At 68.0% G+C, this 56,456-nt stretch carries 49 protein-coding genes (2 of these 49 running past the window's edge); 23 read left to right on the forward strand and 26 right to left on the reverse strand.

Annotation, left to right across the window (positions count from 1 at the left end; all coding sequences use genetic code 11):
• The 7 genes from JLDANKMP_RS14005 to glnA all read right to left on the reverse strand — a co-directional run.
• Positions 1 to 572, reverse strand: partial view of a TonB-dependent receptor gene (locus JLDANKMP_RS14005; protein ID WP_212561444.1) — the 5' end (the start) only. The gene continues 1,474 nt to the left of window position 1, outside the view; only the first 572 of its 2,046 coding nucleotides appear in the window; the start codon lies at positions 570 to 572; its stop codon lies off the left edge, out of view.
• A gap of 103 nt (positions 573 to 675) precedes the next feature.
• Entirely contained in the window at positions 676 to 990 is a 315-nt protein-coding gene (locus tag JLDANKMP_RS14010) for a hypothetical protein (RefSeq protein ID WP_212561445.1), read from the reverse strand.
• 108 nt (positions 991 to 1,098) lie between these two features.
• Positions 1,099 to 2,265 carry an MltA domain-containing protein gene (locus JLDANKMP_RS14015; protein WP_212561446.1) on the reverse strand — a complete coding sequence of 389 codons (1,167 nt, stop codon included), beginning with the start codon at positions 2,263 to 2,265 and terminating at the stop codon, positions 1,099 to 1,101.
• Between the two features lie 67 nt (positions 2,266 to 2,332).
• Positions 2,333 to 3,079: an N-acetylmuramoyl-L-alanine amidase gene (locus JLDANKMP_RS14020; protein WP_150359391.1), complete on the reverse strand. Its 747-nt coding sequence runs from the start codon at positions 3,077 to 3,079 to the stop codon at positions 2,333 to 2,335.
• A gap of 221 nt (positions 3,080 to 3,300) precedes the next feature.
• Entirely contained in the window at positions 3,301 to 4,731 is a 1,431-nt protein-coding gene (gene amt, locus JLDANKMP_RS14025; protein WP_212561447.1) for an ammonium transporter, read from the reverse strand.
• 21 nt (positions 4,732 to 4,752) lie between these two features.
• On the reverse strand, positions 4,753 to 5,091 hold the full coding sequence (locus JLDANKMP_RS14030) for a P-II family nitrogen regulator (protein WP_004134334.1): 339 nt from the start codon (positions 5,089 to 5,091) through the stop codon (positions 4,753 to 4,755).
• A gap of 323 nt (positions 5,092 to 5,414) precedes the next feature.
• Positions 5,415 to 6,824: a type I glutamate--ammonia ligase gene (gene glnA, locus JLDANKMP_RS14035; protein WP_005407550.1), complete on the reverse strand. Its 1,410-nt coding sequence runs from the start codon at positions 6,822 to 6,824 to the stop codon at positions 5,415 to 5,417.
• A 223-nt stretch (positions 6,825 to 7,047) separates the two neighbouring features.
• Between glnA and JLDANKMP_RS14040 the strand changes: the two genes are divergently transcribed.
• The 3 genes from JLDANKMP_RS14040 to JLDANKMP_RS14050 all read left to right on the forward strand — a co-directional run bounded on the left by JLDANKMP_RS14040 (position 7,048) and on the right by JLDANKMP_RS14050 (position 9,353).
• The gene (locus JLDANKMP_RS14040) at positions 7,048 to 7,842 is read left to right on the forward strand and encodes an undecaprenyl-diphosphate phosphatase (RefSeq protein WP_012478726.1); all 795 of its coding nucleotides are present in this window, start codon (positions 7,048 to 7,050) and stop codon (positions 7,840 to 7,842) included.
• Positions 7,843 to 7,915: 73 nt separating this feature from the next.
• Positions 7,916 to 8,743 carry an META and DUF4377 domain-containing protein gene (locus JLDANKMP_RS14045; protein WP_043034916.1) on the forward strand — a complete coding sequence of 276 codons (828 nt, stop codon included), beginning with the start codon at positions 7,916 to 7,918 and terminating at the stop codon, positions 8,741 to 8,743.
• Between the two features lie 142 nt (positions 8,744 to 8,885).
• Positions 8,886 to 9,353 carry an META domain-containing protein gene (locus JLDANKMP_RS14050; protein WP_088430978.1) on the forward strand — a complete coding sequence of 156 codons (468 nt, stop codon included), beginning with the start codon at positions 8,886 to 8,888 and terminating at the stop codon, positions 9,351 to 9,353.
• Positions 9,354 to 9,438: 85 nt separating this feature from the next.
• Here the strand turns inward: JLDANKMP_RS14050 and JLDANKMP_RS14055 are convergent, their stop codons facing one another.
• The 9 genes from JLDANKMP_RS14055 to JLDANKMP_RS14095 form a co-directional block, all read right to left on the reverse strand.
• Positions 9,439 to 10,050, reverse strand: a complete 612-nt coding sequence (locus JLDANKMP_RS14055; protein WP_212561448.1) for a YbhB/YbcL family Raf kinase inhibitor-like protein — start codon at positions 10,048 to 10,050, stop codon at positions 9,439 to 9,441.
• Positions 10,051 to 10,060: 10 nt separating this feature from the next.
• Entirely contained in the window at positions 10,061 to 12,130 is a 2,070-nt protein-coding gene (locus JLDANKMP_RS14060) for a tetratricopeptide repeat protein (RefSeq protein WP_012478722.1), read from the reverse strand.
• Positions 12,131 to 12,186: 56 nt separating this feature from the next.
• The gene (locus tag JLDANKMP_RS14065) at positions 12,187 to 13,176 is read right to left on the reverse strand and encodes an alpha/beta fold hydrolase (RefSeq protein WP_024956257.1); all 990 of its coding nucleotides are present in this window, start codon (positions 13,174 to 13,176) and stop codon (positions 12,187 to 12,189) included.
• A gap of 52 nt (positions 13,177 to 13,228) precedes the next feature.
• Positions 13,229 to 14,020, reverse strand: coding sequence for a lysophospholipid acyltransferase family protein (locus JLDANKMP_RS14070; protein WP_024956258.1), 792 nt, complete (start codon positions 14,018 to 14,020; stop codon positions 13,229 to 13,231).
• Between the two features lie 120 nt (positions 14,021 to 14,140).
• Positions 14,141 to 14,575, reverse strand: coding sequence for a hotdog fold thioesterase (locus JLDANKMP_RS14075; RefSeq protein ID WP_005407542.1), 435 nt, complete (start codon positions 14,573 to 14,575; stop codon positions 14,141 to 14,143).
• A 10-nt stretch (positions 14,576 to 14,585) separates the two neighbouring features.
• Positions 14,586 to 16,634, reverse strand: a complete 2,049-nt coding sequence (locus JLDANKMP_RS14080) for a phospholipase D family protein (protein ID WP_212561449.1) — start codon at positions 16,632 to 16,634, stop codon at positions 14,586 to 14,588.
• Complete coding sequence (locus JLDANKMP_RS14085; protein ID WP_005407540.1) at positions 16,631 to 17,248, reverse strand: YceI family protein; 618 nt, start codon at positions 17,246 to 17,248, stop codon at positions 16,631 to 16,633. The genes JLDANKMP_RS14080 and JLDANKMP_RS14085 overlap by 4 nt, the downstream gene beginning before the upstream one ends.
• A 4-nt stretch (positions 17,249 to 17,252) precedes the next feature.
• Complete coding sequence (locus tag JLDANKMP_RS14090) at positions 17,253 to 17,729, reverse strand: histidine phosphatase family protein (RefSeq protein WP_005407539.1); 477 nt, start codon at positions 17,727 to 17,729, stop codon at positions 17,253 to 17,255.
• A 49-nt stretch (positions 17,730 to 17,778) separates the two neighbouring features.
• Positions 17,779 to 18,408, reverse strand: a complete 630-nt coding sequence (locus JLDANKMP_RS14095; RefSeq protein ID WP_005407538.1) for a ParA family protein — start codon at positions 18,406 to 18,408, stop codon at positions 17,779 to 17,781.
• A 122-nt stretch (positions 18,409 to 18,530) separates the two neighbouring features.
• Between JLDANKMP_RS14095 and JLDANKMP_RS14100 the strand changes: the two genes are divergently transcribed.
• Positions 18,531 to 20,015 carry an AAA family ATPase gene (locus tag JLDANKMP_RS14100; RefSeq protein WP_212561450.1) on the forward strand — a complete coding sequence of 495 codons (1,485 nt, stop codon included), beginning with the start codon at positions 18,531 to 18,533 and terminating at the stop codon, positions 20,013 to 20,015.
• A gap of 122 nt (positions 20,016 to 20,137) precedes the next feature.
• Here the strand turns inward: JLDANKMP_RS14100 and JLDANKMP_RS14105 are convergent, their stop codons facing one another.
• Positions 20,138 to 20,773 carry a hypothetical protein gene (locus tag JLDANKMP_RS14105; protein WP_005407536.1) on the reverse strand — a complete coding sequence of 212 codons (636 nt, stop codon included), beginning with the start codon at positions 20,771 to 20,773 and terminating at the stop codon, positions 20,138 to 20,140.
• Positions 20,774 to 20,944: 171 nt separating this feature from the next.
• Here JLDANKMP_RS14105 and JLDANKMP_RS14110 point away from each other — a divergent pair, with 171 nt between their 5' ends.
• The 3 genes from JLDANKMP_RS14110 to JLDANKMP_RS14120 all read left to right on the forward strand — a co-directional run bounded on the left by JLDANKMP_RS14110 (position 20,945) and on the right by JLDANKMP_RS14120 (position 26,376).
• A complete protein-coding gene (locus JLDANKMP_RS14110) occupies positions 20,945 to 24,631 on the forward strand; it encodes an indolepyruvate ferredoxin oxidoreductase family protein (protein ID WP_212561451.1) in 3,687 nt (1,228 codons plus the stop codon).
• Between the two features lie 161 nt (positions 24,632 to 24,792).
• The gene (locus JLDANKMP_RS14115; RefSeq protein ID WP_005407534.1) at positions 24,793 to 25,050 is read left to right on the forward strand and encodes a helix-turn-helix transcriptional regulator; all 258 of its coding nucleotides are present in this window, start codon (positions 24,793 to 24,795) and stop codon (positions 25,048 to 25,050) included.
• A 3-nt stretch (positions 25,051 to 25,053) separates the two neighbouring features.
• Complete coding sequence (locus JLDANKMP_RS14120; protein ID WP_038646246.1) at positions 25,054 to 26,376, forward strand: type II toxin-antitoxin system HipA family toxin; 1,323 nt, start codon at positions 25,054 to 25,056, stop codon at positions 26,374 to 26,376.
• Here the strand turns inward: JLDANKMP_RS14120 and JLDANKMP_RS14125 are convergent, their stop codons facing one another.
• Complete coding sequence (locus JLDANKMP_RS14125) at positions 26,377 to 26,991, reverse strand: DUF938 domain-containing protein (RefSeq protein WP_212561452.1); 615 nt, start codon at positions 26,989 to 26,991, stop codon at positions 26,377 to 26,379.
• A 700-nt stretch (positions 26,992 to 27,691) separates the two neighbouring features.
• On the opposite strand from JLDANKMP_RS14125, the gene JLDANKMP_RS14130 reads away from it, so the two are divergent.
• The 9 genes from JLDANKMP_RS14130 to JLDANKMP_RS14170 are packed head-to-tail and all read left to right on the forward strand — an operon-like array spanning position 27,692 to position 40,040.
• Entirely contained in the window at positions 27,692 to 29,323 is a 1,632-nt protein-coding gene (locus JLDANKMP_RS14130; protein ID WP_212561453.1) for a TldD/PmbA family protein, read from the forward strand.
• A gap of 30 nt (positions 29,324 to 29,353) precedes the next feature.
• Positions 29,354 to 30,988: a TldD/PmbA family protein gene (locus tag JLDANKMP_RS14135; RefSeq protein WP_212561454.1), complete on the forward strand. Its 1,635-nt coding sequence runs from the start codon at positions 29,354 to 29,356 to the stop codon at positions 30,986 to 30,988.
• Between the two features lie 21 nt (positions 30,989 to 31,009).
• Positions 31,010 to 32,344 carry a TldD/PmbA family protein gene (locus JLDANKMP_RS14140; protein WP_005407529.1) on the forward strand — a complete coding sequence of 445 codons (1,335 nt, stop codon included), beginning with the start codon at positions 31,010 to 31,012 and terminating at the stop codon, positions 32,342 to 32,344.
• Entirely contained in the window at positions 32,344 to 33,051 is a 708-nt protein-coding gene (locus JLDANKMP_RS14145; RefSeq protein WP_212561455.1) for a DUF4159 domain-containing protein, read from the forward strand. The genes JLDANKMP_RS14140 and JLDANKMP_RS14145 overlap by 1 nt, the downstream gene beginning before the upstream one ends.
• 16 nt (positions 33,052 to 33,067) lie before the next feature.
• Positions 33,068 to 34,051 (forward strand): MoxR family ATPase, encoded by a 984-nt coding sequence (locus JLDANKMP_RS14150; RefSeq protein ID WP_212561456.1) that lies wholly within the window; start codon positions 33,068 to 33,070, stop codon positions 34,049 to 34,051.
• 7 nt (positions 34,052 to 34,058) lie between these two features.
• The gene (locus tag JLDANKMP_RS14155; RefSeq protein ID WP_212561457.1) at positions 34,059 to 34,955 is read left to right on the forward strand and encodes a DUF58 domain-containing protein; all 897 of its coding nucleotides are present in this window, start codon (positions 34,059 to 34,061) and stop codon (positions 34,953 to 34,955) included.
• Positions 34,952 to 36,073 carry a BatA domain-containing protein gene (locus JLDANKMP_RS14160; protein ID WP_212561458.1) on the forward strand — a complete coding sequence of 374 codons (1,122 nt, stop codon included), beginning with the start codon at positions 34,952 to 34,954 and terminating at the stop codon, positions 36,071 to 36,073. Before JLDANKMP_RS14155 ends, JLDANKMP_RS14160 begins: the two co-directional genes overlap by 4 nt.
• Positions 36,070 to 38,235 carry a hypothetical protein gene (locus JLDANKMP_RS14165; RefSeq protein ID WP_212561459.1) on the forward strand — a complete coding sequence of 722 codons (2,166 nt, stop codon included), beginning with the start codon at positions 36,070 to 36,072 and terminating at the stop codon, positions 38,233 to 38,235. Before JLDANKMP_RS14160 ends, JLDANKMP_RS14165 begins: the two co-directional genes overlap by 4 nt.
• Positions 38,232 to 40,040 (forward strand): hypothetical protein, encoded by a 1,809-nt coding sequence (locus tag JLDANKMP_RS14170; RefSeq protein ID WP_212561460.1) that lies wholly within the window; start codon positions 38,232 to 38,234, stop codon positions 40,038 to 40,040. The genes JLDANKMP_RS14165 and JLDANKMP_RS14170 overlap by 4 nt, the downstream gene beginning before the upstream one ends.
• Before the next feature lie 59 nt (positions 40,041 to 40,099).
• On the opposite strand, the gene JLDANKMP_RS14175 is transcribed toward JLDANKMP_RS14170, so the two are convergent.
• Together JLDANKMP_RS14175 and JLDANKMP_RS14180 are read right to left on the reverse strand one after the other, a co-directional pair.
• On the reverse strand, positions 40,100 to 40,774 hold the full coding sequence (locus JLDANKMP_RS14175; protein WP_012478708.1) for a hypothetical protein: 675 nt from the start codon (positions 40,772 to 40,774) through the stop codon (positions 40,100 to 40,102).
• 40 nt (positions 40,775 to 40,814) lie between these two features.
• Positions 40,815 to 41,333 (reverse strand): hypothetical protein, encoded by a 519-nt coding sequence (locus JLDANKMP_RS14180; protein WP_212561461.1) that lies wholly within the window; start codon positions 41,331 to 41,333, stop codon positions 40,815 to 40,817.
• 211 nt (positions 41,334 to 41,544) lie between these two features.
• Between JLDANKMP_RS14180 and JLDANKMP_RS14185 the strand changes: the two genes are divergently transcribed.
• The 3 genes from JLDANKMP_RS14185 to JLDANKMP_RS14195 all read left to right on the forward strand — a co-directional run bounded on the left by JLDANKMP_RS14185 (position 41,545) and on the right by JLDANKMP_RS14195 (position 45,434).
• Positions 41,545 to 44,034 carry a DEAD/DEAH box helicase gene (locus tag JLDANKMP_RS14185; protein WP_049449752.1) on the forward strand — a complete coding sequence of 830 codons (2,490 nt, stop codon included), beginning with the start codon at positions 41,545 to 41,547 and terminating at the stop codon, positions 44,032 to 44,034.
• Positions 44,031 to 45,053 carry a ribonuclease H-like domain-containing protein gene (locus JLDANKMP_RS14190; protein ID WP_049460837.1) on the forward strand — a complete coding sequence of 341 codons (1,023 nt, stop codon included), beginning with the start codon at positions 44,031 to 44,033 and terminating at the stop codon, positions 45,051 to 45,053. Before JLDANKMP_RS14185 ends, JLDANKMP_RS14190 begins: the two co-directional genes overlap by 4 nt.
• Positions 45,054 to 45,119: 66 nt before the next feature.
• Positions 45,120 to 45,434 carry an I78 family peptidase inhibitor gene (locus tag JLDANKMP_RS14195; protein ID WP_005407518.1) on the forward strand — a complete coding sequence of 105 codons (315 nt, stop codon included), beginning with the start codon at positions 45,120 to 45,122 and terminating at the stop codon, positions 45,432 to 45,434.
• Between the two features lie 67 nt (positions 45,435 to 45,501).
• Here JLDANKMP_RS14195 and JLDANKMP_RS14200 read toward each other — a convergent pair whose 3' ends face one another.
• Together JLDANKMP_RS14200 and JLDANKMP_RS14205 are read right to left on the reverse strand one after the other, a co-directional pair.
• The gene (locus tag JLDANKMP_RS14200; protein WP_212561462.1) at positions 45,502 to 47,490 is read right to left on the reverse strand and encodes a M56 family metallopeptidase; all 1,989 of its coding nucleotides are present in this window, start codon (positions 47,488 to 47,490) and stop codon (positions 45,502 to 45,504) included.
• Positions 47,491 to 47,493: 3 nt separating this feature from the next.
• Positions 47,494 to 47,880 (reverse strand): BlaI/MecI/CopY family transcriptional regulator, encoded by a 387-nt coding sequence (locus tag JLDANKMP_RS14205; RefSeq protein ID WP_019661969.1) that lies wholly within the window; start codon positions 47,878 to 47,880, stop codon positions 47,494 to 47,496.
• A 191-nt stretch (positions 47,881 to 48,071) separates the two neighbouring features.
• Here JLDANKMP_RS14205 and JLDANKMP_RS14210 point away from each other — a divergent pair, with 191 nt between their 5' ends.
• Complete coding sequence (locus JLDANKMP_RS14210) at positions 48,072 to 49,169, forward strand: serine hydrolase domain-containing protein (RefSeq protein WP_212561513.1); 1,098 nt, start codon at positions 48,072 to 48,074, stop codon at positions 49,167 to 49,169.
• Here the strand turns inward: JLDANKMP_RS14210 and JLDANKMP_RS14215 are convergent.
• From JLDANKMP_RS14215 to JLDANKMP_RS14225, 3 genes are all read right to left on the reverse strand, one after another.
• The gene (locus tag JLDANKMP_RS14215) at positions 49,128 to 49,769 is read right to left on the reverse strand and encodes a hypothetical protein (protein ID WP_249336935.1); all 642 of its coding nucleotides are present in this window, start codon (positions 49,767 to 49,769) and stop codon (positions 49,128 to 49,130) included. The two genes, JLDANKMP_RS14210 and JLDANKMP_RS14215, sit on opposite strands and share 42 nt — an antisense overlap.
• Positions 49,770 to 49,943: 174 nt before the next feature.
• Positions 49,944 to 51,350 (reverse strand): XVIPCD domain-containing protein, encoded by a 1,407-nt coding sequence (locus JLDANKMP_RS14220; RefSeq protein WP_249336936.1) that lies wholly within the window; start codon positions 51,348 to 51,350, stop codon positions 49,944 to 49,946.
• 132 nt (positions 51,351 to 51,482) lie between these two features.
• The gene (locus tag JLDANKMP_RS14225; RefSeq protein WP_005411829.1) at positions 51,483 to 52,601 is read right to left on the reverse strand and encodes an SDR family oxidoreductase; all 1,119 of its coding nucleotides are present in this window, start codon (positions 52,599 to 52,601) and stop codon (positions 51,483 to 51,485) included.
• Positions 52,602 to 52,817: 216 nt separating this feature from the next.
• On the opposite strand from JLDANKMP_RS14225, the gene JLDANKMP_RS14230 reads away from it, so the two are divergent.
• Complete coding sequence (locus JLDANKMP_RS14230) at positions 52,818 to 53,126, forward strand: hypothetical protein (protein ID WP_005407511.1); 309 nt, start codon at positions 52,818 to 52,820, stop codon at positions 53,124 to 53,126.
• On the opposite strand, the gene JLDANKMP_RS14235 is transcribed toward JLDANKMP_RS14230, so the two are convergent.
• On the reverse strand, positions 53,104 to 54,159 hold the full coding sequence (locus JLDANKMP_RS14235) for a DNA topoisomerase IB (protein WP_005407510.1): 1,056 nt from the start codon (positions 54,157 to 54,159) through the stop codon (positions 53,104 to 53,106). The two genes, JLDANKMP_RS14230 and JLDANKMP_RS14235, sit on opposite strands and share 23 nt — an antisense overlap.
• A gap of 111 nt (positions 54,160 to 54,270) precedes the next feature.
• On the opposite strand from JLDANKMP_RS14235, the gene JLDANKMP_RS14240 reads away from it, so the two are divergent.
• Entirely contained in the window at positions 54,271 to 54,660 is a 390-nt protein-coding gene (locus JLDANKMP_RS14240) for an I78 family peptidase inhibitor (RefSeq protein ID WP_005407509.1), read from the forward strand.
• 174 nt (positions 54,661 to 54,834) lie between these two features.
• Positions 54,835 to 56,456 carry the beginning of a glutamate synthase large subunit gene (gltB, locus tag JLDANKMP_RS14245; RefSeq protein WP_212561465.1) on the forward strand. The gene runs 2,833 nt beyond the window's last position, so 1,622 of the gene's 4,455 nt are visible here — the first part of the coding sequence; the start codon lies at positions 54,835 to 54,837; the stop codon falls past the right edge of the window.

Here is a 56,456-nt window from a genome sequence, read left to right on the forward strand (position 1 = left end):
CCATTGGCTTCGCGGCCAACCGCCAGCTGTGCATCACGGGTGTTGTAGCTGCCGTAGGCCAGGCGCGCATCGGTGTAGCTGCCACCCTGGCGCGTACCGAAGTTCACGTTGCCGCCGATGTTGTGCAGGCCATAGCGCGGATCGTTGGTACCGCGCACTACTTCGATGTAGCTGATGTCCAGCGGAAACAGCATGTCGATGAAGCGCTGGTTGCCGCTGTTGACGTTGCTGGGGATGCCATCGATCAGCGTCTTGATGGCATTGAGGTAGCCCTCGCCGTTGAAGGCGCGGAAGCTGACCTTGCCCGATTCGGCACCCTGCCGCGTTTCGGTGAGCTGGATGCCGGGCATCTGCCCCAGCAGCTCCCAGCTGTGCGAGACGTTGCGGTCTTCGATCTGGTCCGCGCCGAGCACGTCCACCGAAGTCAGCACCTGGTGCGCGCTGAGCTGGCCTTCGCCATGCTGGTGCACCTGCACCTTGCCGAGGGTGAGCGCGGCATCGGCGGACTGTGCGAAAGCTTCAGGGGCGAACGGAGCGGCCGCGAGGGCGGCCACAAGGGTGGGAGTCTTCATGGGAAGGGGCGGCTGCTGTGAAATGTAATCATATAACATTTCACATGCCCGCTTTTGCAGCGTCGAGCAAGGCTCGGCGCTACAAGGGTGGGAGCCGTGGGGATTACACCGGGTAGCCGGTGGCTTCCCGTGCCTTCTTCCAGGCGGCTTCGAATTCACGCGCGGAGATTTCGTCGTCCTCGTCGAAATCCAGGAACGACACCGGCTGGTCGGCCAGCAGGAAACGGTCATCGCTGTGGGCGTGCTCGTCGGCCCAGACCATCTTGGTGCCGTAGATTTCCACCTGGCGCACGATCTTCTCGCCACGGGCTTCCATCAGCACGTTGCCCTTGCCCAGGCCCGATTCGGCCCAGTGCTTGTAGTACTTCTTTGCGGCGGACTTCGCGCCGGATTCTGCGTTGTGCTTTGCGTAGGTCATTGCAGGGGTCCTGGCCGCAGGCGCGGCCGGAAAGTTCGGAATGGCGCCATTATCAGGCATCCGGGGTCAGAGCCCTTCCCTTTGGAAAGGGATCCGACCCCTGCTGCTTCAGTTCGGCAGGGGCACGCCCTTCGGCCACAGCATCCAGATATTGCCCTTCTGCTTCATGTCGCCGGCCAGCTTGCCGGCGGCATCGCCGCTGCCCCAGTAAAGGTCGGCGCGCACCTCACCGGCGATGGCGCCGCCGGTGTCCTGCGCGGCCACCGGGCGCACCACCGGGGTGCCGTCCGGGCGCGTGGTGGAGAGCCACAGCAGGCTGCCCAGCGGCACCACGCTGCGGTCCACCGCCACGCTGTAGCCGGCGGTGAGCGGCACGTTCAGTGAACCGCGCGGGCCTTCCGGGCTGTCCGGATTGCGCACGAAGAACACATAGCTGGGATTGCTGCGCAGCAGTTCCGGCACGCGCGCGGGATTGGCCCGGGCCCAGGCGCGGATCGCGTCCATGGTGACGTCTTCCTTCTTCAGCTGGCCCTGGTCCACCAGCCAGCGCCCGATGGCGCGGTAGGGGTGGCCGTTCTGCTCGGCGTAGGCCAGCCGCACCTGCTTGCCATCGGCCAGGCGCACCCGGCCGGAGCCCTGGATCTGCAGCAGCTGCAGGTCCATCGGGTCGGTCAGCCAGGCCAGCACCGGCGCCTTGGCGCCCTTGGCCGCGATGGTACCGGCGTCGTCGTAGGGCTTGAGCACCTTGCCTTCGACGCGACCGCGCAGGCGCTTGCCCTTCAGTTCCGGGTAGAGGCTGTCCAGCTGCACCACCACCAGATCATCCGGCGTGCCGTACACCGGCACCGTCGCCTTGGCGGTACGGGTGAGGCTGCCGGGGTAGATCGGTTCGTAGTAGCCGGTAATCAGGCCATCGGCCTGGTGGCCGCCGGCGCGCAGCGCGTAGACCTCGAGGTCGCGCTGCAGGAACTGGCGGATCGCGGCCGGGTCCTTGTCCGCTACCGTCGCGGCGGTGGCACAGGGTTTGGCCCAGACCGCATCGTTCTTCAGGCGGGTGCAGCTGCTGCGCCAGGCAACGAAACCGGCCTGCAGATCGCTGTTTGAGACCGCTGGCAGGGCTTTCCAGTCGACCCTGGCGTAGGTGGCCGCCGGCGGTGAGGTCGGCGTGGGCGCTTCGGAACCCGTGCGGGGAGCGGTGGTGGCGCAACCGGCGAGCACCGCCGCTGCCAACAGGGTCCAGTGCTTGCGCTTGAAGAAGGTAGCGGAATCAATCATGCCGCCATGGTGGCGGGCCGGCCGCTGGGCGGCAACCCGGCGCGGGGCCAAGCGTTCATGCGCGGGGTCACGGCGTCTGCAGCAGCAGCGAATGCAGGATGCGCGCGTCTTCGGCATCCAGCGTCTTCGGCAGGTCGTCGCGGCCGCGGAAGCGGCGGTGGAAGGCGGCGACGGTGGCTTCGCGGTTGTCCAGTGGATAGCCGAAGCGGGCCAGCGCATTCCACGCGTCGAAGCCTTCCGGTGCCGCGCCGTCGGCGGCGCGCGGCCACACCCCGAAGCCGGCCTCGGCCAGCTGCTGCCAAGGGAAGAAGCGGCTCGGATCCTGCTTGCGCGTCGGCGCCAGGTCGGCATGGGCGATGACCTGACGCGGCGGGATGTTCAGGCGAGTGGTGAGATCGCGCAGCAGCAAGATCAATGATTCGATCTGCGCCTGGCTGAACGGGCTGCGGCCATCGTTGTCGAGCTCGATGCCGATCGAGGCCGAGTTGAGATCGGTGATGGTGCCCCAGCGCCCGGCACCGGCGTGCCATGCACGGCGCTCATCGGCGACCAGCTGGTAACGTCGGCCATCGGCGCCGATCAGGTAGTGCGCACTGACCGGCCCACCGCTGTTGGCGGTACGCAGCGTATGCAGGCTCTGCTGCACCGACTTCTGCTCGGTGTGGTGGATGACGATGATGACCGGCGTGCGCGCGTTCTGGTTGGGTGATGGCACCCAGGTGGCGAGCGGGTTGCGGGTTTCCTGCGGCGCGGAGGCACAGGCAGCCAGCAGCAGGCAGGCCGAGAGCATCAGGACAGTGCGGATCAGGTGCATGGCCTGATTGTGCGCGATCAGGCGCGATGATGCATGTCACAAGGAAGATTCGGTAGGTCCACGCCAGGCGTGGATGCGCCACTCCGGCTGTGCCGACCAACGGTCGGCACCCACCAGAGCAGACCCAGACCCCGTGCCAAGCAAGCTTGGCACCTACCAGAACGAGGACAGTGGAAGTGCCGACCAACGGTCGGCACCCACCCCGTCCATGCACCGCTACTTCAGGCCTCGTAGGCGGATTCGCCGTGCGAAGTCACATCCAGGCCGGTGCGTTCGGCCTCTTCGGTCACGCGCAGGCCGACCACGACCTTGACCACCAGCAAAATGACCGCGGTCACCACCGCCGACCACACCACGGTGAGGCCGACGCTGACCACCTGCACCCAGACCTGGTGCGCGACATCCAGATCCGCCTTGGTACCACCCAGCGACTGTGCACTGAACACACCGGTAAGGATCGCGCCGACGATGCCGCCGACACCATGCACACCGAACACGTCGGCGGTGTCGTCCACTTTCAGCAGGCGCTTGAGGCCCGTGACGCCCCAGACGCAGACCACCCCGGCCACGAAACCAATCACGATCGCGCCGAGCGGACCGACGGTACCGCAGGCCGGGGTGATGCCGACCAGGCCGGCCACCGCACCCGAAGCAGCACCCAGTGCCGATGGCTTGCCCTTGCTGATTGCTTCCACCAGCGTCCAGCCGAGCACCGCTGCGGCGGTGGCCAGCACGGTATTGAGGAAGGCCAGCGAAGCCACGGTGTCGGCGGCGGCGGCGGAACCGGCATTGAAGCCGAACCAGCCCACCCACAGCAGCATCGCGCCGATGTAGGTGAACGGCACGTTGTGCGGCTTCAGCGCGGTCTGGCCATAGCCCAGCCGCTTGCCGACGAACCACGCGGCGACCAGGCCGGCGACGCCCGCATTGATGTGGACCACGGTACCGCCGGCGAAATCGATCGCGCCCAGCTCACCCAGGTAGCCGCCACCCCAGACGATATGTGCCATCGGGATGTAGCTGAGGGTGAACCACAGCGCCGAGAACAGCAGCACCGCGCGGAACTTGATGCGCTCGGCGAAGGCACCGACGATCAGCGCGGTGGTGATACCGGCAAAGGTCGACTGGAACGCGACGAACAGATAGTCCGGCAGGCCCTTGATCGGTGTGTTGCCGACCGACTCGGGGGTGAAGCCCTTGAGGAAGGCGAACTCGGTGAACGACCCGAAGAAGGGATTGCCCGCGCTGAACACCGCGCTGTAGCCGTAGGCCACCCACAGCAGCAGCACCAGCGAGAACACCACCAGGATCTGGCTGAGCACCGACAGCACGTTCTTCGAACGCACCAGGCCGCCGTAGAACAGGGCCAGGCCCGGCACGACCATCAGCAGCACCAGCAGGGTGGAGGTGAGCATCCAGGCCACGTCGCCATGATCATAGGCGGCGGCCGCTTCGGCCACGGCCGGCGCAGCGGCGGCCGCTGCAGGGTCCTGCAGCGGCTCAACGGCCACGCTTTCGCTCGGCAGCGGCGACACCTGCGCCTGGGCGTGGGCATTGCCCGGCCAGGCACCCGCGGCCAGCGCGCTGAGCAGCATCAACAGGCACACGATATGGAACCGGGCTTGCCACCCGGTGAGAAGGCGCATCTTCATGGGGGAGTCTCCGGAAGGGGGTTACAGCGCGTCGGCACCGATTTCGCCGGTGCGGATGCGGATGACCTGTTCGACGGCGGTGACGAAGATCTTGCCGTCACCGATCTTGCCGGTGCCTGCCGACGATTGGATCGCTTCGATCACCGCATCGGCACGCTCGTCGGTGACTACGGTTTCGATCTTGATCTTGGGCAGGAAATCGACGACGTACTCGGCGCCGCGATACAGCTCGGTGTGGCCCTTCTGGCGGCCGAAGCCTTTCACTTCGGTCACGGTAATGCCCGACACGCCTGCGTCGGACAAGGCCTCGCGGACCTCGTCGAGCTTGAACGGCCGGATGATGGCGGAGATCAGTTTCATGCGCATGTCCCGATGGTGGATGGGGCCAGCGCGCCAGCGCGCGTTGGCATCAGGCAACCACGGGTCATCAGGATGATGACCGTGGCTGTTGCACCGGACACGTACAGGGCCGGGACGGCCGTGCCTCTCTCCTTGCACGACCGACGCGGGAGGGAGGGCGGCCCTGGTCGCGTATCCGGTCTCTCTCTTGCCCCTGGATCAGGGGTCAGAGCCCATTCGTAAACGAACGGGATCCGACCCCGATCTGACCGCGGCTCCCCAGCCGCGAAAACGGAAGCGATGGTGGCGGGTGGGAGGGGGAAGCCCACCGCCATCGCATCCGGTCAGCTGGCGTAGTACAGCTGGTATTCCAGCGGGTGGGTGGCCGCGCGGAACTTGGTCACTTCCTGCATCTTCAGCGCGATGTAGCCGTCGATGAAGTCATCGCTCATCACGCCACCGGCCTTCAGGAACTCGCGGTCCTTGTCCAGCGCTTCCAGCGCCTGGTCCAGCGAGGAGCAGACCTGCGGGATCAGCTTCTCTTCTTCCGGCGGCAGGTCATACAGGTCCTTGTCGCTCGGTGCGCCCGGGTCGATCTGGTTCTTGATGCCGTCCAGGCCGGCCATCATCAGCGCGGTGAAGGTCAGGTAGCCCGACTGGATCGGATCCGGGAAGCGCATTTCAATGCGGCGCGCCTTCGGGTTGGACACCCACGGAATGCGGCACGAGGCCGAACGGTTGCGGGCCGAGTAGGCCAGCATCACCGGCGCTTCGAAGCCCGGCACCAGGCGCTTGTAGCTGTTGGTGCCCGAGTTGGCGAAGGCATTGATGGCCTTGGCGTGCTTGAAGATGCCGCCGATGTACCACAGCGCCAGCTGGCTCAGGCCGCCGTAGCCGTCACCGGAGAACAGGTTGGTGCCGCCCTTGGACAGCGACTGGTGCACGTGCATGCCGCTGCCGTTGTCGCCGACGATCGGCTTGGGCATGAAGGTGACGGTCTTGCCGTTGCGGTGCGCGACGTTCTTGATCACGTACTTCATGCGCAGCAGTTCGTCGGCCTTCTGCACCAGGGTGCTGAACTTGGTGCCGATCTCGCACTGGCCGGCGGTGGCCACTTCGTGGTGCTGCACTTCCACTTCGATGCCGACCTGTTCCAGGGTCTTGCACATCTCGGCGCGCAGGTCGTGCAGGGTGTCGGTCGGCGGAACCGGGAAATAGCCACCCTTCACGCCCGGACGGTAACCGCTGTTGGCGCCGTCGTACTTGGCGCCGCTGTTCCAGGCGGCTTCTTCGGAATCGACCTTGAAGAAAGTGTTGCCCATTTCATTGGCGAAACGGACCGAGTCGAAGATGAAGAATTCCGGCTCCGGGCCGAAGAACGCGGTTTCGGCAATGCCGGAGGACTTCAGGTAGGCCTCGGCGCGCTTGGCGATGCCGCGCGGGCAACGGCCATACGGCTGCATGGTGGCCGGGTCGAGGATGTCGCAGCTGATCACGATGGTCGGATCGGCGTAGAACGGGTCGACGTAGGCGCTGGCGGTATCCGGCAGCAGCACCATGTCCGACTCGTTGATGCCCTTCCAGCCGGCGATCGAGCTGCCGTCGAACATCTTGCCTTCTTCGAACAGCGACGGTTCGACAATGCTGACCGGGAAGGTGACGTGCTGCTCGACGCCACGCATATCCACGAAACGCAGATCGACGAACTCGATCTGGTTGTCCTTGATCAGCTTCTCAACGTTTTCCACGGACATCGGTACGACCTCGGATGGGGATGAATGCCTGCTGAGGTACAGCAACGACCGTGCCAACTTTTCGCTGGCCGCAAGTCATTGATTTCAAAAAGGGCGCTCCGTGGCGGTGCAGAACGGTGCGCACCAAACGGGTGCACCCGCCACCAGACGCACCCGTTTGGTGCGGCAGGGATCGTCTATCCTCTCGACCTTCTTCCTTCCGCCGCGCGTGCACGCACCGTCCATGTCCGACCTGCTCTCCGCCCTGCTGCTGGGCATCCTCGAAGGCTTGACCGAATTCCTGCCGATCTCCAGCACCGGCCACCTGCTCATCGCCCAGCACTGGCTGGGTGCCCGCTCGGACTTCTTCAACATCGTCATCCAGGCCGGCGCGATCGTGGCCGTGGTGCTGGTGTTCCGCCAGCGCCTGCTGCAGCTGGCCACCGGCTTCAACCAGCGCGGGAACCGTGAGTACGTGTTCAAGCTGGGCGCCGCCTTCCTGGTCACCGCCGTGGTCGGCCTGGTGGTGCGCAAGGCCGGCTGGTCGCTGCCGGAGACGGTCAGCCCGGTGGCCTGGGCATTGATCATCGGTGGTGTCTGGATGCTGCTGGTGGAGGCCTACACCGCGCGCCTGCCCGACCGCGACCAGGTGACCTGGACGGTGGCGATCGGCGTGGGCCTGGCACAGGTCGTGGCCGGCGTGTTCCCCGGCACCTCGCGCTCGGCCTCGGCGATCTTCCTGGCCATGCTGCTGGGCCTGAGCCGCCGCGCCGCCGCCGCCGAGTTCGTGTTCCTGGTCGGCATTCCCACCATGTTTGCCGCCAGCGCCTACACCTTCCTGGAAATGGCCAAGGCAGGGCAGCTGGGCAGCGAGGACTGGGCCGACGTGGGCGTGGCCTTCCTTGCCGCGGCCATCACCGGCTTCGTCGTAGTGAAGTGGCTGATGGGCTACATCAAGTCGCACAGGTTCACCGCCTTCGCGATCTACCGCATCGCACTGGGCGCGGCGCTGCTGCTGTGGTTGCCCTCCGGCAGCTGAACAGCGCCGGGGCATGGCAACCCCGTTGCCGGCCCCACCCCGTTTCCCCCACGGTTCCCCAAGGAGAATCACCATGAACCGCAAGCTCACCCTGCTCCTCCCGCTGGCCCTGATGGCCGCCTGCAGCCAGACCCCGGCCCCGGCCGGCACCGGCGGCGACGACGTGGCCCCGGCCGCGGCCAAGGCAGCAGACCAGCAGACGCTGGCGCACCTGGATGCGCAGCGCCTGCAGAGCCAGCACTGGCTGCTGCAGCAGGCCACCGGCGCCGACGGCAAGCGCATCGACGCGCTGTTCGCCCGCGAAGACAAGCCGGTCACCCTGGACTTCGCAGATGGCCGCCTGTCGGTCAGCAACACCTGCAACCGCATGGGCGGCGGCTACACCCTGGCCGACGGCAAGCTGACGGTCAGCGCGATGGCCTCGACCATGATGGCCTGCACCGACAAGGCGCTGATGGCGCTGGACGAGGCTGTGTCGAGCCGCCTGCAGGGCGAGCTGAAGGCCGAGCAGGATGCCGATGGCAAGCTGACGCTGACCAACGCCAAGGGCGACGTGCTGGTGTTCAACCCGGAACCGACCGCTGAAACCCGCTACGGCGGCGCCGGCGAAACCGTGTTCCTGGAAGTGGCTGCGAAGACCGAGAAGTGCTCGCACCCGCTGATCCCGGACTACCAGTGCCTGCAGGTGCGCGAAGTGAAGTTCGACGACAAGGGCCTGAAGCAGGGCGAGCCGGGCAAGTTCGAGAACTTCTACGGCAACATCGAGGGTTACACCCACGAAGACGGCGTGCGCAACGTGGTGCGCGTGAAGCGCTACGAGGTGAAGAACCCGCCGGCCGATGCGCCGTCGCAGGCGTACGTGCTGGACATGGTGGTCGAGTCGGCCATCGAGAAGAAATAAAACGATGGAAGGGCGGCCGAGAGGCCGCCCTTCTTCATGGTCGGTAGTGCCGGCCGCTGGCCGGCTGCCCTGCGCGGCACTGCCAACACACGGATGCTGCCGGCCAGCGGCCGGCACTACCCGGATGCATCGGGAGATCGGCATGAAGCACGTCCCCGTCCTCATCATTGCTGCGCTGCTGGCCATGTCCGCGAATGTGGCCGCTGCCAGCACGCCCAGCACCGATCAGCTTGAAGCGCACCTGTGGCAACTGGTGCGTGCCACCAACGCGCAAGGAAAGCGCATCGACGCGTTGTTCGTCCGCGGTCGCGCGCCCTACACACTGCGCTTCCAGTCCGGTTTCATGAGCGAGTTGAACCTGTGCAACCACGTCAGCAACGAGTACCGGCTGCAGGGCAACCTGCTGATCCTGCGCAACAGCGTGCAGACCACAGCGCTATGCGTCGATCAGAGACTGCCCACGCAGCAGAAGCTCGCCGGAAAGCTGATGCACGGCGAAGGCTCGGCACCGACGCTTGCGCTTGACGACTGCGGCGCGCTGGTGCTGCGCAACGCGAGAGGCGACACCGCAGTGTTCGAACCGGCGGCGCTGCAAGCGGATGGAAGGTAGAGCCGGCCGCTGGCCGGCATCTTCCCTGTGTTGCCGCCGTTGCCTGCGGCAGCCGGCCAGCGGCCGGCTCTACCCTGTGTGCTGCTCAGCCCAGCGCCGGGTTCAACGTGTAGGTGCCGTGCAGTGCGGCTTCGGCCAGCACGTGGCCGTGCATGGCGCGGTACGCATCGGCGGCGGTGAAGCGCTGCGGCAGGTCCAGCGACGCCACGTCCAGCGCGAATACGCGGAAGAAGTAGCGGTGCATGCGCTCGTCGTTGAACGGCGGATACGGGCCGTCATAGCCCAGGTAATCACCGGCCATGTCCGGGTTGCCCGCGAACCAGCCGGTGAAGTCGTTCAGGCCCTGGCGGCTGCCGGCCGGGCCGGCGGGTACGGGCTTGCCCTTCACCACGAAGCCGTCGCTGCAGCTGCCAGCGGCGATCTCCTGCACCGTGGCCGGGATATCGGCCATCACCCAGTGCACGAAATCGCAGCGCGGCTGGTCGCGCGGCACGCTCATGTCGCTGCGGCCAACCGTCTCCGGCACGGTCGGTACGTCCGGGTCCACGCATACCAGCAGGAACGAACGGGTGCCGGCCGGCGCCCCGCTCCAGGCCAGGTGCGGGTTGCGGTCCGGGGCGAAACCGTTGGCGTCGCCCGCGGCGAACTCACGATCGATCGGTGCGCCGTTGGTCAGGCTGTGGCTGGTCAACTGCATCGGACTCTCCTCACTCTTCCGGGTAACCCAGGCGCACCGCAACCGGGGTGAGCTGGGCGAAGGCGGCGCTCATCACGTCGCGGTAGTTGCGCCAGTGGCCGGCCGGCAGGCGCGGGGCTCCCAGCTGTGCCGCCGGCGGCATCGGCCGCTCGAACAGGCGGCCCAGCAGTTCGGCCATCGCCTGCGGATCGTTGCCGATCTGGTCGATGCGCAGCAGCACGTGCGGGTACAGGTCGTCCTCATGCAGCGTGGCGATCTGGGTCAGCGCGCGGGTCAGCCATTCACTGGCTTCGGCCAGCGACGTCATCGCCAGCGGCGCGGCGGCACCGTAGGCCACCCAGTCCAGCAGCATGTCGCGCGGGTCGCGCAGCACCAGCACCAGGCGGCCCTGCGGCAGCTGCGGGCGCAGCGCCCACAGCAGGGCGTTGTCCCACCACAGCAGCCAGTCGATCACGGTGTCGCTCTGCAGGCCACGTGCCGGCAGCTGTTCACGCCAGCGCTGCACCAGCCGCTCCGGCGTCAGCACGCCTGAGGCCAGGTCCTGCAGCGTGTTGTAGTTCTGGAACGCATCATCGGGCGGCGTGTTGGTGTAGCGGTCGCTGCGCAGCACCGGGCTGGCAGCAGCCAGGCCGGTCGCCACCCGCTCAACGCCCGAACCCGGCGGGCCCCAGAGGAAGATCGGCGCGGAGCTGGCATCGCCGTCGATGCTGCCCTTGTCCGGCCAGCTCGGCGGGGACTTGGCCTGTGGCGGCAGTGGCAAGCGCTGCGGCGCCTGGTCAGCCTGCAGCGACAGCCAGGTGCGCAGGGCGTCCTGCGGCTGCCCGGCGCGGTCCTGGATCTCGCCCATCCACGTCCGCAGGTCGGCGCGATGCTCTTCCGGCGCCAGCTCGATCAGCGCCTGCACGCGGGCCACGGCGGCGGCGGGATCGCGCTGCAGCAGGCCTTCGACCAGCCGGGTCTCGCCGCTGACGCGGCCCGGTTCCAGGCTGACGATGCGTTCGGCGATCGCTTCGGCCTGAGCATGTTCGCCGGCCATGTCATGCAGGCGCAGGCGCGCCTCCAGGGCCGGCAGATGCGCGGGCATCGCCGCCATCCAGCGCTCGACCGCGGTCACGGCGCTTTCGCTGCCCACCTGCTCGATGGCCAGGCGTGCCAGCCACACATCGTGCAGCTGGTCATCGGTATCCAGTACCGCATCCAGGCGCGCACGTGCTTCATCCTCGCGCCCCAGGCGCTGCCATGACATCAGCAGCAGCTGCAGCACCTGGCGGTCTTCCGGCTGCGTCTCCAGCAGCGGCAGCAGGTAGTCCAGGGCCTGCAGCGGCTGGCCATTGCGCAGCGACAGTTCACCCGCCAGGCGTCGCATCGACGGTACGTCCATCTCCGGCTGCTGCAGGGCCACCTGCATCGCTTCGGCGGCGGCCGGTACGTTGCCCTGGCGCAGTGCCAGCTGCACCACCAGCCCATGCAGCGAGGACAGCGACGGATTGAGTTCCAGCACGCGGCGGAACGACTGCTCTGCAAACGCCAGCATGTCCTTGCCCAGGTAGGCAAAGCCCAGTGCGTACAGCACGCGGGTATCGTCCGGCAGTGCCTTGCTGGCAGCCGACAGCAGCGCCAGTGCACGGTCGGCGTCACCGCGGCGCAGTGCAACCATGCCGTCGATGGTCAGCAGTTCCGGATGGTCCGGCTCCACGCGCGCGGCCAGGGTGGAGATGCGCTGCGCTTCGTCGAAGTCATTGCGGCCGATTGCCAGGTGCGCCTGCATCAGATAGGCGGAGAACGAGTTCGGATCGAGGCCGGTGGTGCGCACCAGTGCTTCGTCGGCACCCTCGAACTGGCGCAGTGCCAGCAGCAGGCCGGCATGCTGCAGGTGCAGCTGGGCGTCGTCCGGGGCCAGCCGCAGCGCCTGCTGCAGGGCCTCCATCGCCTCCTCGGCGTTGCCCTGCTGCTGCAGCGCAAGCGCCAGCCAGCGGTGGGCGTTGGCCTGGCCGGGTTCGTCACGGGTCCACGCCTGGGCCAGCTGCACGGCCTGGTCGGCCTGGTTCTGGCGCAACGCTTGGATGATCTGGTCTTGCATGGCAGTCCGGTTCAAGTGCAAAGCCGCATTGTAGCGGGCTGCGCGCTGTCGCCGGTTCAGGCCTGCAGGACCCGCTGCAGGCGCTGGGCGACCCAGCGCTCGGAGAAGCCGTCGCCGCGCCAGTTTTCGATGAACCCGCAGTGGCCGCCCCAGCAGGCGGTTTCCAGGCGCGCCTGGCCCGGCAGCTGCCAGTTGCTGAAGGTCGCGTACGGAATCACCGGGTCATCCTGCGCCATCAGGATGTCGGCCGGTACCTGCAGGGACGACAGGCGGTCGCCGGCGATCGAGTAGCCGTCGAAATAGGCCTGCAGCGAACCGAAGCTGGTGTGGCGCTCGACCAGCCAGGCGGTCAGCGCGCGGATGTCCAGCTTCAACACGCGGTCGTCGCAGTCGCTCAGCTCGGGGAACAGATCGCGCTTGCGGCGCAGCGAGCCGGCCCATTTGCGGCGGAAGTACCAGTCGTACATCGCCGGGCCGTTCTCGATGCTCTCCATCGTCAGCGCCGGGTCCAGCACCGGGCACACCGAGGCGACGCGCAGCAGCGGCACGCCGGCCGCCGGTGCGCGCAGGGCCAGGCGCAGCACGAAGTTGCCACCCAGCGAATAACCGGCGGCCACCAGCGGCAGCTGCGGCCAGCGCTGGGCGATATCGCCCGCGGCGTGCACCACTTCATCGATGAGATTGGAGTGGAAGATGCCGGGGTTCAGGTGATGGGTGTTGCCGTGGTCGCGGAAGTTCAGCCGCACCACGTCGAAGCCCTGCTCGATCATGCGCGCGGCGGCCATGCGCATGTAGCTGGATTCGGCACTGCCTTCCCAGCCATGCAGCAGCAGCGCGATGCCCTTGGGCTCGCGGCCTTCGACATGGCTGTGCCAGCCCTGCAGGCGCACGCCATCACCACCATCGAGGATCAGCTCTTCGCTGACCGCACCGGTGGCCGCCAGCAGCAGCAGGCCGCGCTGCAGGCGCATGCGGCTGGAGCTGAGCATCGACTGCAGGTGCGGATTGCGCAGCCAGCGCGGTGGCTGATAGTCAGCCGCATGCAGCGTCGGCGTACCGGCGTCCAGGACAGGTGGCGGGATCAGGGCCACCGCAGCCTCACCCGGCGCTCATGGCCGCCACGATGCGCGCGCGCGAGGTTTCCGCGATGCGCCGACGGCCTTCCAGGTCCTGTGCACCGATCGGCGCCAGGAAGTGCACTTCCGCACGTCGCGCCGGCTCGCCGAGCAGGCGCAGGAAATTGGCAAAGAAGCTCTCGTTCGGACCGAACGCGACGATGGTCTGCGCGTCGCCCTTTGCCCCGTACACCAGGGCCACCGGCTGCACCGGCACGCCGGTCTCGACCGCGGCCTGGAAGATGCGGGCGTGGAACGGGCCCACTTCGTGACCGCCGCGGGTCCGCCCTTCCGGGAACACGCCCACGGCCTTGCCCTCGCGCAGGCGGTCGGCCATCACCTGCATCACGCCACCGAGCGATTCGGTGTTGCCACGCTGGTGGAAGATGGTCTGGCCGCGCGCGGCCAGCCAGCCCACCAGCGGCCAGCTGGCGATCTCGCGCTTGGCGACGAAGCCCATCATGCGCTGGCTGTGCAGGATGCAGATATCGACCCAGCTGACATGGTTGGCCACGAACAGCACGGCACCGGGCAGCGGCGCGCCGACCTGCACCAGGCGGAAGCCGAAGATCCACATCAGCCCGCCCTGCCACCAGTTGACCACCTTGGCGCCGAAGGTCGCCTCGCCCACGCGCAGTTCGCCCCACGGCGGAAGCATGCCGATCAGGATGAGCGGCAGGAACACGATGATGTGGACCAACAGCAGCGGTACGCGGTACAGGTAACGGCACACACGCGCCACGCCGCCACGGGGGGCCGGAGTGGGGGAAGTCATCCGCGCACGATACCGGAGGGCCGTCATCGCTGCCAGCCGATTTAGGCCATAACCGCCATCGACCGGGGCAATCGGCGGGGAACGCTGGGTTCCGCTGCCGTCAACGAGCCCCAGGGGGTCTCAGCCGTGACCGGCAGCCACCACCGCCAGGGTCAGCCGCGAGATGCATACCAGGCGGCCCTGCTCGTCCTCGATGCGGATCTCCCACAGCTGGGTGCTGCGGCCGACGTGCAGCGCGCGGGCGGTGCCGGTGACCGTGCCAGAGCGCACGGCACGCACGTGGTTGGCATTGATCTCCAGGCCCACGCAGACCTGCTTGCCGGTATCCACGCACAGGTTGCCGGCGCTGCTGCCCAGGGTCTCGGCCAGCACCACCGAGGCACCGCCGTGCAGGATGCCGTAGGGCTGGCGGGTGCGCTCATCCACCGGCATGGTGGCCTGCAGCCAGTCCTCGCCGGCGGCACTGAAGACGATGCCCAGGGATTCAATCGCCGTGTTGCGGCTGAGCGCGTTGAGCTGCTCGATGGAAACGGCTTCGCGGAACACCTGGGCCATGCGGGTACCTTCAGAGGATGGGAACGAGACCGGCGCCGAATGCGGTCAGCATGCGCACCAGCAGCCACTTCGGGCCGACGTTGACTTCGGGGAAGTCGCCGACGGCGGCGTAGCAGCGATGGAAATCAGGATCCTGCCGCGGCAGCGGCTGCGGGCACTCCGGGCCGGGCTTGAACTCGTAGTCGGTGGCGTAGCGCCAGGGCCAGAAATCAAGGATGGGCAGCGCTTCGGAGGCCTTGCCGACGCTGTAGTTCAGCCCTGACAGCACCGGTGGCTTGGCCCGTGGCGCCACCGTCCAGGAGTTCTGTGGGTGGGTGTCACGCAGGATGCTCTGCGCCAGTTCCTCGGCAAAAACCGGGTCGTCGATGATCACCGCGCCTTCGGTGTTGTAGTTCTCGCTGCGCGGATCGAAGTTGTGGGTGCCGACCACGCCGATGCGGCGGTCGACCACCAGCGACTTGGCGTGCAGGCCCATGCGCGCGCCCTTGCGGGTGACCGGCAACGGCTTGTTGACCGCCTTGCTGCCCAGGAACGACGGCCGCGTCTCGGTGCGCAGCAGGCGCGTTTCCACCTCGCTGCCGGCGGCGCGACGGCGTGCGCGTGCGTTGTCGTAGGCACCATCGCTGTGGCGATTCAACGGGCCCTGCCTGCTGCCGGCATCCGAACCACTACTGCTGCCACCGCGTGCGTTGCTGCCGGCAGCACTGCCACCGATCAGCGGATTGCGCCCGCCGTCGTCGTCGCCTCCCGGCGCGGCGATCGGGTCGGGCAGCAGGTTGCGGTAGTCGACCGGTGCATCCAGCGGGAACGGCTTGTACTCGAAGATGTTGAAGCCCAGTTCGCGCATGTTGCGCCGCTTGTACTTGTACGACAGCGCATACACGATCGGGTTGTCGGTGGCCGCCAGGCTGTTGCTGGACACCACCACGCGCGGTGGCTGCGGGCGCTTGCGCAGCTCGCGGAACAGTTTCTGCGCCGGCTTGGACAGCACCAGGTATGGCGTCTGCAGGATCACTTCCTTCTGCGCACCGGCAATGAGTGCATCCAGCTGCGGCTCGGTCACGTGCTGGCCGGCCAGCGGCGCGTCGGCCTTCTCGCGGCGATGCTTGCGCGGCAGGTCGGCCACATAGCGCACCGAGGCCACCGGTAGCGCGGTATCGACGAAGGAACGGGTGACGAACTCGGTGTCGTTGGCTTCGGCGCTGACCCGCTGTACCCGTTCCGGGCGCCGGAAGGTGGCCGGCGGCAGGGTCGGCACGCCCTCGCGCAGCAACGTACGGCCCACGTCGTTGAGGCGCTCGGCCGGCACGCTGCGGTGTGCGCGCCAGAACGCGTCGAAGTTGGCCGCCATCGCACGTGCTTCCGGGCCGGCGATCAGTACATCGCGGTCGCGGAAGTTGTACTCGCGGTCCCAGTCGTAATAGTCGTCCTGGTAGTTGCGGCCACCGACCACGCCGATCGCATCGTCGATCACCAGCAGCTTGTTGTGCATGCGCTGGTTGAACCGGCGAAAGCAGCACAGCACGCTGCCGGCATAGTCGAAGTAGTTCAGCCGGGCCTTGCCGAAGGTCGGGTTGTAGACCCGCAGCTGGAAGTTCTGGTGGGCGCCGGACAGGGCGCCGAGGATCTGCAGGTCGGAGATCGCCGAGAGCTGGTCGATCAGCAGCCGCACCTTCACCCCGCGCCGAGATGCGGCCAGCAGTTCGTCGATGACCAGACGGGCGCTGTCGTCCTTGTCGAAGATGTAGGTCTGCAGGTCGATGCTGCGGGTGGCGCTGCGCAGCAGGTTCAGGCGTGCGACCAGGGCGCCCTCGCCCTCATCGAGCAGGGTGGCGTAGTGGCGCGGTCGTTCCGGGGTGGATTCGGTGAACGCCCGGCCGGCCAGCGCCCGCAGCGGCGAATCCTGTGCACAGCGGTCTGCACGCTGGCAGTCGACCACGGTCGAACGTGCCTGCACGGCAATTGCCTCGGCGCGGTCGCGCTCGGCATTCGACAGCGATGCACAACCGCTGCCCAGCAACACGGTTGCCAGCGCCAGTACACGCAGCAGGAAGTTCACGGTTTCGGCGCCTCGCTCAGGCGCGCACGCAATACGAAAGTCACTCGGTCACTCAAGGCAAGCTGCCAGCTGTCCATGCCATACCGGCCTCGCTGCACGGTACCGCGGCTGACGACGTCGCAATCATAGCCGGGTCGGGCGCACTCCGCCTTCTCGACCTTCAGTGTCTCGGGGTGGCTGATCCCGCGCAGGGTCAGCCGGCCGTTGATGTCGCCACCGCTCTCCACGGTTTCCGGCCAGTACGGCAGCGAGTCGAACTCGACCACCGGATGGCGGCCGGCATCGAAGAACTCCTCGCCGCGCATCCATCCGGTATAGCGCGCCTTGCCGGGGATCTCGACCGAGCGCGTGAACATCTTCAGGTGCACCTGGTGGCGGCCGTCGGAGAGGATCTCGATGCGCCCTTCGAAGTGCGGGAACAGGCCTTCGATACGCTGCCCGAAACGGGTGCGCACCTCGAAGCCGATCTGCGAACGCTGGGTATCCAGGCGCATTACCCGGTGCGCTTCGGCGACCACCGGTGGCAGGGTGGTCGGCGTGGGCACGGCCGCCCAGGCCGGGCCGAGTGCCAGCAGCGCGGGCAGCAGATAGCGGCTGCGCCGCGCCAGGCTCATCGGATCACGGCCACCAGAATGCGTTCAGGCTGGCCACGCCTGGCTCGATCGAGGCCTCGCGCGGGAAGCCGAGCACGGCGATGCCGGCCGGCGGCATGCCGCGGTAGTCGCTGCTGGTGCCCTCGGTCATCAACGCCACCAGCCGCTCCAGGCCCGGGTTGTGGCCGACGATCAGCACCCGGTCGAGATCACGGCGGTCGTCCACCAATGCCGCCAGGGTGCCGGGGGTGGCTTCGTAGATGCGGTCTTCCAGGCGCTTTTCCACGTAACCGATGGTGCCGAGCACGGCTTCCAGGGTTTCGCGGGTACGCCGCGCCGGTGAGCACAGCACGCAGTCCGGCAGCAGGTTGTTCTCCTTCAGCCACTTGCCGGCGGCTTCGGCTTCGGCGAGCCCCACCGGCGACAACGGCCGGTCGAGGTCGGCCTGGCCGGGGGTAGCCGGTTCGGCATGGGCATGGCGCAGCAGGATCAGTTCACGCATCGCGGGTTTCCATGAAGAAGAGGATGCAGCAGGAAGAGTGACGCAGGCATCAAAGCTTGAGCCAGGACAGCAGCGGCTCCCAGTCGGCCTGATGCTCCCGCACCTGGGCCGAGCGGTAGTCGAACAGGCTGCGGCCGAGGCCGGTCATGACCACGTAGCTCTGGCTGTCACGCAGCTGCGCGACCACCGGGTACGGCCATTCGGCCAGCATCTGCAACGCCTGCTGCGAGGTCTGGGTCCAGGGCTTGGTGCGGTTGAGGACCAGCCCCACCGGCAGCTTGCGGCTGTGCACCCGCGGGTTCTGGGCCAGGCTGTTGAGGAAGCCGACGATGGCTTCGATGTCGAGCGCCGAGGGCAGCACCGGCACCACCACCGCGTCGGCAGCGTCAAGGAAATGGGGGATATCGTCGGCCAATGCGCCCGCCGGTGCGTCGATGATGACGGTTTCGGTGCCATCGGGCAGCTTCTGCGCCCACTGCTTCTTCCGATACACATCAATGGGGAGCACCGCGCTTTCCAGCCCGGCCCGCCGTTGCGCCCAGCGGGTGCTGGAGCCCTGAGGGTCGGCGTCGGCGATCACCGTGGCCCTGCCCTGCAATGCCGCGTACGCGGCCAGGTGGGTGGCGACGGTGGTCTTGCCCACCCCGCCCTTGGAACCGGCCACCAGGATCGTCTTCATGCCAGCCTCGCTTCCGGGTACGTGCCCCGAGCGTACACCGGCGGTGGTGACGGGAGGTAGCACCGCGCTGAACCTGCGGCCATCCCTTTGCTATCGTGGCGCCCCCGAAGGATCGAACCGGCATGAGCGAGCTGCAGGACCTGAGCGCACTGATCCGCGCCAACACCCCCCTGATCGTGATCGAGACCCAGGACGAGGGTCGCATCGTCGACCTGTTCCGGCAGACACTGATGCACGTCTGGCGGGCGCTGCACCGGTGGTCGATCACCGAGGGCCTGCGCCGCATCGACCTGGACAGCGAAGATCCGCCGGCCGGGCCACCCGACGCCAGCGCGGCCCTGCAGATGATCCGCCAGGCCGGGCAGCGCGGGGTCTACCTGCTGCTCGATTTCCACCCCTACCTGGGCTATGCCAGCCACCAGCGCACCCTGCGCGACCTGATCCAGCGCCGTCACAGCGAACCGCACGTGCTGGTGCTGATCGGCGCCAAGGTCGAACTGCCGGCCGAGCTGGAAGCGCTGGCGGTCCGCTTCAACCCGCGCCTGCCCGATGCCAACGCCCTGCTGAAGATGCTGCGCGAGGAGGCCGATGCCTACGCCCGCGAACATGGCGGCCGCCGCGTCGAAGTCGACAGCGAGGCGGTGAAGAAGATCCTGAAGAACCTGCAGGGCCTGAGCCTGGTCGATGCCCGGCGCATCGCCCGGCAGCTGATCTACGCCGACGGCGCGCTGCGCGACGACGACCTGCCGCAGCTGGCACGGCTGAAGTTCGAGCTGCTCAACCGCAGCGGCCACCTGTTCTTCGAGCATGACAGCGCGCGGTTCGGCGACGTGGCCGGCGCCAACCGGCTCAAGCGCTGGATCAACCAGCGGCGTGTGGCGTTCATCGCTGGCTCCGCACCGGCCGGGCTGGACCCACCGCGCGGCATGCTGCTGCTGGGCGTGCAGGGTTGCGGCAAGTCGATGCTGGCCAAGGCCACCGCCGCCGGTTTCGGCGTACCGCTGCTGCGCCTGGACGTGGGCGCGCTGTACAACAAGTACCACGGCGAGACCGAGGCCAACCTGCGCCAGGCCTTGGCCTCGGCCGAGCAGCTGGCGCCCTGCGTGCTGTGGATGGATGAAATCGAGAAGGGCCTGGCCAGCGGTGGCGAGGACGGTGGCGTGTCACGCCGCGTGCTGGGCCATCTGCTGACCTGGATGGCCGAGCGCAAGGCACCGGTGTTCATCGTGGCCACCGCCAACCAGGTGCACGAGCTGCCTGCCGAGCTGCTGCGCAAGGGCCGCTTCGACGAGATCTTCTTCGTTGACCTGCCTTCGCCGGAGGTGCGCGTGGAACTGCTGCGGCTGCACCTGGGTCGGCGCCAGCTCAATGCCGACGACTTCGCACTACCCGCGCTGGCGGCTGCCGCCAACGGGTTCTCCGGCGCGGAGATCGAGCAGGCGATCGTGGCCGGGCTGTATGCGGCGCACGCCGAAGGGCGGCCACTGGATACCGAGCTGCTGATGAACGAGATCCGTGCGACGCGACCGCTGTCGGTGCTGATGGCCCAGCAGGTGGAGGCACTGCGGGCATGGGCATCGGGGCGGACGGTTTCCGCGGACGATTGAGGGGTTTCCAGCGAACGGCGCAGCCCCTCGTGGCGGCTGGTTGGCTGTGAACATCAAAAGCGGCGCTTGGCCGGGCGGGGTGGATTCGCGGGGGACGCCGTGAACCCGGCCGCCCCCCTCCCTCAGGGCCACGCAGGCGGGGCCGCCGCCCAGGCCTGCTGCACCTCGGCCAACGACGCGCGCTCATCCTCGCGCCACTGCGGCAGCAGCTGCGCGTAATTGGCACTGGTGCTCCATTGCGACGGCTCGGTACGCACTGCTGCGGCATACCACTGCACGGCCTCCTGCTTCTGCCCCATCCGCCATAGGGCCAGCGCGTAGGTGGGTGGCACCCAGCTGGGCTTGCTGCGCGCATTGCCGGCCGACGACAACCATTGCTCCAGCGCCGCCTCCGGCTTGCCCTGGCGCAGCAGGTCCCAGCCATAGTTCCAACGCACGCTGCGGCCCGCGCTGCTCTGTGCCGGCGCCTCCTTCAGGGCCTCGCCATACAGCTGGTCGGCCAGCTCGGCACGGCCCTGGGTGCTGGCCACCGAAGCCAGCTGCACGGTGGCTTCCACCGCGCGCCGGCCGCGCTCGCGCAGCCTCACCAGCTGGGTGACCAGCTCATCGCCTTCGCCCTGCATCGCCACCATCGGTGCCGCCGCCAGGTCGCTGTCGAAGTAGAACTCCTGTGGTGCCGGCATGGCCGGCGCGGCCCACGCCGTGGCCGCTCCCGAGGCCAGCAGCACGCTGGCCAGGATCTTTCCTGGAACTGACATCCCTTCTCCCCAGGCTGCACAACCGCAGCCTCCCTCTCTCGCCCCGATCCTAACCCCAGCAGCGGCGCGGGCGCGAGTGCCGGGCCCACCACGGCCCCGCTGCTACAATTCGCGCCTTTCCCGCCGCGTGCCTGCACGCGGCCGGTGCCAGCCGATCCTACCGGGCCAGCCATGACCAGTACCGCGCAACTCACTTCGCCCTCCTCCGCCGACCTGCTCGACCGTGATTACACGCTCGACCACAAGTACACCCGCAACGAGGGGCGGATCTACCTGAGTGGCGTGCAGGCGCTGGTGCGGCTGCCGCTGATGCAGCGCCTGCGCGATGCCGCCGAAGGCATCGACAGCGCCGGCTTCGTCAGTGGCTACCGTGGCAGCCCACTGGGTGGCTTCGACCTGGAACTGTGGCGCGCGCGCAAGCATCTGGAAGCGGCCAAGGTGAAGTTCACCCCCGGCCTGAACGAGGACCTGGGCGCCACCATGGTATGGGGCACCCAGCAGACCAACCTGTTCCCCGGCGCCAACGTGCAGGGCGTGTTCGGCATGTGGTACGGCAAGGGACCGGGCGTGGACCGCTGCGGCGACGTGTTCAAGCATGCCAATGCGGCCGGCACCTCGCGCTATGGTGGCGTGCTGGCACTGGCCGCCGATGACCATGCCTGCCGCAGTTCGACCCTGCCGCATGGCAGCGAGGACGAGTTCGTCAGCGCGATGATGCCGGTGCTGAACCCGGCCGGCGTGCAGGACATCCTCGACATGGGCCTGCTGGGCTGGGCGATGAGCCGCTATACCGGCCGCTGGGTCGGCTTCAAGACGATCGCCGAGACGGTGGAATCGTCGGCGTCGGTGCAGGTCGATCCGATGGCGCGCCGCATCGTGCTGCCGGAAGACTTCGAGATGCCGTCGGGTGGCCTCAACATCCGCTGGCCGGACCCGCCGCTGGACCAGGAAATGCGCCTGCACCGCTATGCGGTGAAGGCCGCGCAGGCCTTTGCCCGCGCCAACGGCATCGACAAGGTGGTGATGGATGCGCCGCGCGCGCGGCTGGGCATCGTCACCACCGGCAAGAGCTACCTGGACGTGCTGCAGGCGCTGGAGTACCTGGGCCTGGACGAAGCCGCGTGCGCCGACATCGGCATCCGTGTGTACAAGGTCGGCATGACCTGGCCGCTGGAACCGCAGGGCATCGCGCGCTTCGCGCAGGGGCTGGAAGACATCATCGTGGTGGAGGAGAAGCGTGCCTTCATCGAGCGCCAGATGAAGGAACAGTTCTTCAACTGGCCGGCCAGCTGGGGCCAGCGCCCGTCCATCGTCGGCAAGTACGACGAGAGTGGCGAATGGATCCTGCCGTCCACCGGCGAACTGACCCCGGCCACCATCGCCGGCGTGATCGGCCGCCGCATCCAGAAGTTCTTCAACAACGAATCCATTGAACAACGCCTGCAGTGGATGCAGCAGAAGGAAGCCGAGCTTGCGTTGCCGCGCGCCAGCTTCCCGCGCGTGCCGCACTACTGCTCCGGTTGCCCACACAACACCTCCACCCAGGTGCCGGAAGGCTCGCGGGCACTGGCCGGCATCGGTTGCCATTACATGGTGACCTGGATGGACCGCAGCACCGACACCTTCACCCACATGGGCGGCGAAGGCGTGACCTGGGCCGGGCAGGCGCCGTTCACCGATACCCCGCACGTGTTCCAGAACCTGGGCGACGGCACCTATTTCCACAGCGGCTCGCTGGCGATCCGCCAGGCGGTCGCGGCCGGCGTCAACATCACCTACAAGATCCTCTACAACGACGCGGTGGCGATGACCGGCGGCCAGCCGGTGGACGGCCCGCTGAGCGTGCCCGACATCGCACGGCAGATGCGCGCCGAAGGCATCCACACCATCGTGGTGCTGTCGGACAACATCGGCAAGTGGACCGGCCAGCGCGAGCACTTCCCCAGCGACGTGGAGTTCCACGACCGCAGCGAACTGGAGGAGGTGCAGAAGCGCCTGCGCGACGTGAAGGGTGTTTCGATCCTGATCTACGAACAGACCTGCGCCACCGAGAAGCGTCGCCGCCGCAAGCGCGGCAAGCTGGAAGATCCGCAGAAGCGGGTGCTGATCAATTCGCTGGTCTGCGAGGGTTGCGGCGACTGCGGCAAGAAGAGCTTCTGCGTGTCGGTGCTGCCGAAGGAAACCGAGTTCGGGCGCAAGCGCGAGATCGACCAGTCCAACTGCAACAAGGACTATTCGTGCGTGAACGGCTTCTGCCCGAGCTTCGTCACCGTACACGGTGGCCAGCCGCGCAAGGGCAGCAAGCGCGATGCCTCCACGCTGCTGGACAATCTGCCGGCACCAGCCATCCGCGGCACGCTGGAACAACCCTGGAACATCCTGATCACCGGCGTCGGCGGTACCGGCGTGGTGACCATCGGTGCACTGCTGGGCATGGCCGGCCACCTGGAAGGCAAGGGCGCGACCGTGCTCGACCAGACCGGCCTGGCGCAGAAGGGTGGCGCGGTGACCACGCACATCCGCATCGCACGCCGCCCGGATGACATCCACGCCGTGCGCATCGCCGCCGGTGAAGCCGACCTGGTGCTGGGCTGCGACATGGTGGTGGTCAACGACTACTGGGCGCTTTCGAAGGTGCGCGCCGGCCGTTCGCAGGTGGTGCTGAACACCTACGAAGCGATGCCGGGCACGTTCACCACCCGTCCGGACATGCAGTTCCCCGCCGCCGACATCATCGCCGGTGTGCGCGTAGCCCTGGGCGGCCAGGAGCCGCTGCTGCTCGATGCCACCCAGCTGGCCACCGCGCTGCTGGGCGATGCCATCGCCGCCAACCTGTTCATCCTCGGCTACGCCTGGCAGCAGGGCCTGGTGCCGCTGTCGTTCGAGTCGCTGATGCGCGCCATCGAACTCAATGGCGCCGCCGTGGCGATGAACCAGCAGGCCTTTGCCTGGGGCCGCCTGGCCGTGGTCGACCCGCAGGCCGTGCAGCAGGCCGCCGGCCTGGTGCGCAACCGCCACACCGATACCGAGTCCACCCCCGGCCCGCTGCACCCGCTGCCGCCGGGCGAGTGGGAAGGCAATGAATGGGGTGCGACCGCGGCACCGCGCAACACCGGCGACGAACGCGAACTGCGTGGCCTGCCCTCGCACGGTGGCGACGTGGCATTCCTGCCGCTGGACGACGCACGCCTGTCGCGTTCGCTGGACGAAATGATCGAGCGTCGCGCCGCCTTCCTGGTCGATTACCAGGACGCTGCCTATGCCAACCGCTACCGTGATCTGGTGGCACGCGTGCGCGCCACCGAGGCCGAGCGCATCGGCGGTTCCACCGCGTTGACCGAGACGGTAGCCCGCTACCTGTTCAAGCTGATGGCCTACAAGGACGAGTACGAAGTGGCCCGCCTGTACACCAGCGGTGACTTCCAGCGCCGCCTGCAGCAGCAGTTCGAGGGTGACTACCAGCTGCGCTTCCACCTGGCGCCGCCGCTGTTCGCAAAGAAGGATGAGCAGGGCCGCCTGCTGAAGAAGGAATACGGCCCGTGGATGTTCAAGGCCTTCGGCCTGCTGGCCAAGCTGAAGTTCCTGCGTGGCGGCCGCCTGGATGTATTCGGCCGTACTGAAGAGCGGCGCATGGAGCGCCAGCTGATCGCCGATTACGAAGCCACCGTGCGGCTGCTGCTGGATGGCCTGGAGGACGGCCGCCTGGCCCTGGCGGTGGAGATCGCCAGCGTGCCCGAGCACATCCGCGGCTTCGGCCACGTCAAGGAAGCGCACTACGAACAGGCCAAGGCGCGCGAGGCTGCCCTGCTGGCGCAGTGGCGCAACCCGAAGGCGCTGCATATCGTGCAGGTGGCTTGACGCGGCGCTGCGTCATGGAAAGGCAACCTATAGGTTGCAAAGCGATATAGCAATCGATAGGTTGCCTCCTCAGCGAGAAAGCGATAGGTTGCTTGTCGTAAAGCAACCTATCCTTTGCGTACGCGTTGGCGTACGGTCATCTTTCCTTGAGGACTGCCGGTATGGACAGGCCGCTGCACACAGTGAGGACAGCCCAACAACTTGCGCCCCTGATGCGTGCTTTCCGGCGCCAGGCGGGCCTGAGCCAGGCTCAGCTGGCGGAGCGACTCGGGATCAGCCGCCAGGCAGTGGGCGCGCTGGAACGCGACCCTGCATCGGCAAGTTTTGAACGCCTGATGCGGATCTGGGCGGTGCTGGGTCTGGAGGTCAGCCTCCAGCAACGAAGTCCCCAGGAGAACACGTCGTCATTGGAGTGGTGAGCCATGGGTACGCTGCAGGTCTGGATGAATGGTGTGGAAGTCGCACTTTGGGATGATGTCCGGAACGGGTCATCCAGGTTGTCGTATGTCAGCCAGTGGATCAGCTCGCCCCAGTCCCGACCGTTGTCGCTCTCTCTACCCCTGCTCCCAGATGGCGAGAGCCATCGGGGCAACGTCGTCAACGACTACTTCGATAACCTTCTTCCCGATAACGTCGCCATACGCAACCGGATCCGCGACCGGTTCGCCACGCGCGGCAGCGATACGTTCGATCTTCTTGAAGCCATTGGACGGGATTGTGTCGGCGCAGTGCAGCTGTTGCCGCCAGCGCATCCACCCGAAGACATCCAGCAGATCACGTGCGAGGTGTTGGACGAAGCAGGTGTCGCTACGATCCTGCGTCAGGTGACGACAGGGAACCTGCCTGGCGCACCCAGCCGTGATGATGCATTCCGCATTTCCATCGCCGGTGCGCAGGAAAAGACCGGTCTTCTGCTGCATGCTGGCAAATGGTGCATTCCTACCGGCAACACACCATCCACTCACATCTTCAAGCTGCCGCTTGGCATTGTTGGCAACATGCGGGCAGACATGCACCAGTCCGTGGAGAATGAATGGCTGTGCATGCATCTGCTTTCCGCCTTTGATATCCCCGTGGCCGAGACGCAGATGGGCCGCTTCAACGACCAACGTGCTCTCATTGTCGAGCGGTTTGACCGTCGCCTGTCTGCCGACCGCCGGTGGTGGCTGCGACTGCCACAGGAAGACATGTGTCAGGTCTTTGGTCTGCCGGCTGCCAGAAAGTATGAATCCGATGGCGGCCCCGGTATCGTTCCGATCATGGATCTGCTTCGACAGTCCGAACACCCCGAGGATCGCGCGATCTTCTTCAAGACGCAGATTCTTTTCTGGATGCTGGCCGCAACCGACGGCCATGCCAAGAATTTCAGTGTTCACCTGGAAGCCGGCGGACGCTTCCGCCTGACGCCCGTCTACGACGTGCTGTCGGTATATCCCATCCTCGGCAGGGGACCCAATCAACTCGATCCACGAAACGCACAGCTCGCCATGGCCGTACATGGCAAGAACCGCCACCGGAAACTGCACCTTGTGCGACGGCGGCACTGGAATGAAACCGCGCGCGCCTGCGGCGTTGCCGATGGTGCAGAACCATGGATCAAGACATTGATCGCGGCCGTCGAGCCCGCCATCCAGCAGGTCACCCGTCAGCTCCCGGATGACTTCCCCTCAAACGTGTCCGAACCGATTTTCAACGGACTTCGTGCTGCGGCAGCACGCCTTTCCAGCATGGCCCCCGAGGCTTGATCACCCCAACCGCCACAGCAGGAGGCGGTTGTTGGCCGGCATCGCCACGTCGCGCAGGCGGGTGAAGCCGTTGTCCTCGGCCAGCGCCTGCACGGCTTCCACATCGCGTATGCCGCTGCGCGGGTCACGTGCCTTCAGCCACGCATCGAACTGCGCGTTGCTGTCGCTGGTGTAGCGGCCGCCGTAGTTGAACGGGCCGTAGACCGCCAGCAGCGCACCGTGGCGCAGCAGCGGTGGCAGCGCGGCGAACAGTGCCTGCACGTGTTCCCAGCTCATGATGTGCAGCGTGTTGGCGCTGAATGCGGCATCAAACGTGGTGCCCTCGGGCAGCGACAGGCCGGGCGCTGGCGGTAGTTCCACTTGCAGCGCCAGCGGCGGCAACAGGTTCAGCAGCGCGGCCTCTGCACGCCAGGCCTCGATGCCGGGCAGATGGTCCGGATGATCACTGGGCTGCCAGCGCAGCCACGGCCAGCGCTCGGCGAAGAAGGCCGCATGCTGGCCGGTGCCACTGCCGATCTCCAGCACCCGATGGCGGTCGCCCATCCACGGGTCGAGCGCGGCCGCGATCGGTTCGCGGTTGCGTTCGCAGGCTTCTGAATACGGCTTGCTCGACATCAGGACGGGGTCCAGGCGGGGTCGGCCCCATTGTGCACGAGGGGGTGTTGCTCGGCAGGGCTTGCAGCCCTGCACCTGCTTCAAGCCACAGCAACGGCAACAGCCACGTCAAATTCAAAAGCGGGCTTTCCGTGGGATGACGGGGTGGGTCCGATTGAGGGGGACGCTGCAAGTACGTCCATGTAAGCTCGGTCGCCGCATCCATGCGGCTCACGCCCCCTCAACCGGACCCACCCCGCCTTCGACAGTTGGCCGCGATCTGTCGGAAACACTCTTGGGGTCAGATCCGTTTTCCGCAGGAAAACGGATCTGACCCCGAATTTCATTCGATATCTGACAGATGTGCCGACCAACGGTCGGCACCCACCAACAGCCACCGGCCAGCTGTCAGAGGTGGGGCGGTGTGGGTGGGCAGGACCGTTGGCGCCATGGATGGCGCCATCGAGCCCCCAGGGACGGGTTTACGGCGTGTCCTGCCCACCCACACCGCCCCGCCATCCCACGGAATGCCGCTCTGGCTCTGGCTCTGGCTTTGGCCGTTGCCGTTGCTCTGTGCAGGTGCAGGGCGCAGCCCTGCCGAAACACCCCCAACCATGACTGCAGTCACTTGTCCCCACGCCCCGCGCTGGCGAAAGTCGAGGAGTTGACGTGATCGGTCCGGCCCATTGCCAACCGCACGCAAGCGAGAGAGAGAAACGCTGTGCAACGACGTGAGTTCCTGGCTTTTTCCGGTCTGGGCCTGGCGGGCCTGCTGCTGCCGCATTCCCGTGCCATCGCCGCCGAGCAGCTGCTTGCCCCGGTCGATACCGCCCAGCGCAGGCGCCTGGCGGACGTGGCGCTGGCCGCCGCACGCACCGCCAAGGCCAGCTACTGCGATGTCCGCATCGGCCGCTATCTCAACCAGTCGGTCATCACCCGCGAACACCAGGTCGGCAATGTGACCAACCGCGAGTCGTCCGGCGTGGGCGTGCGCGTGATCGTCAACGGCGCCTGGGGCTTCGCCGCCACCCATCAGCAGACCGAGGCCGCCGTGCGCGCCGCAGTCGAGCAGGCGGCCGCGATCGCACGCGCCAACGCCAGCATCCAGACCCGGCCGGTGCAGCTGGCGCCGACGTCGTCGGTCGGCGAGGTGCGCTGGCAGACCCCGATCCGCAGGAACGCAATGGCGGTGCCGATCCAGGACAAGGTCGAACTGCTGCTGGCGCTCAACGCCGCCGCGCTGAATGCGGGTGCCGACTACATCAATTCCACCCTGTTCCTGGTCAACGAACAGAAGTACTTCGCCTCCAGCGACGGCTCGTTCATCGACCAGGACATCCACCGCATCTGGCTGCCGTTCACCGCCACCGCCATCGACAAGGCCAGCGGCAGGTTCCGTACCCGCGCTGGCCTGTCCTCGCCGATGGGCATGGGCTACGAGTTCCTCGATGGCGATGCGAGTGGCAAGGTGCAGCTGCCCGGCGGCATCACCGCCTACCGCGATTCCTACGACCCGGTCGAGGACGCCATCGCGGCCGCCCGCCACGCCCGCGAGAAGCTGAAGGCGCCGTCGGTAAAGCCCGGCAAGTACGACCTGGTGCTGGACCCGTCCAACCTGTTCCTGACCATCCACGAGAACGTCGGCCACCCGCTGGAGCTGGACCGCGTGCTCGGCTACGAAGCCAACTACGCCGGCACCAGCTTCGCCACCCTGGACAAGCGCGATGCGGGTTTCCGCTGGGGCAGCGACATCGTCACCTTCTTCGCCGACAAGACCCAGCCGGGCAGCCTCGGCGCCGTCGGCTACGACGATGAAGGGGTGAAGACGCAGCGTTGGGACCTGGTGCGCGACGGCATCCTGGTTGACTACCAGGCCACCCGCGACGAGGCCCATATCCTCGGCCGCGATGCATCGCATGGCTGCAGCTATGCCGATTCCTGGTCCAGCGTGCAGTTCCAGCGCATGGCCAATGTCTCACTGGCGCCGGGCAAGCAGCCGCTCAGCGTCGAGGACATGATCAAGGACGTGGAGAACGGCATCTGGATCCACGGCCGCGGTTCGTATTCGATCGACCAGCAGCGCTACAACGCGCAGTTCGGCGGCCAGCTGTACTACCAGATCAAGGACGGAAAGATCGCTGGCATGGTCGAGGATGCGGCCTACCAGATCCGAACGCCGGAATTCTGGAATGCCTGCACCGCCATCTGCGATGAACGCGACTTCCGCCTGGGCGGTTCGTTCTTCGACGGCAAGGGCCAGCCCGGCCAGGTCTCGGCGGTCTCGCACGGTTCGTCCACCACCCGCTTCAACGGCATCAACATCATCAACACCGCGCGCAGTCTCGGCGCTTGAGCCACCCATCCTTCGACATGGAGAGCAGCCTTGCAAAGACGTGACTTCCTGGCCCTGACCGGGCTTACCGCGGGCGGGCTGATCGTGCCCTCCTTCTTCGGCAAGGTGATCGCCGCCGAACAGCTGCAGAGCTCGCTGGACCTGGGGCTGAAGAAGCGCCTGGCCGATGCGGCGCTGGCCGCCGCCCGCCAGGCCGGCGCCACCTACTGCGACGTGCGCATCGGCCGTTACCTGCGGCAGTTCGTGATCACCCGCGAGGACAAGGTGCAGAACGTGGTGAACACCGAGTCCACCGGCGTGGGCATCCGCGTGATCGTCAACGGCGCCTGGGGCTTTGCCGCCACCAATGCGCTGGGTACGGCCGATGTGGCCAAGGCCGCGCAGCAGGCGGCGGCGATCGCCAAGGCCAATGCCGGCGTGCAGACCGCGCCGGTGCAGCTGGCCAAGGCGCCGGGCGTCGGTGAGGTGAGCTGGCGCACGCCGATCCGCAAGAATGCGATGGAGGTGCCGATCAAGGACAAGGTCGGGCTGCTGCTGGACGTCAACGCCGCCGCAATGGGCGCTGGCGCCAGCTTCGTCAATTCGATGCTGTTCCTGGTCAACGAGCAGAAGTACTTCGCTTCCACCGATGGTTCCTACATCGACCAGGACGTGCACCGCATCTGGGCGCCGATGACGGTCACCGCCATCGACAAGGCCAGCGGCAAGTTCCGCACTCGTTCGGGCCTGTCCTCGCCGATGGGCCTGGGCTACGAGTACCTGGACGGCGCCGCCGCCGGCAAGGTGGTCAGCCCCAATGGCGTGGTCAACTACAGTTCTTCCTACGACATGAAGGAAGACGCCATCGCCGCTGCCCGGCAGGCGCAGGAAAAGCTGAAGGCACCGTCGGTGAAGCCGGGCAAGTACGACCTGGTGCTCGACCCGTCGCACACCTGGCTGACCATCCACGAATCGATCGGCCACCCGCTGGAACTGGATCGCGTGCTCGGCTACGAAGCCAACTACGCCGGTACCAGCTTCGCCACCCTGGACAAGCGCGAACAGCATTTCCAGTACGGCAGCGAGCTGGTCAACATCTTCGCCGACAAGACCCAGCCGGGCAGCCTCGGCGCAGTGGCGTACGACGATGAAGGCGTGAAGTGCAAGCGCTGGGACCTGATCAGCAACGGCAAGCTGGTGGACTACCAGACCATCCGCGACCAGGCCCACATCCTCGGCAAGACCGAGTCCGACGGCTGCTGCTATGCCGACTCGTGGTCCAGCGTGCAGTTCCAGCGCATGGCCAACGTGTCGATGGCACCGGGCAAGAAGCCATTGAGCGTGCCGGACCTGATCAAGGACGTGGAGAACGGCATCTACATCATCGGTGATGGTTCGTTCTCGATCGACCAGCAGCGCTACAACGCGCAGTTCGGCGGCCAGCTGTTCTACGAGATCAAGAACGGCCAGATCACCCGCATGCTGGAAGACGTGGCCTACCAGATCCGCACGCCGGAGTTCTGGAACGCCTGCACCGCCGTGGCCGACGAGCGTGACTACCGCCTGGGCGGTTCGTTCTTCGACGGCAAGGGCCAGCCGGGCCAGGTCTCGGCGGTCTCGCACGGTTCGTCCACCGCGCGCTTCAACGGCATCAACGTCATCAACACCGCACGCAGCCTCGGCTGATCGGTCAGGAGCCCTTACACCATGAGTATCTTCACCGAAGCCCAGGCCAAGGCCATCCTCGACAAGGTCATCGCCCTGTCCAAGGCCGACGAATGCACCGCCGTGCTGGCCGGCGCGATCGACGGCAACATCCGTTTCGCACTGAACAATGTCTCCACCAGCGGCATCGTCGACAACACCGAACTGGCGGTCACCGTTGCCTTCGGCAAGCGCGTCGGCACGGCCTCGATCAACGAGTTCGACGATGCCGCGCTGGAACGCGTGGTGCGCCGTGCCGAAGACCTGGCCCGCCTGGCCCCGGAAAACCCGGAGTTCATGCCGGCCATCGGCAAGCAGACCTACCGCGCCAGCCCCACCTTCAGCGAATCCACTGCCGCGATCGATCCGGCATTCCGTGCCAAGGTTGCCGCAGATTCAATCGCGCCGTGCCGTGGCCATGGCCTGATCGCCGCCGGCTTCCTCGAAGACGGCCAGGGCTTCCAGGCCACCGCCAACAGCAACGGCAACTTCGCCTACCAGCGCACCACCAACTTCAACTACACCTGCACCGTGCGCACCGAGGATGGCCGTGGTTCGGGCTGGGTCGGCCGCAACCTGAAGGATGCGGCTGACTTCAAGGCGGACCAGGACATCCGCATCGCCATGCGCAAGGCCACCGAATCGGCCGAAGCCAAAGCGCTGGAACCGGGCAAGTACACGGTGATCCTGGAGCCGGCTGCGGCGGCCGGCCTGATCAGCTTCATGATGAACTTCTTCAGCGCACGCTCGGCCGATGAAGGCCGCAGCTTCCTGTCCAAGAAGGGCGGCGGCAACAAGCTGGGCGAGCAGGTCTACGACCCGCGCGTGACCATGATCGCCGACCCGTGGCACCCGGACGCACCGGTGCTGCCCTGGGACAACGAGGGCCTGCCCCGCGAGCGCATGGCCATCATCGAGAACGGCAGGATCGCCAACCTGGACTACTCGCGCTTCTGGGCGCAGAAGCAGGGCAAGACCGCCAAGGCGTCGCCGGGCAACCTGCTGATGAGCGGTGGCGACAAGAGCACCGCCGAACTGGTTCGCGGCACCCAGAAGGGCATCCTGGTCACCCGCACCTGGTACATCCGCATGGTCGATCCGCAGACCGTGCTGCTGACCGGCCTGACCCGCGACGGCACCTTCTACATCGAGAACGGCCAGATCAAGCATCCGGTGAAGAACTTCCGCTTCAACGAATCGCCGGTGATCATGCTCAACAACATCGAAGAGCTGGGCAAGCCGGTGCGCGTGGCCGGTGATGAATCCAGCTACGTGATGATGATCCCGCCGATGAAGCTGCGCGATTTCACCTTCACTTCGCTGTCCGACGCGGTCTGATGGATCGCCGGGCCTGCCTGCGCTGGTTGGCCGCTGCCGCTTCGGCGGCGGCGCTGCCAACCTGGGCACAGGCAGGCCCGCGCAGTTCGCGCTACGACTTCTGGTTCACCCGCCTTCAGTACGACTCCGGTGACTGGGACGTGGACGCGCGCATGCCGTCCAACCTGATCACCTCGCTGATCGACTACACCTCGCTGCGCGTGGACCCGCAGGAACACGTGGTGGCGCTGGCCGACCCACGCATGCTGGAGGCGCCGTTCTGCTACCTGGCCGGGCACACGCTGGTGGAGTTCAACGCCGCCGAGCGGCAGAACTTCGTGCGCTACGTGCGCAATGGCGGCTTCGTCTTCGTCGACGACTGCAACCACGACATCGACGGCCTGTTCGCTACCTCGTTCGAGGCGCAGATGGGTCGCCTGTTCGGGTCCAGGGCATTGCAGAAGCTGCCCAACAGCCACCCGCTGTACCGCAGTTTCTTCCGCTTCCCGGATGGCCCGCCTGCCACCAGCTTCGAACTCAACGGCTGGGGCGACGACCTGGTGCACGACTACCTGAAGGGCATCGAGGTCGACGGCCGCCTGGGCCTGCTGTACAGCAACAAGGACTACGGCTGCGAGTGGGACTACGACTGGCGCAACAAGCGCTTCCTGTCCGAAGACAACACCCGCTTCGGCGTCAACATCGTGATGTACGCGTTGAACAATTGATAGGACCTGCACGCCCATGACCTCCCCCGACCTCGATTCCCTGTTGCCGCGCCTGGATGAGCTGCGCGCCGCGCTCGCACGCGCCGTGGTGGGCCAGCACACCGTGGTCGAGCAGCTGCTGATCGGCCTGCTGGCCGGCGGCCACTGCCTGCTGGAAGGCGCACCCGGGCTCGGCAAGACCCTGCTGGTGCGCTCGCTCGGCCAGGCACTGGAGCTGCAGTTCCGGCGCGTGCAGTTCACCCCCGACCTGATGCCCAGCGACATCCTCGGTACCGAGCTGCTGGAGGAAGACCACGGCACCGGCCATCGCCACTTCCGCTTCCAGCAGGGCCCGATCTTCACCCACCTGCTGCTGGCTGACGAACTCAACCGCACCCCACCCAAGACCCAGGCCGCACTGCTGGAAGCGATGCAGGAACGCACGGTCAGCTACGCTGGTACCACCTACGCGCTGCCCGCGCCGTTCTTCGTGCTGGCCACGCAGAACCCGATCGAGCAGGCCGGAACCTACCCGCTGCCGGAAGCGCAGCTGGACCGCTTCCTGCTGCACGTGCTGGTGGATTACCCCAGCGAAGACGAGGAGCGGCAGATCCTGGAACAGACCACCGGCGGTGCCACCGACGCGGTGCCGAAGGTGATGGATGCCGACGCGGTGATCGCGCTGCAGGCCGCGGTGCGCCAGGTGCATGTCAGCCCGGATGTGCTGGCCTGGATCACCCGCCTGGTGCGCGCCAGCCGGCCCGGCGACGGTGCTCCGGCGGCGATCAACCAATGGGTGAAGTGGGGCGCCGGCCCGCGTGCCGGCCAGTCGCTGGTGCTGGCAGCGAAGGCACGCGCACTGCTGCAGGGCCGTTTCGCCGCCACCCGCGAGGACGTACAGGCGCTGGCCGCGCCGGTAATGCGCCATCGCCTGCTGCTGTCGTTCGCCGCCGAGGCCGAGCAGAAGCGTGCCGACGACGTGGTCGCCGCGCTGCTGCAGGCCGTGCCCTTCCCGGGTTGAGCCACGCGTGAACGCAGGTACGCCGTTGACCCTGCCGCCGGAACTGCGTGCGCGCTTGCGCATGTTGCGGCTGCGGCCGCGCCTGGCCAGCGGTGCAAGCGGCATCGGCCAGCACGCCAGCCGCAGCCGCGGTGCCGGCCTCGAATTCGCCCAGTACCGTGCCTATGAGCCTGGTGACGAACTCCGCCAGATCGACTGGAAGCTGTATGCACGCTCGGACCGCTTCTTCGTGCGCGAGTCCGAACGCGAAAGCCCGATCACGGTCTGGCTGCTGCTAGACGCCACCGCTTCGGCCGATCAGGCGGATCGCGCGGTACCGCAGCGCACGCGCCTGGACCACATGCGTGGCGTGGCCGCGTGCCTGGTTGAACTGGCCCTGCAACAGGGTGATCGCTTCGGCCTGCTGGCGATCAATGGCGCTGGCCTGCAACTGGTGCCTGCGGCGAACGGCGCGCGCCAGCGTGATCGCGTGCATCTGCAACTGCATGCCCTGCAGGCGCGCGGCGCCTGGCCTGCGGCCGATCGCCTTCGCCCGCTGTGGGAGCGCGTGCGCCCGGGCGACCTGCTGCTGGCAATCGGCGATGGCTTCGACGACGCCGGCATCGTGCTGCTGGAACAACTGGCCAGCGCGCGCCGCGAAGTGGCACTGCTGCAGATCCTCACCGCCGACGAGCGCGACTTCCCGTTCGACGCCGGCCACCGCTTCCGCGACCCGGAGACCGGCGAGGAACTGCTGGGCGATGGCGCGGCGATCCGCGCTGACTACCTGCAGCGCTTCGCCGACGCACGCAGCGCATTGCATGCGCGCCTGCAGGCCAACGGGATTGCCAGTGCCACCGGCTGGCTCGACCAGCCGCTGGACCAGGCGCTGCAGGCGCTGTTTGGCCGTGGGGGCGATGCATGACCCTGCTGTTCCCGCTCGGCCTGGCCGCGCTCGCTGCAGGGTTGCTGCCGCTGCTGATCCACCTGGCCCGCCGCCATCCGTACACGCCACTGGATTTCGCCGCGCTGCGCTGGCTGCGCGCGCAGATCCGGCCGCGCCAGCGCATCCGCTTCGATGACTGGCCGTTGCTGCTGGTGCGCCTGCTGTTGCTGGCCGCACTGGCATTGCTGCTGGCACGACCTGCGTTGACTGGCCCGACGGCGCCTCCCGCTGCATGGACCGTGGTAGCGCCGGGACTGGATGCTACGGCCCTGCGTGGAACGGCCGAGGATGGCAACTGGCACTGGCTGGCACCCGGCTTCCCCGCCATTGATCAGGCACCACCTGCAGCCAGCGCATCCCTGCCCAGCCTGCTGCGCGAACTGGACGCGCAGCTGCCCGTTGGCACCGCATTGACCGTGCACGTTCCCGATCCCCTGCCCAGCCTGGATGGCGCCCGCCTGCAGCTGTCGCGCGACGTGCAATGGCACACGCAGCCGATACCGGTCACTGCGCAACCGAGTGCCGCGATGTCGCCGCGCCTGCGCGTGCACAGCGATGCTTCGGCCACTGCCCAGCGCTGGTTGAACGCACTGCAGCGCGCGTGGGGCGTGCAGGCACCGCTTGCTCCGCTGCCGGCGGATGCCCTGCCGGAGCGCGGTGAGATCGGCGTGTGGAGCCGCAGCGATCCACTGCCGGCGAACTGGCAGGCGTGGCTGCGCGGCGGCGGTCGTGTCATGACTGCCGCCAAGCCTGCTGCCAGCGCCAGCATCCTGCTGCGCGATGCCGAGGGCGCACCACTGCTGTGGCAGCAACGCATCGGCCACGGCTCTCTGCTGGCGCTGCCGGGTGGCTGGAATGCCGCCAGCAACCCTGCGCTGCGCGATCCGCGCCTGCCACGTGCCCTGCTGCTGGCGCTGCAGCCGCCTACGGCCCCGCGCCTGGGCGATGCACGTGACCAGGCACCGCAGCGGACCGCATTGCCTGCTGCAACACCACCGCTGCGTGAGCCCACGCCTTGGCTGTTGCTGGCCGTCGTGCTGCTGTTCGCGCTGGAACGCTGGATGGCCAGCAGCGCCCGGCGCAGGGTGGCCGCATGAACACCCTGCAGCACGCCTGGCAACGCGCACGCCGCCGCGGTGCGCTCATCACCCTGCTGTTGGGCCTGCCATGGGCGCTGGCCGCCACGGTGCCGGCCCTGCGTCTTGCGGGCTTCGATATCGCCTGCGTCGTCGGCACGGTCAGTCTGCTCGCGTGTGCGGCCTTCGCTACTGCGCGTGCCCGCCAGCTGGACCGGCAGTGGCTGCAGCGCCAGCTCGATGGCAGCGGTGCCAGCGAGGACAGTGCCGATCTGCTGTTCGCCGATGCCGCCACGCTCAATCCGCTGCAGCAGCGCCAGCGCACGCATGTGCTGGCCATGCTGGAATGCGCGATGCCGGAGCTGCGTCCACGCTGGCCGCGTGGGGCATTGGCGCTGTGCTGGATCGCAGGCCTGGCCATTGTTGTGCTGGCATTCGGCTGGCCACGTTCCAGCCCCGGCTCCGTGCCTGTCCGCACGCCGGTGCCTGGCAGCGCTGCTGCTGCGGGCCCGCTGCGCCTGCAGTCCACCCGCCTGCGCATCGACGCGCCGGCCTATACCGGCCAGGCCACGCTCACCCAGAATGCGCTGGATGCGAAGGTTGCCGCCGACAGCCGGCTGTCCTGGTCCCTGCGCTTCGACCGCGCCCCGGACAAGGCGTGGCTGCAGTTCCACGATGGTCGCCGCTTGCCACTGAGCGAGCGCGAAGGACAGTGGCAGGCGCAGGATGTGGCACGTATGCCGCTGCTGTACCGCGTGGTGAGCGAACCGGCACTGGCAGAGACCCGCCTGCATCGGCTGGATGTGGTGGCCGACCGTGCACCCAGCGTGCGCGTACTGGAGCCCACGGCCAGCCTGGTGCTGGGCACGCCGGGGCAACGGCAGTGGGCACTGCGCTTCGAGGCCAGCGACGATTACGGTGTCGCGGCGCAGGCAACGCTGTCGATCACCACTACCCAGGGCAGCGGTGAGAACATCACCTTCGTGAAGCGCAGCGTCACACTTGCCGGCAGCGGCGAAGCCGCCGCGCGGCGTTTCGCCCACACCCTTGATCTGGCTGCGCTGGGCGCGCAGCCTGGCAACGATGTGATCGCCCAGCTGGAGGTACGCGACAATCATGCACCCACGCCGCAGACCGGGCGCAGCAGCAGCGTGATCCTGCGCCTGCCCAGCGCCGAAGTCGCGCTCGGTGCAGAGCTCGAGGGCCGCATCAAGAAGACCCTGCCTGCGTACTTCCGCAGCCAGCGGCAGATCATCATCGATGCCGAAGCGCTGATCCGGCAGCGACGCAGCCTGGCCGCCGAGGACTTCGTGAAGCGCAGCGATGCGATCGGTGTCGACCAGCGCATCCTGCGCCTGCGCTACGGCCAGTTCCTGGGCGAGGAAAGCGAAGGTGCGCCGAAGCCGCCGCCGACCAGCGACCTGCCCACCAGCGATGCGCCGACCGCAGACGGCCACGACGACGATCACGAACACGACCATGGCGCGCAGGCCGGCGCGCAAGACGACCATGGCCACGATCATGGCAGTACCGCCAACGCAGATATCCCGCCGGTGTTCGGCAGCGAGACCGACGTGCTTTCCGAATACGGGCACACCCATGACCACGCCGAGGCGACCACCCTGCTCGATCCGCAGACCCGCGCCACGTTGAAGGCCGCGCTGGACCAGATGTGGTCGGCCGAAGGCGAGCTGCGCCAGGGCCGCCCGGAGCAGGCGCTGCCATTTGCCTACAAGGCGCTGGGCTTCATCAAACAGGTGCAGCAGGCCGAGCGCATCTACCTGGCCCGGGTCGGGCAGGAGCTGCCACCCATCGATGAAAGCCGCCGGCTGGGCGGTGATCGCGCCGGACTGGCCAGTCGTGAACTGCCGTTGGCCGCGCGAACCCCGCCGGACCCGGCCATCGTTGAAGCCTGGCAACGCCTCGGTGATGACAACGGCGCACCGGATCTCGATGCGCTGGCGGCCTGGCAGCAGCGCAACGCCACCTACCTGCCCGATGCACTCGATCTGGCTGCGGCCATCGAGCAGCTGCGCATCGAGCCCGACTGCGGCGACTGTCGCCAGCGCCTGCGCGCACAGTTGTGGCGGGCGCTGCAGCGTCCGCTGCCACAGGCGATGCGGCGCAGTGCCGCCGATGCGATGGGCCAGCGCTACCTCGACGCGCTGGAGGCGCAGCCATGAACGCCTCCGCTGTGAACCTGTGGATTGCACCGGCACTCGCCCTGATCGTGGTCATCGCCAGCGTGCGCCAGCTGCGTGCGGACACTGCGCACCCCGGCCGCCGGTGGGTCGTGATCGCACTGCAGATCGTCGTCGCCACGCTGCTGTATTTCTGCCTGGCGCCCCCCACCCGCCAGCAGCCCGCAGGCGGGCTGGTCGTGCTTGGCGTCGATGCGGGCAAGGCCGGCGCACTCCCGGCCAGCGAAGGCCCGCTGTTGCTGTTGCCGGAAGCTGCCGATGTGCCCGGCGCACAGCGCGTACCCGACCTGGCCACCGCGCTGCGCCAGCATCCGGCCGCCACGCTGACGCTGGTCGGTGCGGGCCTGGTCGCACGTGACCGCGACGCGGTGCTGCCGCCGGATGTGCGTTGGCAGGCTGCACCGGAGCCGCGCGGCTGGATCGCGCTGCAGCCGCCGGCCGATGTCGCACCCGGTGCCCGCTTCGACGTGCAGGCACAGGCGCGTGGCGCGGCCAAGGCGAAGGCCGAACTGCTCGACCCGGCCGACAGCGTGGTCGATCGCACGGACGTTGCCGACGACGGCCGCGTGCAGCTGAGTGGCATCGCCCGCGCCGAAGGCCGCAGCGTGTTCCAGCTGCGCCTGCTCGATGCCGACGGCCATGTGGTGGACAGCGTACCGGTGCCGCAGCAGACCCTGCCGTCCGCACCGCTGCGCCTGCTGGTGCGCGCCGGCGCGCCGGGTCCAGAGCTGAAGTACCTGCGGCGCTGGGCAGCCGATGCAGGCATCCGTGTGCAGGTGCAGGCGGATACCGGGGCCGGACTCAGCATCGGCGATGGCGCGGTGTCGATCGATGCAGCATCGCTCACGCGCAGCGATCTGTTGCTGCTGGACGAGCGCAGCCTGGCGGCATTGAGTGCGGGCAAGCTGGCCGCCGTGCGCCAGGCGCTGCGCGATGGACTGGGCGTGCTGGTGCGCAGTGCGGGCGCACCTTCGGCCAGCGCGCGGCAACGCCTTCGCGATCTGGGCCTGCCAGTGCAGGGTGATGGCAGCAGCCACCCCCTCGAACTTCCCGGCGATGGCGAAAGCGCGGTCCTCGCCGCACGCCGTGGCCCGCTCGCCGCTGGCACATTGCCGACCGGCTACGGCGAAGAGGCCGACCGCAGCTCGCACAGTGCCGCGCTGCCTTCGCTGGAAGCACTGGCGTTGCAGGCGCCGGGCAGCGACGCGCTGCTGCACGATCGGGGCGGCCAGGCCGTCGGCGGCTGGCGCGCGGTCGGCAAGGGCCGCATCGGCCTGCTGCCGCTGACCGACAGCTGGCGCTGGGTGCTGGCAGGCCGTGATGACCGCCACGGCGAACTGTGGAGCGACGTGGTTGCCACGCTGGCACGCGCGCAGGGCAGCGGTGATGCGCTGTGGTCACCACAGCCGATCAGCTGGGCAGGCGAACGGCAGGCGCTGTGCGGCGTGCAGGCGCCGCTGCAGGCCTTCAACCCGCGTGGCGACAGCGTGCCGCTGATCGCCGATGGTGCAACGTCGGCGCTGCGCTGCGCCGGCTGGTGGCCCCGTGAGGCAGGCTGGCAGCGCCTGCGGCATGGCGACAGTATCGTCTGGCGCTATGCATTCGACCCGAAGGACGCACCTGCACTGCATCGGCAGGCGATGATCGATGCGACCACGCAGGCGTTGGCCTCCAGCACGTCGGCGAACGCGTCGGTGATGCAGCCCGTGGCAGGCTCACGCTGGCCGTGGTGGCTGGCGTTCGTGTTGTGCGCATCGCTGCTGTGGTGGCTGGAACGGCGGCGCTGACCCGGGGTCGGATCCCTTTCGCCCGCGAAAGGGCTCTGCCCCCCTCCGTCAGGCGTTCTTCAACGCGAGCCCGCGCGCCGGTACACGCCGTTGAAGCGCACGTTCATGCCACCGCATTCGCTGTTGTCGGCCACGATCAGCACCTCGCCCAGCGAATGCACGCGTACCTTGCAGGTATCCTCGACGAACTCGACGTCGGCACCGCGCGGCGCGGCGCGCGCTTCCACCTGGCCCATGTTCGGTCCGTAGGGACGCTGCTCCGGCGTGGGGTTGGCGGAGGGCCAGTAGGCGTCCCCCTCCACATGCAGTTGCCCACCCTGCACGGTGATGCGCAGGCCGTTGTCGCCGTCCTTCCAGTTGCCCGCCCAGTCCTGCAGCGACGGCACGGCCACCGGCAATGGCTGCAGCTTGCTGCGGTCCACCCAGCCGGCACTGCCACCCACCCTGTTGGGGAAGAACGCGCAGCGATAAGCGCCCAGGTCGCGCCCGGTCACCACCGTATCGCCGTTGACCACATAGCTGCGCTGTCGGCAGGCCGGTTCGCCCTTGGCCGGGCAGCCGTCCATGTCGCCAAGCAGGTACAGGCGCGGAGCATCGACCACCCGTGCCAGTGCGAACCGGCTCTGTTCGGACGGGAACGCGCCATTGCGGCAGGCGCCGTCATCGGCGATGCCGGAAGCGAAGGCGGAGGCTGGCAGCAACGCGGCCAGCAGGCAGAACGAACGCAGGGACATGGCGATGGCACCGATGGGGAAGCCGGCAGGATATACCGGCCTACTTCACCGGCGACGCATCACCCGCACCTTGCTCCTGGCAGAACCGCAGCGCACGCCGCTGCTGTTCGGCACTCAGCTCCGGCGGTGGCCGCGCCACCGCGGCCTGGATCTGCGAAGGCCCGCCGGTGAGTTTGTTGATCCCCTTGGCCGCCGCCATCACACCCTTGACCACGCCCATCATGATGTAGCCGCCGCCCATGCTCACCTGCTCCGGCGATGGCGGTTCGCTCCAGTCACGGCTGAAGCGGTTGTCGCCGAACTTCACCGGGTTCTTGAAGCGGTAGAGATCCAGCGGCTCGTCTTCCGGCTTGAGCGCACGCACTTCGCCGAGGGTGGTGACGTTGTCCTGCGGCAGAGCGGTGGAGATCGGTGCGGTGGTTGCCGCCGAAGCATCCACCGGGGGAACGGGCGCAGGATCGGGCACCGCCACCGGCGCGGCCTGCTGCGCCTGCGCGATGCCGGCCAGCAGCATGCCGGCCAGGAGGGCTCCCTGCGTTCCACGTCGTGCCACAGCCATCCACCTGTTGGTTGCGTCCAGCGCCCAAGGATACGGATGCCGGCTTCAGATTTCGTTGCTGCACTGGCAGCTGTTCAGCCAGGGGAGATGCGGCGACGCCACGGGACGCGGGCACTGAACGGTTCACGCCCTCCGTGTGCGGTGTCTCACATCCTGAGACGTGAGTGTGGTGCCATGTGACCCCTCGCAATCCGTCCCGGCTCCATCTTCCATGGCCTACGAACTCGCCAAGCGCACCGCCGATGCCGAGCAGAAGCTCGCCACGCGCGACGGCCTGCCCGCCCGCGACGGCGCCCTGCTCAGCGCGCGCCTGCAGCGCCGCTACCAGGACCGCATCACCGGCAGCTTTGCCATTCCCGGCCGCGAAGGCCGCTATGCGCCCATTCCCGGGTCGGTACCGCCGGCCCTGGCCGCCGCCCTGAAGGCGCGTGGCATCGAACAGCTCTACAGCCATCAGGCCGAAGCCTGGGAGGCCAGCCAACGCGGCGAGCACGTGGCCATCGTCACCCCCACCGCCAGCGGCAAGTCGCTGTGCTACACCCTGCCGGTGGTCAGCGCCGCGATGCAGGACAAGGCCAAGGCGCTGTACCTGTTCCCGACCAAGGCACTGGCCCAGGACCAGGTGGCCGAGCTGCTGGAACTCAACCGCGCCGGCGACCTGGGCGTAAAGGCCTTCACCTTCGATGGCGACACGCCCGGCGATGCACGACAGGCCATCCGCCTGCATGGCGACATCGTGGTGTCCAACCCGGACATGCTGCACCAGGCCATCCTGCCGCATCACACCAAGTGGGCGCAGTTCTTCGAGAACCTGCGCTACATCGTCATCGACGAGGTACACACCTACCGCGGCGTGTTCGGCAGCCACGTCACCAACGTGCTGCGCCGGCTCAAGCGCATCTGCGCGTTCTACGGCGTGCAACCGCAGTTCATCCTGTGCTCGGCCACCATCGGCAACCCACAGGCGCATGCCGAGGCGCTGATCGAGGCCCCGGTGACTGCCATCACTGAATCCGGTGCGCCCAGCGGGCCGAAGCAGGTGCTGCTGTGGAACCCGCCGGTGATCAATCCGGACCTGGGCCTGCGCGCTTCTGCGCGCTCGCAGAGCAACCGCATCGCGCGCATCGCGATCAAGTCCGGGCTGAAGACCCTGGTGTTCGCGCAGACACGTTTGATGGTGGAAGTGCTGACCAAGTACCTGAAGGACATCTTCGACCACGACCCGCGCAAACCGCCGCGCATCCGCGCCTACCGCGGTGGCTACCTGCCCACCGAGCGGCGCGAGACCGAGCGCGCGATGCGTGCCGGCAACATCGACGGCATCGTCAGCACGTCGGCACTGGAACTGGGCGTGGATATCGGCAGCCTGGACGTGGTCATCCTCAACGGCTACCCCGGCAGCGTGGCCGCCACCTGGCAGCGCTTCGGCCGCGCCGGCCGCCGCCAGCAACCCGCACTGGGAGTGATGGTGGCCAGCTCGCAGCCGCTGGACCAGTATGTGGTTCGCCACCCGGACTTCTTCGCCGAGGCCTCGCCCGAGCACGCGCGCATCGCGCCGGACCAGCCGCTGATCCTGTTCGACCATATCCGCTGCGCGGCCTTCGAGCTGCCGTTCCGGGTCGGTGATGGCTTCGGCCCGATCGATCCGGAGGTGTTCCTGGAAGCGCTGGCAGAGACAGAAGTGATCCACCGCGAAGGCGAGCGCTGGGAATGGATCGCCGACAGCTATCCGGCCAACGCGGTCAGCCTGCGTGCGGTGGCCGACGGCAACTTCGTGGTGGTCGACCGCAGCGATGGCCGCCAGCAGATCATCGCCGAGGTCGATTACTCCGCCGCCGCGCTCACCCTGTACGAGGGCGCCATCCACATGGTGCAGTCCACCCCGTACCAGGTGGAGACGCTGGACTGGGACGGCCGCAAGGCCTACGTCACCCGCACGCATGTGGATTACTACACCGACAGCATCGACTTCACCAAGCTCAAGGTGCTGGACCGTTTCGATGGCGGCGTGGCCGGCCGTGGCGATTCGCATCATGGCGAAGTGCACGTGGTGCGCCGCGTGGCCGGCTACAAGAAGATCCGCTATTACACCCACGAGAACATCGGCTACGGACCGGTGAACCTGCCCGACCAGGAACTGCACACCACTGCGGTGTGGTGGCAGCTGCCGCAGGCGCTGCTGCTGCGCGCGTTCGCCAGCAAGCAGGATGCGCTGGATGGCTTCCTCGGCGCCGCGTATGCACTGCACATCGTCGCCACCGTGGCGGTGATGGCCGATGCGCGCGACCTGCAGAAGTCGGTGGGCAACGGCGATGGTTCCTGGTTCGCGATCGCCGACCAGAGCGGCCGCGGCCAGCTGCGCGGCAGCGAGGGCGATCCCGGTGGGGTGGAGCTGCTGCAGGAGTTCGTGCCCACCGTTTACCTGTACGACAACTTCCCCGGCGGCGTCGGCCTCAGCGAACCGCTGTGGCAGCGCCAGGCCGAACTGGTGCAGCGCGCGCGCGAACTGGTGCAGCGCTGCGACTGCAGGGCCGGCTGCCCGGCCTGCGTGGGCCCGGTGCTGGCCGCGCAGGAAGACGATGAGACTTCGCCGCGTGCGCTGGCGCTGCGCGTGCTCGACCTGTTCGATGCCGACGCCTGCCAGCACGTGCCCGATGTGGTGGTGACCACGCGCGACCCGATGGAGCTGCTGGCACCGTGAGCCTGAGCCTGGACAAGCTGCGCCTGCTGCGCCGGCAGGCCGGCGACCCGAAGGCGAGCACACCGGCCGCGCCGGACGTGCCCCCTGCGCCACCGGCACCCGTGGCCGCGAACGATGCGCGGCAACCACCGGCCGAACGTTCGGTGTTCGCCTGGGTCGAACAGGAGATCCGCCACAAGCCGACCGGCGCTGCGGTCTCCACACCGGCACCCGCACCGCTGCGTCGGCCGGAAGTGGGCGGTCTGCATCGCCTGCTCGGCCTGCGTTCGCGCGGTGGAGCCGCGCCGGCACGCGCCAGTGCACAGGATCGTCAGCTGCCCGGCGAGGAGATCGCGCCGGGCCTGTTCCTGATCGAATCGCTGCAGCCGCAACCAATCCCGACTGCCCCGCTGTCATTGGCCTTCGCCAAGCGCGAGGACCAGCACGTAGCTGCGCGCGACCTGCTGTTCTTCGATACCGAGACCACCGGCCTGGCCGGTGGCACCGGCACGCGTGCCTTCATGATCGGCGCGGCCGACTGGCACGTGTGCCCGCAACGTGGCGAAGGCCTGCGCATCCGCCAGCTGCTGATGTCCACCATGGCTGCGGAAGAAGCGATGCTGGCCACCTTCGCCAGTTGGCTGCAGCCCTCCACCGTGTTCTGCAGCTACAACGGCCGCAGCTACGATGCGCCGCTGCTGAAGGCGCGCTACCGGCTGGCGCGCCAACGCGATCCGATCACCGCGCTGGACCATGTGGACCTGCTCTACCCCACCCGTCGCCGCTATCGCGGCACCTGGGAGAACTGCAGGCTGTCCACCATCGAGCGCCAGCTGCTGCGCGTGGTGCGCGAGGACGACCTGCCCGGCTCGGAAGCGCCCGGCGCATGGCTGCGCTTCCTGCGCGGCGGCGACGCGGTGAACCTGCGCCGGGTGGCCGACCACAACCATCAGGACGTGGTGACCCTGGCCCTGCTGCTGCAACGGCTGGTGCACGAGGAGCAGCGCGAGCGCGAGACGCTGGCGCTGGTCGGTCAATAGGCCTTGACGCGGCCTGACGGTGGCAGCGGTGACACTGCCGCCACCATCCACGCCTGGAGCCCGACGATGCGCCTCAATCCCCTGGTCCTGCTCGCCATCCTGCCCTTGGCCGCCTGCAGTCATGCCGGCAGCAGCACCTCCCGTGATCCCGCGCCAGCGCCCGTGGCCGATGCCGCGCACGAATGCAAACCGGAGGCGCTGGACGCCTTCACCGGCAGGACCGCCGACGAAGCCACGATCAAGAAACTGGTGGCTGACAGCGGTGCGCGCAATGCACGGGTGGTCAAGCCGGGCATGGCGGTGACCATGGACTTCCGCCAGGACCGCGTGACCGTGCAGGTGGATGCGCAGAACCGCATCGAGCGCGCCAGCTGCGGTTGATGTTCCCAGGGTAGTGCCGGCCGCTTGCCGGCACCCCCCATTGCCGGCCAGCGGCCGGCACTACCGATCAGAGTCGCTCGGCCTTGCCACTGGCCAGTGCGCGCGCAATCACCTGCTGCGCCTGCTGCGATGCCTGCGCATGCACGCGTGCCTGGCGCTCGCCCAACGCGGCCTGTTGGCTGCCCAGCGCCGCCTGGCGGTTGGCCAGTTCAGACTGCTGGCTGGCCAGACGCTGCATGGCGCGGGTGCGGCTGGCACGCGCGGTTTCGTTGTCCACTTCCTGCATCGCACGACGCGCCTCGGCGGCAGCCTCACGTGCGGCCTCACGTGCAACCGCCGCGTCGTTGGTCGCGCCCCGCGCCGCCTTCGCCGCTTCGGCCGCCGCTTCGCGGTTGATGTCATGCGCGGCCATCGCACTGCGCGCGGCCTCCGCTGCGGCCAGTGCCAGGCGGCGCGCCTCTTCACCCTGCAGACGCCCCATCTCACCCATCTGCTTGCCCAGGTCGCCCTGCTGGCGGCCCAGCGCACTCTGCTGGCGGCCCAGTTCGCTCTGCTGGCGACCCAGGTCTGCGGCGCCGCTGTAGGCACGCTGCAGGGTCTGGATCAGCATCGGGTCGCGCACCACATAGCGCTTGTCGCCCTGGCGGAACCACAGCGCCGGGCCCTTGCCGAGCTGCCTGCGGGCCACCATCACGTCGTCCATGCCGCCGTTGGCGAAGGTCGAATCACCATCGACCAGCACGAAGGCCTCCCGGGGCGACTTGCCCAGATCGAGGCGACCGTAGGTCGTGATGGAGGAGGTGGTGGTGGTGCCGTCATGGTCCTCATCCATGCCAGCGGCATCGTCGACATAGGCCACATCGGCATCGTCAGGACCGGAGGGTTCTTCCATATCGGCCGGTTCTGCGGGCGGTGCGGGAGCCACCGGCTCGGCCGGAACGCGCGCGGCCGAGGCTGGTGCGGGCGGTGCTTCCGGAGCCTTCGGCGGGGGCGGCACCACGGCCTTCGGGGCGGCTGGAGGTGCGGGCGGGGCCGGCGGCACCGGCGCTGCGACCAGCCGCATCGGCGCCACGCCCACCACCACCACCACAGCGGTCAGCGCCACCGCCAGCAGACGCGGGCAGGACCGGTGCGACTGCAGCGAAAGCAGGCGACGCTTGAGGCTGGTGGTGCTCGGTGCGGCGCTGGCCACGCCCAGATGCGGCTGCGGGGCCACGCCCAGCTGCAGCAACAGGCGGCCATAGGCCTGGCGGCTGGCGCCATGTTGGCCGACCACCGCCGCATCCACGGCTTCCTCGCGGGCCTGCGCGTATTCGCGCACCGACAGGCGCAGCAGCGGGTGGAAGAAGAACAGGTGCTGGGCCAGCGCGGGCAGCAGGCCCCATTGCAGGTCACGGCGCTGCAGGTGCTGCAGTTCGTGGGTCAGTGCCAGGTCCAGCGCATCGCCCTGCAGGACGTTGTCGCCGGCCGGCAGCAGCAGCACCGGGCGGAACGGCCCGACCAGCTGCGGTGCGTCCACCTGCGTGCTCATCCACAGCCGCGGCGCACGGCGCACGCCGTGGGCATCGGAGGCCAGCTGCAGGGCCTGCACCAGCGCCTCGTCCTCGCAGGGATACGCCGCAGCCAGCAGTGCGCGGCAGCGGCGCCACTCACCGAAGGTGCGCAGCGCCATCATCAGCACGCCGGACAGCCACAGCGCGGCGAGTGCGACCGCCCACCATGCAACTGCCGGTACTTCGGCCGTGGGCAGCGGCATCGCGGCCAGCAACTGCGCAGAGGCCTCCGGGGCCAGCGGGTAGACGATGTCAGCGGCCACGTCGGTCGCGGTCATCGCCACCGCCTGCGGCGCCGGCAGCCAGGCCAACTGCAACGGCTGGCTCCAGAACAGGCCGAGCACGGCCTGCAGCGAGACCAGCCACCACAGGCGGCAGCGGGTCGCCGCCGACAGCGACGGCAGCGCGCGGCACAGGCCGTACACCAGCGCCACCAGCAGCACGGTCTGCAGGCTGGTCCAGCCCAACCGTTCCAGCATCGGAATCAGCATCGTGGTGTCCATGGCTCAGCCCTCGTGGCGACGCGATTGGAGTTGGGCGACCAGCGCTTCCAGCTCGGCCAGCTCGTTGTCGCTGACCTGCTGGCGCTGCGACAGGTAGGCCACGAACGGCGACACCGAGCCCTGCAGGGTGTTGTCGACGAACTGGGCCACGGCACCCTGCAGCACGCTCTGCGGGCCACGGGTGGCCTGGTAGCGGTAGACGCCGTCCTGCTGCCGGCGCTGAAGATACCCCTTCGCCCGCAGCCGCTCCATCATCGTCAGCACGGTGGAACGGGCCAGGCCGCGGGCCTCGCCGTAGCCACTGGCAACCTCGCCGACGCTGGCCGGCGCATGTTCATCGATGTACTGCAGCAGGGCCAGTTCCTGGTCCCCGATGGTCTTGCCACGCATGACACCACTCCCTTGACTACACGTGTCGTCACTGTCAGCTTGACGACAACTGTAGTCAACCCCCCGGAAGTCATGGGCCGACGAACGGTAGGCACCACCGAGCGCTTAAACCTTTGACCCGCCCGCTGCATCCGATCCGCAACGCCCCGCTGGAATTCCGCATGTCCCGCCCAATGCTCCGAGTCCTGCTCATGCTCATCAGTGCACTGCCCTTCGCCGCCGTCTCTGCCAGCCAGGACCAAGCCAACGACCAGACCCGCCGCCTGATCCGCCAGATCATGCTGGAGCAGCGCATCCCGGGATTGCAGATCGCGGTGGTCAAGGACGGGCAGACGGTGTTGTCCGAGGCCTACGGGCTGGCCAACGTGGAGAACGGTGTGCTTGCCTCGCGCGACACCCGTTTCCCGCTCAATTCGGCCACCAAGGCGTTCACCGGCGTGGCCGCCGCGCAGCTGGCCCAGCAGGGGCAGCTGGATCTGGACGCGCCGGCCTCGCGCTACCTGGATGATCTTCCGCCAGCGTGGCGCGACGTACGCGTACACCAGCTGCTGGCGCACACGTCCGGCCTTCCGGACATCCTTGATGCGAAGGGACTGCTGGGCGGTGGCTCAGAAGCGCAGGCGTGGGCGGCCGTCACTGCGCTGCCGGTCGAAGCCGAACCCGGGCAGCGCTTCGCCTACAACCAGACCAACTACGTACTGCTGGCACGAATCATCGCGAAGCAATCCGGCATGCCCTACGAACGTTTCCTCGCCACCGGCCAGTTCAGCAGCGCGCGCATGGCCCGCACCACCTTCGGCGACAGCTACGACCTGATTCCGGATGCGGCGACGATGTACAGCCTGGCCCCGCGTGCCACCGACGCTGCGGATGCACCGTCCCGCCTGTCGCACTGGTTCTACGACATACCGCCTTCGCTGTGGGCCGGTGGCGGCATCCTCACCACCGCCGACGACACCGCGCGCTGGCTGGTCGCGCTGACCGAAGGCCGCCTGCTGCCGGAGACCGCCCTACGGCGGATGTGGAGCGCAGAGCGCCTGGCGGATGGCCGTGCCGGCCCGTGGGCGGGAGGCTGGCCGGTACTGCGCGCATCGCCCGACCTTCAGGTGGCCGGTATCGGCGGTGCGCGCTCGGCGTTCGTGGTCTATCCCGAGCGCGGTGTGGCGGTGGTGGTGCTGACCAATCTTGTCGGTGCCAATCCGCAGCAGTTCATTCCACGCATTGCCGATTTCTATGCGCGCGATGCCTCAACGCCCAGTCACGAACGGGTCGCCCCTGCACGGCAATAACGGGCTGTCATCGCAGGGCCATAGCCCGGCCGGCACGGTCCTGGCCACTTCGAAGTGATCCTGGTTCCAGCGCAGGAAACCGCCGTGGATGGCATTGCCATGGTCGAAGCTGCGCGCAGCGTCGGCCAATGGCTGCTCGGGGTCGGCTTCGGCCACCCAGCGCACCACCGGCACCTTGTCCAGCTGCCCGATGAAGGCGAACAGATCGCCCGCGCCCCTGTCCTGGTAAGCCGTCATCGTCGCCGCATCAGGCAGCTCGGCCTGCGCCAGCAACGTCGCGGTGACATCCTGCAGCGGTGCGGCTCCCTGCGCGATGTAGGCGCGCATGCCCGTGGTGGTTGCTGGGCAGTCCTGCAGCTGCACGAGATATCCGGTGGTACCGCCACTGCTGGAGAACGAGCGCATCCAGTAGCGGAAACGCGGTCCGCTGCGATCGGTGACCATGAAATCCTGCTGGCCACCCTGCGCGGGAATGGAAAGCACCTGCGCATTGCCGGCACTCTCCACGTTGCACTTCAACTGCGCCAGCACCCGCCTGGCCGGTTCGGGCAGTGCAGCGTAGCGGCCGCCGGGATGGGCGCTGCCGGAAGCTTCCGGCAATGCAGGCAATCCGCGTTCAGTGGTTCCTGCCTGCGCAGGCAAGGTCTCCGGTTTCGCCTCAGGTTTCGCAGCGGGTTCGACCGGCACGGCGTGCTCCCCGACGGGTGCGCATGCGCTGCACGCCAGCAGCAACACCCACGGCAAACCGGACATCAAGGGTAGACGGACCATCCTTCAACGTCCTCCCATCGCGGGTGCTTCGTGCTGCTGTGCCGGCGCGGGCACGGGCGCACCCTGTTCGCGCGCTTGCTGCTGCAGCTGGCGCAGGCTGGTTTCCACCGCAGTCTCGCGCACCTCGGCTGCGTTGACGCCTGCGCGCACGGCCGCCGGATCGCCCGGACTACCCTGCACCAGGAACAGTGTCTCACCCGCAGCGCGGCCGCCACTGGGATTGCTGGCCACGATCTGGTCGACCCGGGTGATGCCTGCGGCCTTCGCTTCGCGCAGCATCACCAGGCTGTAGTCATCGGCGTGCTCGGCGTAGCGCCCGCCCAAGGCCTGCAGGTGCGTGCTGATCTGCTGCTGCAGGGCATGGTCGCGATGCTGCGGCTGGCGGGGATCGTCATGGGTCGCGAGCGGCACGTCCTGCCCCAGCTCACGTGCCTGTCCCGGCGCAACCGAGGTCAGTACGTACTGCCAACGGTTCTGCCCAGGCGTGCCGCGTACCGTCGCCACGAAGTCGTCGTACTCACCGCCGCCAATGGTCTGGCAGCCCGCCGAATCGGTATTGGACCGGCTGCCACGATGGATCTTGAAGGTGTCGTTGAGGTCCTGCACGCCCTGGGTATCGCGCGCATCGAACCAGCCATCGCCATTGCTGTCGCGCTCCACCCGTCCGGCACCCGCAGTGATCGCGTCCTGCGAAGGACGCAGCGCGAACTCATCGGGATGGCCGTTGCGCGGATGCGTGGTCGCGCGCATCTCGGTGGTGCCTTCGCCCAACCGTCCAAGATCCTTGACCCGGTCGCCGTTGACGTCCTCGCCCTCGGTCTTGGTACGCGGCGCCACGTTGCCGAAGCCAGGGCTGCGTGGCGTGGTCTTGGCGTGTCCGTCGTACTGGGCGGTCGGTTCTGTCGTGGCCTGGTTGAACTCGCGCACATGGCCGTGGCCCTGCGCATCCTTCCACAGCACCACGATGCGGTCGTCGTAGACACCACGTCCTCGCGCCTCGGTGGTGCGGTTCTCGTCGCGCAGCCCCAGCACCACGCGATCCTGCGTGGCCATCGCATCGTTCGCCGCGGCGTTGCCGCGCTGGGCCACGATGCTGCCATACACGTCGTACTGCTGGGCCTGGCTCAGGCCCGCAGTCTCCGCGGCGTCGGGCATGCGCGGTGGGCGCGTCGCCTCGCTCAGGCGATCCAGCATCGGGTTGACCGTGGCCGCGTCGGTGGCGGATACGCCACCGCTCCGTCGCAGCGCCTCAAGCTCGGTGGCGCCCCGCGCCGCGATGTAGCGATCCAGCGATTCCTGCACCACCGCACGCTGGCCGTTGTGCAGGGCCGCCAGGCGGGCGGCCGCGCCACGGGCATCGTTCTGCCGCAACAGGGCGACGACTTCATCGGCCGCTGCGTTGATATCCATCTCCGGCATGATCTTTCCCTGAACGTGATCGGTATGGGAGTCCAGCCTACCCCACCGCACCGGCGCAGCCGTTGACACACGCCACACACCTGCGCGAAGCCCCGTTCAGCAGGCGCCACGCCGTAGTGCTGTTCACCCTCGTGGCCCGCCCATCACCGGCAGGATCACCCCGCTGATGTAACTGGCACAGGCCGGCGAGGCCAGGAACACGTAGGCCGGCGACAGTTCCTCGGGCTGTGCAGGCCGGCCCATGTCGCTGTCCTTGCCAAATTCCGCCACGTCCTGCGCCGGCTTGTCGGCCGGGTTGAGCGGCGTCCATACCGGCCCCGGCGCCACGCAGTTGACCCGGATGCCGCGCGGCAGCAGCTGGCTGGCCAGCGATTTGGTGAACGCGTGGATCGCGCCCTTGGTCGCCGAGTAATCGATCAGCGCCTTGCTGCCGAAGATTCCCGTTTCCGAACCGGTGTTGATGATGCTGGCGCCCTCGCCCAGATGCGGCAGCACCGCGCGCGCCATCTGGATGTACCCGCCGATGTTGGTCTGCAGGGTCTCCTGCAGGTGCGCGTCTTCCAGGTCTTCCAGCCGCTCGCAGTGCAGCTGGAACGCGGCGTTGTTGACCAGGATATCGATGCCGCCGAACGCCTTGGCCACCTGCTTCACCGCTTTGTCGCAGAAGCGCGGATCGCGCACGTCACCGGCGATCACCACGCAGCGACCGCCTTCGCGCTCCACGTGCTGGCGGGTGATGTCCGCGTCCTCGGCCTCGTCCAGGTGCAGCACGGCCACGTCGGCACCTTCGCGTGCGAACAGCACCGCCACCGCGCGGCCGATGCCGGAATCGCCACCGGTGACGATCGCACGCATGCCCTGCAGCTTGCCGCTACCGGTGTAGTCGGGTGCAAGGAAACGCGGCGCCAGCTCCAGTTCGTGTTCGTGCCCGGGCTTGGCCAGCTGCTGCGCCGGCATCGCCTCCGGCTGGCGTCGTGCTCCGGCCTGGGTCGCGGTCTTCTTTGTTGCCTTCTTGGTTGCCTTCTTGGCCGCGCGGGCGTCCTTGGCCTTCTCCTGGTCCTGCAGGCGCCGCTGCCGTGCCGCAACGCGGGCGGCGCGGGGATCGCTGGCGGCGGCCTTGCGGGTTGCAGTCTTCACCACGCGCGGGCGATCGGGGTCGGCGATGGTCCTGGTTGCAGTGCTGCCTTTGCGCACCTTGGGTGAGGCTTTGCGGCGGGCGGGGGTTTTCCTGGTGGTGGCCATGCAGGTCTCCTCGAGGGGGGATGGGATTGCCGGCCAGCGGCCGGCACTACCGGGCGCATGCGCCGCAGTAGCGGGAGCGGCATCCGCCGCTCCTGCAGTGTCTCCACCCCTGCTGTTGGCGGCAGTGAGCGCGCCGTGTCCATGATGTGCACGGCATTCATTCCGCCACCACGTGCGCCGTCGCACCCTGCACGCAATCACACAAGGAACGCCTCCATGAAGCACGCCATCGCCACCGCCGCCGTCTGCTTTGCCCTCGCCGCCTGCAGCAGCACACCGGTGGCCCAGGTACAGCCGATCGACGGTGTGATTTCCGGCCAGTGCCACAGCGACAGGGTGCGCGGCGCACTTGGTCTGGCCGCGTCGGACGCCACCGTCGCACGCGCACGGGTGGACAGCGACAGCCTGCACGTACGGGTACTGCGCCACGACGGCCCGCGTGTGCCGCCGGCCAGCGAAGGCGGCGACCGTCTGACCATCGAAAAGGGCCGCACCAACAACATCACCGCGATCTACTGCGGCTGAGCCGGCGCGCCCTGCGCAGCACGCGCAGGGTCGCCTGTTCCCACTGGCGCGGCCCACGCAGGCCGGCCAGCGTGGCCAGTTCGCCGCGCTCCCAGCCGGCGAACACGCAGGGGTCGATATAGGCCTTGCGGCACACCGCCGGGGTATTGCCCAACAGCGACGCCACTTCGCACACCACCGCGCGCTGCGCCTGCGCCAGCGCGCGCTGGCTGGCCGGTTCCGGCAGTTCGGTGGCGGCAAACGCCTGCACCGCCGCAACCGTCCCGCCCCAGGTGCGGAAATCCTTGGCAGTGAAGTCCTCGCCCATCACCTCGCGCAGGTAGTCGTTCACCGCGCCGGAGTCGACCGGCTGCAGCGCACCGTCGTCATCGCGGTACTGGAACAGGGCCTGCCCCGGCAGCTGCTGCAGCCGCCGCACCAGCAGCCCCAGCCTGCGGTCGCCCACGGTGACCTCCTGCAGCTGCCCGGACTTGCCACGGAAGCGCATGCGCACGCGGCCACCGCGCAGCAGCTCCAGATGCCGGTTTCGCAGTGTGGTCAGTCCAAACGAACGGTTCTGCTGCGCATAGGTCTCATTGCCGACCCGCACCAGCGTGTCCGCCAACAGCGCGACCACCATGGCCAGCACCTTCTCCTTCGGGAAACCGGGGCGCTTGAGATCCCGCGACAGCCGCCGCCGCAGCGTAGGCAACGCCTCGCCAAAGGCGATGATGCGGTCGAACTTGCCGGCATCGCGCTCCCTGGCCCAATCGGGGTGGTAACGGTACTGCTTGCGACCGCGCGCATCACGACCGGTGGCCTGCAGGTGGCCGTTGGCATGGGCGCAGATCCACACCGCGGTGTAGGCCGGTGGGATCGCCAGTGCGCGGATGCGTTGCAGGGTGGTGGCGTCGCGTATCGCGTGGCCATCAGCATCGCGGTAGCTGAAGCCCTTGCCGGCGCGGCGCCGGCTGATGCCCGGCTGGGTGTCGTCGACATAGCGCAGGCCGGCCGCGCGCGCTGCCTGTCGTTCGGGGGTGGAGGGAGTTGGCATGTCTCCAGTGTCGCCGTCGCCATGCCGCGATCCTGTCGATAACACAAGACAAACACGTGAGGGCCGGTTCGCCGCTATGCTCGGGTCTTCACAACCCCTTCCGGAGTCATGATGTCGTTCCCGATTCGCGCCCGTTCGCTCTCCGCCCTGTTGCTGCCGGCCGTGTTGGCCCTGACCGCCTGCCAGGCACCGGCGCTGGATGAACAGGATTCGGCCACCGCCCACGCCCAGCAGGCCGCCGAAGCAGCCAAGGCACCGGCCGACGACGCCGGCAAGGCCACCGAGGCTCCGCCGGTCGGCACCTGCGATGCCAGCCAGGTACAGAGCCTGGTCGGCCAGGCCTACACCGATGCCCTCGGCAAGCAGGCACAGGAAGATGCAGGTGCCAGCCAGGTGCGCGTGCTCAAGCCCAATGATGTGGCCACGATGGAGTTCCTCGGCGACCGCCTGAACATCGAAGTGGACGACAAGGGCGCCGTCAGCGGCGTGCGTTGCGGCTGAGTCCCGCCCCGCGCCGGCACTGGGTTGCCGGCGCGTTCCGTTGCACCTGCAACCGTGTATTGCGGCGTTGCAGCAACCTGTGATCTAGTCGAGGCATCCGGTGGCCTCACGATGCGCTCCAGGGAATGAGCGGGGACGAGTGTCGCCGCCAACCCTATACGCATCGAGGTAGAGATGGCCCCCCGCAACCGCCAAGGGCTTTACGACCCGCGCTCCGAGCGCGATGCCTGTGGATTTGGCATGGTCGCCCAGCTCGACGATCAACCATCGCGCCTGTTGGTTGATACCGCCATCGCCGCGCTTTCGCGCATGACCCACCGTGGCGGTGTCGCCGCCGATGGCCTGACCGGTGATGGCTGCGGCCTGCTGCTGCGCCGCCCCGATGCGTTCCTGAAACTGCTGGCCAGCGAAGCCGGCATCACCACCGCCGCGCGTTTCGCCGCCGGCCTGGTATTCCTGCCGCATGACGCCGACGCGGCGCAGGCCTGCCGCGCGCAGCTGCAGGCGCAGGTGGAAGCGGTGGGCTGCAAGGTCGCTGGCTGGCGCGAGGTACCGACCGACGACAGCGTCTGCGGCCAACTGGCGCGCGACACGCTGCCGCGCATCGAGCAGGTGTTCGTCGATGCCGGGGTTGGCCAGGATGATGCCGGCTTCGCACTGGCGCTGTTCCTGGCCCGTCGCCGCAGCGAACAGCCGCTGCGCGAACACGCCGACTTCTACGTCACCACCCTCACCCCGGATGCGATCAGCTACAAGGGCATGGTGCTGCCGGACAAGCTCAGCCGCTTCTTCCCGGACCTGCAGCGCCGCGAGCTGGCCTCCAGCGCGATCGTGTTCCACCAGCGCTTCTCGACCAATACGCTGCCGCGCTGGCCGCTCGCCCACCCGTTCCGCATGCTCGCCCACAACGGCGAGATCAACACCATCGAGGGCAATCGTCGCTGGGCGCAGGCGCGCAGCAAGGTGTGGAAGACGCCGCGCTTCGATATTGGTGAATTCGACCCGGTCATCTCCATGCACGGTTCGGATTCGCAGAGCCTGGACAACATGCTGGAGCTGATGGTCGCCGGTGGCATGGAGCTGATCCAGGCGCTGCGCATCCTGGTGCCGCCCGCCACCCAGTCGCTGGAGTTCAAGGACCCGGACCTGGCCGCGTTCTACGAGTTCCACGGCCTGAACAGCGAGCCGTGGGATGGCCCGGCCGGCATCGTCGCCTGCGACAGCCGCTATGCGGTGTGTACGCTGGACCGCAACGGCCTGCGCCCGGCGCGCTGGATGCTGACCGCCGACCGCCACTTCCTGGTCGCCTCCGAAGCCGGCGTGTGGGAAGTGCCAACCGAGCGCGTGGTGCGCAAGGGCAAGCTCGGCCCGGGCGAGATGATCGCGATCGACCTCAAGCGCGGCGACCTGCTCGACTCCGATGCGGTCGACCGCATCAACCGTGGCCGCGCGCCGTACAAGCAGTGGCTGCAGCAGGGCGTGACCTACCTGCAGACCGAACTGATCGACCCGTCGCTGGTGGAAGAGCCGTTCGACGAAGCCACCCTGCGCAGCTACCACAAGCTCTACCAGCTCAGCAGCGAGGAAGTGGAGCAGGTGCTGCGGCCGCTGGCCGAGACCGAGCAGGAAGCCACTGGCTCGATGGGCGATGACACGCCGATGGCCGTGCTGAGCCAGCGCAGCCGCCCGCTGTACGACTATTTCCGCCAGGCCTTCGCGCAGGTCACCAACCCGCCGATCGATCCGCTGCGCGAAGACTGCGCGATGTCCCTGTCCACCCAGCTCGGCAAGGAGAC

Origin of the sequence: Stenotrophomonas sp. PE591 (assembly GCF_018320795.1) — a bacterium.
GTDB lineage: Bacteria > Pseudomonadota > Gammaproteobacteria > Xanthomonadales > Xanthomonadaceae > Stenotrophomonas > Stenotrophomonas maltophilia.

Excerpts from the sequence above, each read along its gene's own strand:
- JLDANKMP_RS14010 (WP_212561445.1), bottom strand. The coding sequence starts at position 990 with ATGACCTACGCAAAGCACAACGCAGAATCCGGCGCGAAGTCCGCCGCA.
- JLDANKMP_RS14015 (WP_212561446.1), bottom strand. The coding sequence starts at position 2,265 with ATGATTGATTCCGCTACCTTCTTCAAGCGCAAGCACTGGACCCTGTTG.
- JLDANKMP_RS14020 (WP_150359391.1), bottom strand. The coding sequence starts at position 3,079 with ATGCACCTGATCCGCACTGTCCTGATGCTCTCGGCCTGCCTGCTGCTG.
- amt (WP_212561447.1), bottom strand. The coding sequence starts at position 4,731 with ATGAAGATGCGCCTTCTCACCGGGTGGCAAGCCCGGTTCCATATCGTG.
- JLDANKMP_RS14030 (WP_004134334.1), bottom strand. The coding sequence starts at position 5,091 with ATGAAACTGATCTCCGCCATCATCCGGCCGTTCAAGCTCGACGAGGTC.
- glnA (WP_005407550.1), bottom strand. The coding sequence starts at position 6,824 with ATGTCCGTGGAAAACGTTGAGAAGCTGATCAAGGACAACCAGATCGAG.
- JLDANKMP_RS14040 (WP_012478726.1), top strand. The coding sequence starts at position 7,048 with ATGTCCGACCTGCTCTCCGCCCTGCTGCTGGGCATCCTCGAAGGCTTG.
- JLDANKMP_RS14045 (WP_043034916.1), top strand. The coding sequence starts at position 7,916 with ATGAACCGCAAGCTCACCCTGCTCCTCCCGCTGGCCCTGATGGCCGCC.
- JLDANKMP_RS14050 (WP_088430978.1), top strand. The coding sequence starts at position 8,886 with ATGAAGCACGTCCCCGTCCTCATCATTGCTGCGCTGCTGGCCATGTCC.
- JLDANKMP_RS14055 (WP_212561448.1), bottom strand. The coding sequence starts at position 10,050 with ATGCAGTTGACCAGCCACAGCCTGACCAACGGCGCACCGATCGATCGT.
- JLDANKMP_RS14060 (WP_012478722.1), bottom strand. The coding sequence starts at position 12,130 with ATGCAAGACCAGATCATCCAAGCGTTGCGCCAGAACCAGGCCGACCAG.
- JLDANKMP_RS14070 (WP_024956258.1), bottom strand. The coding sequence starts at position 14,020 with ATGACTTCCCCCACTCCGGCCCCCCGTGGCGGCGTGGCGCGTGTGTGC.
- JLDANKMP_RS14075 (WP_005407542.1), bottom strand. The coding sequence starts at position 14,575 with ATGGCCCAGGTGTTCCGCGAAGCCGTTTCCATCGAGCAGCTCAACGCG.
- JLDANKMP_RS14085 (WP_005407540.1), bottom strand. The coding sequence starts at position 17,248 with ATGAGCCTGGCGCGGCGCAGCCGCTATCTGCTGCCCGCGCTGCTGGCA.
- JLDANKMP_RS14090 (WP_005407539.1), bottom strand. The coding sequence starts at position 17,729 with ATGCGTGAACTGATCCTGCTGCGCCATGCCCATGCCGAACCGGCTACC.
- JLDANKMP_RS14095 (WP_005407538.1), bottom strand. The coding sequence starts at position 18,408 with ATGAAGACGATCCTGGTGGCCGGTTCCAAGGGCGGGGTGGGCAAGACC.
- JLDANKMP_RS14100 (WP_212561450.1), top strand. The coding sequence starts at position 18,531 with ATGAGCGAGCTGCAGGACCTGAGCGCACTGATCCGCGCCAACACCCCC.
- JLDANKMP_RS14105 (WP_005407536.1), bottom strand. The coding sequence starts at position 20,773 with ATGTCAGTTCCAGGAAAGATCCTGGCCAGCGTGCTGCTGGCCTCGGGA.
- JLDANKMP_RS14110 (WP_212561451.1), top strand. The coding sequence starts at position 20,945 with ATGACCAGTACCGCGCAACTCACTTCGCCCTCCTCCGCCGACCTGCTC.
- JLDANKMP_RS14115 (WP_005407534.1), top strand. The coding sequence starts at position 24,793 with ATGGACAGGCCGCTGCACACAGTGAGGACAGCCCAACAACTTGCGCCC.
- JLDANKMP_RS14120 (WP_038646246.1), top strand. The coding sequence starts at position 25,054 with ATGGGTACGCTGCAGGTCTGGATGAATGGTGTGGAAGTCGCACTTTGG.
- JLDANKMP_RS14125 (WP_212561452.1), bottom strand. The coding sequence starts at position 26,991 with ATGTCGAGCAAGCCGTATTCAGAAGCCTGCGAACGCAACCGCGAACCG.
- JLDANKMP_RS14140 (WP_005407529.1), top strand. The coding sequence starts at position 31,010 with ATGAGTATCTTCACCGAAGCCCAGGCCAAGGCCATCCTCGACAAGGTC.
- JLDANKMP_RS14145 (WP_212561455.1), top strand. The coding sequence starts at position 32,344 with ATGGATCGCCGGGCCTGCCTGCGCTGGTTGGCCGCTGCCGCTTCGGCG.
- JLDANKMP_RS14150 (WP_212561456.1), top strand. The coding sequence starts at position 33,068 with ATGACCTCCCCCGACCTCGATTCCCTGTTGCCGCGCCTGGATGAGCTG.
- JLDANKMP_RS14160 (WP_212561458.1), top strand. The coding sequence starts at position 34,952 with ATGACCCTGCTGTTCCCGCTCGGCCTGGCCGCGCTCGCTGCAGGGTTG.
- JLDANKMP_RS14165 (WP_212561459.1), top strand. The coding sequence starts at position 36,070 with ATGAACACCCTGCAGCACGCCTGGCAACGCGCACGCCGCCGCGGTGCG.
- JLDANKMP_RS14170 (WP_212561460.1), top strand. The coding sequence starts at position 38,232 with ATGAACGCCTCCGCTGTGAACCTGTGGATTGCACCGGCACTCGCCCTG.
- JLDANKMP_RS14175 (WP_012478708.1), bottom strand. The coding sequence starts at position 40,774 with ATGTCCCTGCGTTCGTTCTGCCTGCTGGCCGCGTTGCTGCCAGCCTCC.
- JLDANKMP_RS14180 (WP_212561461.1), bottom strand. The coding sequence starts at position 41,333 with ATGGCTGTGGCACGACGTGGAACGCAGGGAGCCCTCCTGGCCGGCATG.
- JLDANKMP_RS14185 (WP_049449752.1), top strand. The coding sequence starts at position 41,545 with ATGGCCTACGAACTCGCCAAGCGCACCGCCGATGCCGAGCAGAAGCTC.
- JLDANKMP_RS14195 (WP_005407518.1), top strand. The coding sequence starts at position 45,120 with ATGCGCCTCAATCCCCTGGTCCTGCTCGCCATCCTGCCCTTGGCCGCC.
- JLDANKMP_RS14200 (WP_212561462.1), bottom strand. The coding sequence starts at position 47,490 with ATGGACACCACGATGCTGATTCCGATGCTGGAACGGTTGGGCTGGACC.
- JLDANKMP_RS14205 (WP_019661969.1), bottom strand. The coding sequence starts at position 47,880 with ATGCGTGGCAAGACCATCGGGGACCAGGAACTGGCCCTGCTGCAGTAC.
- JLDANKMP_RS14210 (WP_212561513.1), top strand. The coding sequence starts at position 48,072 with ATGCTCATCAGTGCACTGCCCTTCGCCGCCGTCTCTGCCAGCCAGGAC.
- JLDANKMP_RS14220 (WP_249336936.1), bottom strand. The coding sequence starts at position 51,350 with ATGGATATCAACGCAGCGGCCGATGAAGTCGTCGCCCTGTTGCGGCAG.
- JLDANKMP_RS14225 (WP_005411829.1), bottom strand. The coding sequence starts at position 52,601 with ATGGCCACCACCAGGAAAACCCCCGCCCGCCGCAAAGCCTCACCCAAG.
- JLDANKMP_RS14230 (WP_005407511.1), top strand. The coding sequence starts at position 52,818 with ATGAAGCACGCCATCGCCACCGCCGCCGTCTGCTTTGCCCTCGCCGCC.
- JLDANKMP_RS14235 (WP_005407510.1), bottom strand. The coding sequence starts at position 54,159 with ATGCCAACTCCCTCCACCCCCGAACGACAGGCAGCGCGCGCGGCCGGC.
- JLDANKMP_RS14240 (WP_005407509.1), top strand. The coding sequence starts at position 54,271 with ATGTCGTTCCCGATTCGCGCCCGTTCGCTCTCCGCCCTGTTGCTGCCG.